Consider the following 57,671-nt stretch of genomic DNA (forward strand, 5'->3'; position numbering starts at 1 on the left):
GCGGCCCTACCATCCCTACATCGGTTACATACGCTGTTCCTTGTGGCAAAACACGGTTATCATTCGTTTGAACATGTGTATGTGTGCCAACAACGGCTGACACCTTTCCATCCAAATGCCAACCCATCGCAATCTTCTCAGAGGTTGCTTCCGCATGGAAATCAACAAATACAAATTTATGTTTTTTCTTATCCGCTTCAAGAATCTCGTCCACTTTACGAAAAGGGCAATCAATCGGCGGCAAGAATGTGCGTCCTTGCAAATTAATAATCAGTAATTCCTGATCCTTAACCTTAATGACCGTATGCCCTCTTCCTGGTGTTCCAGGAGGAAAATTAGCGGGTCGAACCATCTTCTCGTCACGATCAATGAAATCAAAAATCTCTTTCTGGTCCCATGTATGATTGCCCATCGTTAGAGCCTGAATGCCCATCTCATAGATTTCCTTAGCAATAGCCGATGTAATGCCTTTCCCTGCAGCAGCATTCTCACCATTAGCAATAAACACTGCGTGAGGATGAGCTTGTTTTAATCTAGGCATAATATTTTTTAACGCTTTTCTTCCAACAGATCCAACAATATCTCCAATAAATACGATTTTCATAACAAATTAATAGCTCCTTTATAAACCATAGATGCAAAGGCGAGCAATTGATGGACTAATGACCAGCCTAAAAATAAGGAAAAGTGGCTGTATCAGCCACTTTTCGCATTGGTATCTTATTTAGCGTATTCAACAGCCCTTGTTTCACGAATGACCGTAACCTTAATATGTCCTGGATAATCGAGTTCACTCTCGATTTTCTTCGTAATATCACGGGCAAGACGGAACGCTTCGGTATCATCCACTTTCTCCGGCTGAACCATTACGCGTACTTCGCGACCTGCTTGAATGGCGTATGATTTCTCAACACCTTCGAAGGATTCCGAAATTTCTTCAAGCTTCTCCAGACGTTTAATATACGTTTCAAGCGTCTCTCTGCGTGCTCCAGGTCTTGCTGCGGATAAAGCATCTGCAGCTCCTACTAACATCGCAATAACAGAGGTTGCTTCCACGTCACCGTGATGCGAAGCAATACTATTAATAACGACTGGATGCTCCTTATACTTCTTACCAATCTCAACACCGATTTCCACATGAGATCCTTCAACCTCGTGGTCTAGCGCCTTACCGATGTCATGAAGCAGCCCGGCACGTTTCGCCAAAGTTACGTCTACCCCGAGCTCCCCGGCCATCAGACCAGCCAGATAAGCTACTTCCATGGAATGTTTCAACACGTTTTGACCGTAACTTGTTCTGAATTTCAAACGACCCAGAATTTTGATCAAGTCAGGATGCAATCCGTGTACACCAACCTCAAACGTTGCTTGCTCCCCATATTCGCGGATACGTTCGTCCACTTCTTTACGGGATTTCTCAACCATCTCTTCAATGCGTGCCGGATGAATACGTCCATCAGCAACAAGCTTTTCTAGAGATGTACGAGCAATTTCGCGTCGGATTGGATCAAATCCTGATAAAATAACTGCTTCTGGCGTATCATCAATAATAAGGTCGATACCCGTCAATGTTTCCAGTGCGCGAATATTACGTCCTTCACGTCCGATGATGCGGCCTTTCATTTCTTCATTTGGCAATGATACAACTGAAACGGTTGTTTCAGCTACGTGATCTGCAGCACAACGTTGAATGGCGAGCGTGATGATCTCACGGGCTTTCTTATCGCCTTCTTCTTTGGCCTGCTGTTCGATTTCTTTAATAAGCTGTGCGGTTTCGTGACGAACTTCCTGTTCTACGTTTGTAAGAATGATACTCTTAGCTTCATCCATTGTAAGCCCAGAAATTCGCTCTAACTCCGAAACTTGGCTTTTATAAAGCTGATCAATTTGTGATTGCGTATCCTCGATCCGCTTCTCTTTGTTGGCAACTTGCTCTTCTTTACGCTCGAGAGATTCTAATTTTTTATCCAGCGATTCCTCTTTTTGCAACAATCGTCTTTCTTGTCGTTGAATTTCATTTCGACGTTCACGAATGTCTTTTTCAGCTTCGGACCTCAGTTTATGCACTTCGTCCTTTGCTTCCAGAACCGTTTCTTTTTTCAGTGCTTCTGCTTCCTTCTTTGCAGATTCTCTAATCTGTTCAGCGGCTGTTTCAGCACTGGAAATTTTCGCTTCTGCAAGAGATTTACGGATAAAATAACCAATCCCTAAGCATGCAGCTCCAACAATGAGAATGATCGCGATCCAGATGAATGGCATCATCTTGTTCACCTCCTCGTTGGTTTCTCCAAGGTGTTAGCCTGGGATTCCCTTCGGTTTTTTAATCCGATTTTTAATTGTTTGACTAGTCATACATACCCTACTTATTAAGAGCATGGCTTTTAAATGAATGCGCACCGTGCGTTAGAGGCACTATAGTGCTAATAATCCATAATCAACAGTGTAAAAATTGGCGGTTTCTACATCTGTCCCCTCAAAATCAATGAATTTAGTATGATTTTGAATACATTATGAAAATATACACTGTTATTTTATCTTTTGTCGAAGAAGCTTGTCAAGCGAATGTCCCTGAGATGACAGAATAAGTATTTCCAGCACCTGCACAACACTTAATGTCATTAACTAACTTGACATATAATTAATGTCATTAACAATCAAAGTGGTCATCTGAGATTTCAAACTCATCTTCATTCGATTCACTGCTTAATACCCCCAAAACCTTGTTAACAACAGAGCCCGTATAACCTCTCCGCATTAGAAAAGCTCCTGTCTTTCTTTTACGATCCATTGTCTTGCCTGAGGTTTGCTTCCATTTCGTTTGGCCCAACTTCATTGCCCCTGTATACTCATCTTCGGGATCGATAGTCTCCATAGCATTTTTGACTAATTCTTTATCAATGCCCCTTTGTTGTAACTCCTGTCGAATGAGATTACGACCTTTTCGTTGCGAAATAATGCGATTATCTGTCCACATTTTCGCAAATTCCTCATCATTGATATAATTTTGCTGAACTAGCTTCTCACATGCCCATGCAATAATAGGCACTTCGAATCCTTTTTCTTTCAGCTTACGTTTTACTTCACTTAATGAATGAGGTCGTCTGCCTATCATGCTTATTGCCTTTATATAAGCCATATTCTGTTCCTCATCAAGTGTTATACTTTCGATTTCTTGGAGATGTATGGATTCCCCTTTATTTAACCGATGCTTGATTAAAATATCTTCATGAACGGAGAATGCGTATTCTTCATTTAGAAATATATTGTATCGATGCTTACCACGCTTCTGTTTCTCAACCTTGGTGATGATTAACAATGGTTGTTGCTCTTCACTATTCAAAACTAACCAACTCCTTTAATGAAGAAAAGCACCTTAACACAAGGTTTAAGGTGCTTTCATCTATGATCATTAAAACTTATTCGAAATCTGGTTCCAACTCATCATCTTCCTCGTCAACATTAAGAGGGATTGCTTTGATTAAATTACTGTTCTCTCGAATCCGTAATTCAATCGTTTCCGAGATACTTTTGTTATCCTTCAAAAACTGCTTCGAATTCTCACGGCCTTGACCAAGACGTTCACCTTCATACGAATACCAAGCTCCGCTTTTATTAACGATATCCATCTCTGTTCCGATATCAATAATGCTGCCTTCGCGTGAAATTCCTTCACCGTACATAATATCCACTTCCGCTTGTTTGAACGGCGGAGCTACTTTATTCTTAACGACTTTAATTCTTGTGCGGTTACCAACCATATCATTACCTTGCTTGATCGTTTCCACACGACGGACATCTAGCCGTACGGATGAATAGAACTTAAGTGCACGGCCACCAGGTGTTGTCTCTGGGTTACCGAACATAACGCCAACTTTTTCACGTAATTGGTTAATGAAAATCGCGATAACTTTGGACTTGTTGATCGCACCAGACAGCTTACGAAGTGCTTGGGACATCAAACGAGCCTGCAGACCCACGTGAGAATCACCCATGTCGCCTTCAATCTCTGCTTTAGGCACTAATGCCGCTACAGAGTCAATAACAATAATATCTACAGCACCACTTCGCACTAGTGCTTCAGCGATCTCAAGTGCTTGTTCACCGGTATCCGGCTGAGAGAGTAGAAGCTCATCTATATTAATACCAAGCTTGCTTGCATAAGAAGGATCCAATGCGTGCTCCGCATCGATAAAAGCTGCTTGTCCACCATTCTTCTGTACTTCTGCGATAGCATGCAGAGCTACCGTAGTTTTACCAGAAGACTCAGGTCCATATACTTCAATAATTCTTCCGCGTGGAAATCCACCTATTCCAAGAGCGATATCAAGCGCAAGAGAGCCGGATGAAATCGTTTCAACTTGCATATGTGTAGATTCTCCAAGCTTCATAATGGAGCCTTTTCCGAACTGTTTCTCAATTTGACGTAAAGCATTATCAAGTGCTGCGCGACGATCTGACAAAACACTCACTTCCTTCTTCTATCATTATAGGTATATGATAACTTGTTTTCAGGTGTTTGCCAAGCATTTTTTCGAACATACATTCGACTTTTTAGCGAACAAACAAAAAACCGCAACAAAGTTATCGCTTTGTTACGGTTCTTCCGTTAACACTTAGTCTCATTATATGCGAACTCTAGCTATCTTTCAACTGTTTCCATAAATGATAGAGTGCGCTTTTGGCCGCTCTATGCTTGATGGACTCCCGATTACCAGATAGCTGCAGAGTAATAACCCTTGTTGCTACGTCTTTTTGAGCAAAACCTATATAAACAAGCCCTACTGGCTTGCCTTCAGACGGACTTGGACCCGCTACACCTGTGACTGATAGTCCTAAGTCACTTCCAGTCACAGTAATCAATTTCTCCGCTAAGAGGGTCGCTGTCTCGCTGCTAACAGCACCTGGGGAACCCTCCCCTTCCAGCACATCCATTGGAACACCGAGTAGCTTATGCTTCAAGGCATTAGAATAACAAATAATCCCTCCCAGAAAAGATTGGGAACTCCCAGGCACTGCAGTAATCAAATCACTTAGCATGCCGCCTGTGCAGCTTTCTGCCACAGCAAGTGTCAGTTTCTTCTCGCCAAGCAATTGCAGCACAATCGTTTCGATGGGAACATCTTGGTCGGCATAGAGATGTTCTCCTAATCGCTTTCTAATCTCTAGTTCAGTCGCTTGAAGATTCCGTTCGCCTTCCGAAGCTGTCTGTGCACGTGTTGTTAAGCGAATCGTCACTTCGCTTTCTTTGGCATATGGAGCGATCGTTGGGTCCGTTTGAGCTTGAATTAGATCAATTAATTGATGCTCCAAGTTAGATTCACCGATGCCAGCAAATTTTAGCATTTTGGAATATAGCGGAATCTCATTAGTCATCCGTGCACGCAACCAAGGAGCCGCATACTTGGTGAACATAGGCTTCATTTCTTTGGGCGGGCCAGGCAGCAGAATGAAATGTGTTCCTTCGTATGTAAATGCAACACCAACGGCAAGCCCTGTTTCGTTATGTAAAGGATCACTTCCAACTATCATCATCGCTTGTCGTCTGTTGCTTTCCACCATATGGATCCCGCGTGACTGGAACATATCCGTGATTATTTTCATAGAGGGCTCATGCAAAATCAATTCACGGCCTACAAACGCAGCAAGCACATCCTTCGTCAAATCATCCTGCGTAGGTCCAAGACCTCCTGTACAAATAACGACGTCAGCCCTTGAAGCGGCTAATTTGAAGCTATCTAGCAATCTCTGTTCATTATCACCAACGACTGTTTGGAAATACATATCTACGCCAAGCGCAGCACACTCTCTGGAAAGAAATTGAGCATTTGTATTTACAATTTGGCCTAGTAAAAGTTCCGTTCCAACTGCGATTATCTCTGCTTTCATTTCGAATTCCCTCCTTAAAATGAGAAAACCTCTACCTCGGCATTCAAAGTTGAGCGACCGCGTCTAACGAGGAGAGACTTTGGTCTACGACCAAAGATCCCTAATGCGGGGAGACTTTGGTCTACGACCAAAGATCCCCAATGCGGAGAGACTTTGGTCTACGACCAAAGATCCCTATATTAGGTTTTACCACCAATTCTTAAGTGGTAGAAAAAACACAATAGGTTGCCCTATTGCGCTTTTTCTGAAAAATCTATGACGTGCTTATTTTTTACAAAGTACTCTACACCTGAATACACGGTAATAATTGCTGCTACCCAACTAGCTATAACATCAAAAGGGAAGTGCAGGAACGTAAAAGGAAAATTATTAATAAGTAACGCAATGATGGCTGTTATCTGAGCTGCCGTCTTCGCTTTTCCCCATTTGCTAGCTGCCATCACGGTGCCTTCCAATAGAGCAATTTGGCGAAGTCCTGTGACAGCCCACTCTCTACTGATAATGACAATGACAATCCACGCATCTACTTTGCCCATTTCCACTAATGAGACGAGCACAGCTGTAACAAGCAGCTTATCCGCTAAAGGATCAAGCAGCTTGCCTAAGTTAGTTACAAGATTACGTTTTCTAGCAATGTAACCATCTAAACTATCTGTACTCGCTGCAATAATGAAAATTAAAGCAGCAATAATTTGATTATACGTTATGCTAAATTCCTCTATCCGTATATGAGGGAATTTCACCTTAATCAACAGAAAAAACATGATAATAGGTACTAATAAAATCCTCGCCACGGTGATGCGATTAGCTAGGTTCATGCAATTACCTCCCCGGATAAGTCAAACTCATAAGAGTGGGTAATACGAACTTTAGCTAGTTCACCTATGTTAAGCTTCGCATTCGACACGAATACTTCTCCATCAATCTCAGGAGCATCAAATTGGGAACGCCCAATATATACATCACTTCTGCCATCATATCTTTCGATCAGCACGTCAATTTCCTGCCCGATGCGGCGTCCGCCACGCAAATTCGAGATTTCACGCTGAATTTCCATAATGGCGTTCGCGCGGTACTCTTTTACATCATCAGGAACTTGGTCCGGCAAACGTGCTGCTGGCGTATCATCTTCCTTGGAATAGGCAAAAACACCGAGACGGTCAAACTGAACGTCGCGAACAAATTGTTTCAAGTTCTCAAAATCTTGTTCAGTTTCACCTGGGAAACCTACGATTAGTGATGTGCGTAGGGCTACATCAGGAATCGCTTCACGAATTTTACGAACCAGTTCACGCGTATCCTTCTGGCGGCCAGGTCTGCGCATCCGTTTGAGGATAGAATCTTCACTGTGTTGAAGCGGCATATCGATGTACTTACATACCTTCGGATTAGATGCCATGACAGCAATCAATTCATCACTAAAGAATCCAGGGTATGCATAGTGCAGCCGTACCCATTCGATGCCTTCGACTTCACTCACTTTATTCAGCAAGGTAGGCAGCATGAAACCATCATATAGATCTGTTCCATAATTTGTGGAATCCTGAGCGATTAGACTAATTTCTTTAACACCCTGTGCAGCAAGATTGGCTACTTCCGCAACGATGGACTCCATGCTTCTGCTTTTGAAGCTTCCACGCATAATTGGAATACTGCAGAATGTACAAGCGTTATCGCAGCCTTCTGCAATCTTCACATAGGCTGTATATCGTGGAGTAGTCATGAGTCTTGGCAGGTCCGCATCATAATTAAACACCGGATTCCCAACAAGAACCGGTTTCTTTCCGCGAAGCGCTTCATCTACGATATGGTTGATTTTATCGAAATCTCCGGTACCTACGATGCCATCAATCTCTGGCATTTCTTCCATCAACTGCTTTTTGTAGCGTTGCGTAAGACATCCTGAGACGATTAGCGCCTTGAGATTCGCTGTTTGCTTTAGTTCTGCCATATCCAAAATTGTATTAACGGATTCTTCTTTCGCTGCATCAATGAACCCGCAAGTGTTCACGATAATGACAGTGGCATCTTCCTTGTTATCAACAAGCTGAAAACCACGGCCATGAATTAATCCTGACATAATCTCGGAATCGACCAAATTCTTTTCGCATCCGAGAGTAACTACTTTAACCTTTTCTGTCATGAAAGAAACAACCTCCAATAGTCCTAAAAAACACTCCCTACCAGTATAATACAAGCCCTATAGGGTGTCAAAATGTAAAAACCCCCTACATGTAGGGGGAGACACTCCAAAGAACATCGTATGTATGCCTATTTCAAGTTTACAAATTGTAAATCAAGAGGAATTTCTGCCTTACGCAAGAGCGCAATAACGGCTTGTAAATCATCTCGACTCTTCCCGGTTACCCGGATTTGATCACCTTGGATTTGCGTCTTAACTTTAAGCTTGGAGTCACGAATAAGAATGTTTATTTTTTTCGAGTTCTCCTGATCGACACCTTGTTTCATGCTAATTTTCTGCCTTACGGTGGAACCAGCAGCTGGTTCTACTTTACTGTACTCGAGATTCTTAATCGAGATACCGCGTTTGGTCATCTTGGCGTGCATAATATCAAGGACATTCTGAAGCTTAAACTCATCATCTGAGGTGACAACAAGCTGGTCCTTATCCAATTTAATGCTGCTTTTACTACCTTTAAAGTCAAAGCGGGTAAGGATCTCCTTTTCCGCCTGTTGTATGGCGTTGTTTAGTTCCTGCATATCCACCTTAGATACAATATCAAACGAACATTCTGAACTCATCTTAGACAAAACATCCTTTCCATCAAATTACAATAGCATTATAGCAAGAAGCCGTAAAAAAAGAAACATCCCAAGCCCCTTCGGCCTAGGATATCTCTTGGCATTTTTCATTACCCGGGAAAGCGCAGGAAACGTCAAAAAGCTAGTTTTTTTGCAAATTGAGCTGTACCCTCTTGGGGTTTGGTGTATCCCCAACAGGAACGATCGTACCATTCACAGTAAGCTCCAAAGCACTGGCTGCACCTACATTTAAATACGCAGAACCAGTTAAATCAAAAGAGTCCGTGTCACCGGCTTTGTAAAGCTTCTGTCTAAGCATTTCTTTACCGCCTGCCTCTGTAAGAGAATCCACACGAATCCAACAGGAACCTGTTATTTTCATTTGAATATTAAGATTGGAAGCACCGGTTATCGTGTAATTATCTACACCTTTCTCGCTGCTGCTAAACTTAACCTGAACAGATGGCGTTGGTGTCGGCGCCGGTGTTGGAGTTGGAGTCGCAAGAGGCGCCACTTTACCGTCACCGGACGCATTCATTGTCGTACTTGGAGCAGTGCCAGTCGCTGGATTCGTCGAATCTGTGATTCTCGGAGATTGCGTTTGGGAAGGATTTTGATCTGCTGGCGTTCCCTTATAATTCTTGTATGTATAATAGTATACGATACCGAATATTAGAAGGATGAAACAGACAAACATCGTACCAGAAGCCCAGCGGCTCAATTTTTCGGTATTACGGACACTTGTTCTATTTTTGCGAATCGTTTCAACAACTGGTTTCTCTACAGCTGGGGAGGGATTCGTCGTTTGATACATGCTCAGAACTTCTGCAGGGTCAAGTCCCACCGCTTCAGCGTAGCTTTTAATAAAGGCACGTACATAGAAGCTTCCAGGCAGAACCTTGTAGTTTCCTTCTTCAATCGCTTCCAAGTACCGTTTACGAATTTTCGTAACTTCTTGAAGATCGTCAAGCGAGATCTTTTTTTCCTGGCGTGTTTTACGTAAAATGTATCCTAGATCAGACATATGGTCACCTCCTCGCGGAATCTTTATTATTTAATGACGTTACAGATACTAAAAAGGTTCGGACGTATACGTAAATGAATCATAATTGATTTCTTCATCTGGGCTATTTCGCAGCTCAATAATATAATCGAAGTGATTATATGTGTATTCCGACTCCCGAATAAATATATCCGGATGCTCGATAACCTTGGTAGAAGGCATACCCATAATGTCCTGCAAAAGGCTGTAATGCTTCTCATTGGAACGTATAGTGGAAACGATACCATCAATAATATATACATTATTTGGAGTCATTTCATCTTCCGACAATTGACTGCGCACGGTTTGTCTGAGTAACGTAGAGGAAACGAAAGTCCAACGTTTGTTTGCGCATACACTTCCTGCAATAATCGACTCCGTTTTACCAACTCGCGGCATTCCACGAAGGCCAACAACCTGATTCCCTTCTCGCTTGAAAATCTCACCAAGGAAGTCAACTAATAGCCCCAATTCATCACGAGTAAAACGGAAAGTTTTGCGATCATCTGAATCGCGCTCAATATACCGACCATGACGGACAGCCAAAATATCAACAAGCTTTGGTGGTCTAAGAGCGGTAATAGTAATATTATCTACTTTTCTTAACATTTTACCCATTAAGTCAATTTTTTCTTCATCATTGGTTTGCAGAAGCATACCGCGTGTTCGATCTTCTACCCCATTAATAGTCACAATATTAATATCCAGCATCCCCATCAAGGAAGCTATATCCCCTAATAAGCCGGGACGGTTTTTGTGAATTTTGTACTCCATATACCATTCTTTAACGTCCAATCTTTCCACCTCATCGCAATATCTGTATCGAACAAGTCGACACCTATTCAAGTAATTTCTACAATTTCCGTCAATGTCCTTCTTTTATCGAGCAAAAATACACAAATTTATTTCATTTTTAGTTCTTTAAGCTCTTGTTCGTTGTAAACTGTTCCGCCTTTTTTCCAAGAGTTGGTTTTCATCATAGTGAGACGATTGTCCAAAATTTGAGCCCAGTTAAGTTCAGCAGACACAGCTCCTGAAATATCCACAACCGATACTCCGATAGACTTAGCTTTCTGAACTTGAGCCTCATCTACTGGTGTATAGAAAATAATCGTGCTGGAGTGATGCTGCCTCGTTTGGAAGGATAACTGCTGAAACCACTGTTCATTATTATCAAGCAAAACAATATGGTCCGCTTCCTCCGAAGGTGCCCAAGCGGAAGGAATGGGACGATCACTTCGAGTCACCCACTCCACGATAACATTTTGTGTTAATAGGTCTTGGATCCATTTATTTTTCAAGGTCTCAATCTGAAGAGAATCAATTTGCAAGAACGAAGCTTGATCATTTACCTGACTTGTGATCCCTTTGGCATCAAGCTGACTTTGTAATAAAGTCCATTTACCCATCGAAAGTCCTTGTCCTATCACCCCATTAGCAGAAGGAAACAATTCATTACCAATGACATATATGTAATCATATTTGCTAGCTTTTAACTTTGCTATAACGCTTTCATCCAGTTGATTTAAATCCTTGATCCAATCGAAGGCTATAAAATTCGCATCTCTCCACTGCTGAAGCGAATTCCCTACCGACTGCTTCGCAGTCGCAGACATACTAGCTCCAGTCAGCATTAGCACAGATAATTTATTATCCAATAATTCCTGCTTAATGGCTGGAATTCCACGATTCCCACACCCCGTTAAAATAAAAGATAAGAGCAATAAAGTAAGCACAAAACGTTTGATTACCATGAAGTTACAATTCCTTTCATCCTTATAAAGCGTGCAAAAGCCTCCGAAAGAGGAGGCTTTCACATAGTACCCTATTGAATTGTAAAACGGTTATTAACCTTTGTCTACTAATTTTACCATGAGGCGGGCAATTGTGAGTTTTTCTTGCTCATCCCCTGCATCCCACAGCTCTTTAAGCACTCGCTCTTGTTCATTTTCAGGATCCACTTTATTAGCCAGAAATTCACCGATTTGAAAAGCGAGCTTAGAAATGGTTTCCTCACTCATTCCCGCATGTCCAGCCTGACTCACACGTTCAGCCAAAAACTCTTTCCACTTATCAAATACTTTAAGTACAGTAGCCATTGTAAGAAGCCTCCTTTGAGTTATGAGAAATGGTCATTACATACGTAATATTCGCTTCCCAGCTCAAAATTATGCGCAAGACTTCCTACTTTGTACTCAGGTTAACCATCCACCATTTGGACTTATGATTTGACCCGTAATATAACCGGATTCAGGCAGTGCTAGAAAGTATACAAGCGAAGCAACTTCATCAGGCAAAGCAAAACGGCCTACCGGAATTTCATTGGCGATCGCTTCCCGCTCCTCAGGTTGAAATCCTGCCATCATTTCGGTATGTACCGCACCGGGCGCCACGGCATTCACCGTCACACCAGAAGGAGCCAGCTCCTTCGCTAACGCCTTCGTAAAGGCATTCAACCCACCTTTAGCTGTTGAGTATACAACCTCACAGGAGGCACCTGAGATGCCCCATATGGAGGATACGTTAATAATACGGCCATACTTTTGTTTAACCATGGCAGTCATGAAAGTTTGGGTACAAAGAAAGGCGCCTTTAAGATTCACATTCATCACCAGGTCCCAGTCTTCCTCGCTTACATCAGAAAGCATACTAAAGTGAGAAATCCCCGCATTGTTCACGATAATATCAGGGACCATTTCTCTTTGTTCCAGCTTTTCTTGCATCTTATTGATTTGCTCACGAGATTTTACATCCGCAGAAACGGTTAACACTTTGGCGCCATGCTTCATGCAAGATCTGGCTACTTCATTGGCAGCTTCATGTGACTCACGGTAGTGAATAACAACATTCATGCCTACCGCGGCAAAACGCTCAGCAATGGCTGCACCAATTCCCCGGCTAGCTCCTGTAATAAGAACCGTTTGTTCACTGAATGGCTTATGGAACGTCACGATGGCTTACGACTTTGAACAATCGAAATAGCAAGTCTGCTCCAATCAAAATGCTCGCGGAACCGACGGTTCACGTCTTCAAGTGTAATTTGCTCGTAAACAGGCAGTATATCGAATAAATCAATGTCTTTGAACCGATATTTAGTGAATTCATTCGCTATGGATTCCGGTGAGTTCATCATCCGCAGGAAATTACCAATTTTCTTCTTACGACTCCGCTCAAAGGTGACTTCATCGAGTCCAGAATCCTTACGTTTCTCAACCTCTTCGCGTATGCGTGCTACAAGTTGGTCCGGATCTTTGGTATCCCCGCCAAGAATGGAGAAAGCATATCCCTCGCTGCAATTATATTCATGACCAAAATTATCAGAAATCAATTGTTCATCATATAGCGCCTGATAAATATCAGAACTTGAACTAAACAAAACATCCAACATTAATTTCGTCGTCAATTCTCTAACTAGCAAGTCTTTCCCACTTACAGAAGGCGCAGGCTCCTTGAATCCGATTAAACATTTTGGCATGGAAACAGGAAGTAATGTTTCTCTGCGCGCTTCCTTCACTTCTAAGGGTTCCTCTGGGAAAAATCGTTGGATATGACCTTGAGGTGGAAACGTTTTGGCTGCTTGATTCCCTTTAACTAACGAAATAACCTCTTCTGGATCTACGCCTCCAACGACAAACAGACTCATATTGCTGGGGTGATAGAATGTGTTGTAGCACTCATACAAGGTTTCTTTTGAGATTTCGGCAATGGACTCTACAGTACCAGCGATATCAATATGGATGGGATGCTTCGCATATAAGGATTCAATTAATCCATAATAGCTTCTCCAATCCGCATTATCCTCGTACATTTTGATCTCTTGACCGATAATGCCTTTTTCCTTTTCTACATTTTCATCTGTAAAATAAGGATTTTGCACAAAATTAATTAATGTCGTTAAATTTGTTAAATAATTATCCGTGGATGAAAATAAATACGCTGTACGATCAAAGCTTGTAAAAGCGTTAGCCGAAGCGCCGTTTGATGCGAAAGTAGCGAATATATCACCTTCAGGCTCTTCAAACATTTTATGCTCTAGAAAATGAGCAATGCCATCCGGAACCTGAACTGCCTCTTTCCCTTCAACTTGAAAAAAGTTATCAACAGATCCGAATTGCGTCGTAAACGTCGAATAGGTTTTCTGGAAACCATCTTTGGGTAGAACAAATACATTTAGCCCATTATCAAGCTTCTCGTGATAAATGGTTTCACCCAGGTGTGGATAAGGAATAACCTGCATCTTCTACTCTCCCTTCTGGTCCCGCAAAAAGTATATCGTATCCAGTTGAACACGTTTGGCAGCTTCTGCAATAGCCGCAATATCTACCTGCTCTACAGATTCAATCAAACCTGAAACCGTACGTTCTTTTCCAGATAAAATAGCATTAAAGTCAAATGAAATTAATTCAAATGCGGAATCCTGAATTTCGCGCAGTTGATTGGCAATCATGGCTCGGGTTTGATTCCATTCAATATCACTGATCTCACCTTGTTCCATGGCAGTCAGCTGCTTACGAATGATATCAACCGCTTTCTCATAATTCGCCATTTCAATCCCCGATTGAATTGTCAAAATGCCTTTGTGACCATCAAACCGAGACGAGGCATAGTAGGCCAGACTCGCTTTCTCACGAACATTCGTAAACAATTTGGAATGTGGGTAACCTCCGAGAACGCCATTATACATAAGAGCTACTGGGTACTGCTCATCTCGATACGAAATATTGGTACGCAATCCCATGTTCAATTTCCCTTGATTAACATCCAGGCGTTCAACGATTGTTTTAACATCTCCTGTTGTCCCCCGCGGGGCAGATGTTACATACCCCACATCCTGTTTACGTTCAATGGAGAATGCCTGCTTTACAATTTCCTCTACTTCAGAAAGAGTCGTATTCCCGACGACATAAATATCGATAGGTGCCGTTTGAAGCCAGTGTTTATATTGTTCGTACAGGTGCTCGGCATTGATAGGGTCCAAATCATCAATTTTACCCAATGGGTGAAGCCGATAAGGATCATCACTGCACATTTCTTCGATACAACGTTCAGCCGCATAACGAATTTTATCATTAATGACTGATTCTATGCGCTTCTGTAGAGTCTGCTTCTCAGCATCGACATATTTGTTGCGAAAATGTCCCTCTTCGAGCGCTGGCTTTGTCAAAGTTTCTCCAACGAATTCAAGTCCCTGTTTTAATAAAGATTGCGCTGATTTCACGAATCGGTCATTGATAATATCCATACGCAGCTGAACAATTTGGTAATCGCCCCGTTTGTAAATATCAAAACCGAATCCTGCACCATATAAATCATCTAAATATTCTCGAAATTGCTTCGTTTCTGGGCGTAATTCCGTTCCTCTACGAAGTACAAATGGTGTTAATGCGGTACTCGTGACCGTTTCTTCCTCTAGAGGACGGCCTATGTACACTGAAATGGCAAATGTTTTAAACCGATCTGTCGGCAGCACATGTAAACGTATATGATTCCATGTAGTGCGCTCAAATTGTATATGCTTCAAAGGTCGGTCTCCCTTCTTTATCGGTAATATAAATCCATTATATTCCTATACGAAGAGGAGAAGCAACCAACGCTGGTTCCTTCTCCTTGTCCATGTCTAAATTATTTACAGAAAATATGCTTCCCAATATTTTTGACTTGCGGCCTGCTCCAAATCCATTTGGAAGTTGCTGTTACCGGATTGAAATAATAGATACAACCGCCCGTAGGATCCCATCCATTAAGCGCATCTTTTACGGCTTTTTTCGTAGATTCGTTTGGTGTTAACCAAATTTGGCCATCTGCTACGGCTGTGAAAGCGCCAGGCTGAAAGATAACACCAGAAACCGTATTAGGAAAACTTGCTGACTTCACACGATTTAATATAACAGCTGCTACGGCTACTTGACCAATATAAGGTTCTCCCCGAGCCTCGCCATGCACGGCATTCGCCATCAGATTAATATCCTGCTCAGATAAGCCTAGGTTATTAGATGGCAGCAAATTGGCTGGCTTTTGATTTGAAGTTGCAGTTTCATTGCCTGCGCTTCCCTGTCCTGCTGTTGTTGGTGCTGTAGGCTTCCAATTCTTCGTGGCTTCCCACAGTTTAAGCTTGGTCTTGGGACCTACAACGCCATCTACTTTCATCCCAAACTCACCTTGGAATCGCTTCACTGCCAATAAAGTTTTATACCCATAATCTCCGTCTATGCTGCCGCTATAGAAACCAATGAACTTCAATCTACCTTGCAATTCGTTGACGTCAGCTCCAGTTGCTCCATAACGCACTTCATTTTTACTAAACGTTTCTTCTGCAGGTGGATTGAACTTTCCTTTCAACTGAAAAGCGACAACTAGTACGAAAACAATACAGAATGTAAGTACAATTAATCGTTTATTCATTCCCCTTCTCAACCTCACTTTTCAAATTACAGCCTTTTCTTGCTTATTATGAGAAAGGAGCTCACTGTTTATACAAAAAAAACACTCTCCTGAGGAGAGTGCTCGTCTAATCGTATATTTAAATCTAGGAGCTGATCCGATTATGATGGTACTGTTCAATCGACATCAGCACTTCTCGAGGCTTACTGCCTTCGTACGGGCCGACGACCCCTTTGGCTTCCATCGAGTCAACCAGCCTTGCCGCACGTGTATAACCGACTCTCATACGTCGCTGCAGCAGGGAAACGGAGGCTTGCTTGGCTTCCAATACAATTTGAACAGCCTGGTCGTACAGCTCATCTTCAAATTCATTTTGCTGCTCCGGCATTTCTTCAACATGCGGGACCATTTCTTCTTGGTAATTCGCCTGCTCCTGCGTGCGTACAAAGCCAACCACATGTTCAACCTCTTGGTCAGATAAAAAAGCACCCTGAATACGAACAGGTTTGGACGCGCCTACTGGCAAATAAAGCATGTCTCCTCGGCCTAATAGCTTCTCTGCGCCGACCATATCTAAAATGGTCCGTGAGTCTACTTGAGACGAAACACCAAACGCAATACGCGATGGAATATTCGCTTTAATCACGCCCGTAATAACATCAACGGATGGTCGTTGTGTAGCAATAATCAAATGAATACCCGCTGCGCGTGCCATTTGAGCAAGTCGGGTGATAGAATCTTCCACATCATTAGCAGCAACCATCATTAAATCGGCTAACTCGTCCACGATGACCACGTAATATGGCAGAGGAACAGCTGTTCCGCTTTCTGTCAACATCGCGTTGTAGCCCTCAATATTTCGCGTTCCGCTTTTCGAGAATAGTTCATAACGCTTTTCCATCTCAACGACGACTTTCTTAAGCGCTAACGAAGCTCGTCGAGGATCAGTTACAACTGGTGCCAGCAGATGTGGAATCCCATTGTAGACATTCAATTCAACCATCTTCGGATCGATCATAAGAAACTTCACTTCATTAGGTTTTGCTTTATACAAAATGCTCGTAATAATTCCATTAATACAGACGGATTTGCCTGAACCGGTGGCTCCAGCTACAAGTAAGTGAGGCATTCTTGCCAAATTTCCGACGATTGGTTGTCCAGAAATATCACGCCCAAGTACAACTGATAGCCGCGAGCTGGATTCTTGAAAAGCGGATGTTTCCATGACTTCACGCATGGTTACGATCGAAACCTCCAGATTCGGCACCTCGATGCCGATCGCAGCTTTACCAGGAATCGGCGCTTCCATCCGAATATCCTTAGCAGCAAGCGCCAATGCGATATCATCGGTCAAGGAGACGATTCGGCTGACCTTCACACCCACGTCAGGCTGTATCTCATAGCGTGTCACGGCAGGGCCTCTGACGACCTCCAGCACCTTGGCACGAACGCCAAAGCTCTCCAAGGTGGCTTCGAGCTTCCTTGCATTTGCTTTATAGTCTGCCATCTCACTGCCTTTGCCAACAGCAGGCTTTGCTAATAAATCAAGTGAAGGCATCTCATATGGCCGTGTTTGTACAATCGGCACATTCTCCTGAAATTCTAACGTAACTGGCTCTTCATCCGTTTCAACAGCCCCTGCTCCCTGTACTTTAGAGACCGGCGCTGTAGAGGAAGACGCAGGATGTTTGACTGCCTGCTGAGCTTCTTGAAAAACCTGCTCTTGAAAATCACGAATAATAGGTGTGATTGGTTGATCTGTGGGTGGTGAATCTGATTCAGCAGCTTGCTTGGCGCTTGACTTATAAAGAACCTGCTCGGTTTCATCAGCTGCATCTAAATCATTTAATTCATCTGCTTCTGAATCATTCTCGACTGCAGCCTTTTTCCTACTTTCCTTATTAGGACGAAGCAGCTCCATAAAAAGTGGTGTTTTCTTCGCCCGTTTAACAGGCTGGAAAACCTCTTCATCGAATTCATCATCAACAGGAACATAAGAGGATTTCTTCGCCTTAGTTGCACTAGCACCCGCGGAGACTGTTTGGGGCTGACGTGTTTCGCGATCCTGCAGCCACTCTTTCATTCTATCTTTAAAATTTTGGCCAACATTACTGAATCGACCCTTCACGATATTGCCAACGTCCACGTAAGAAATCCCAGTTGCCAGGATAAAGCCCATGACAAATAGCGCATATTGGATTAATCGAGCGCCCAAATAATCGAACAGAAAGTAAAGGACACTGTATAGCATAGCGCCTATCATCCCGCCGCCAATACCATGCTCCAGTGCCGATTTGCCTGCTTCTGTTGGATGCAGACCATCTAACATGGCATTCCATGTCGACGCAATGACTTTGCCCGACGTGAAACCGCCATCAGGATACAATTGAGCGAACAAATCAATATGATTTTTGATTAGTAGTCCAAGAATGAACAGCAGTATGCCAGCTTTCTTGGGCGTAACCATCTGTGGCCATGCTCTCTTGATCATCGCATATAAGGCCACATATATGAAAATCAGCGGTATAAGTGAATACCACGTTCCCACAAAAAATCGAAAAAGGTAAATCAACGAATTCCCGACATGCCCTTGATGAGCAAGTGCAATGACCGAGAAGATTAGAATGAGAATACCATATAACTCGAATAACAAGCTTGTTTTTAGAGCCTTACCTTTTTTCTTGCGTTTCGCCACGCTTGCCACCCCCAAGTCCACATTATACCATATTTGACTTGGGGGATGATACAGGAAGGTCAAGCTAGAAAGTTAAAGTCGCCTCTGCTACAGGACTATATGAAATAATAGTTCCAGGGGCATATTGATTATTCAAATAATCCTGAGGATTACAGCTAAAGAGCCTGACAATTCGTGCCTGAAAGCCACTAATCGGTTCAATTTGCATTTTGACTCCACCCTGATCGATTTCGATAAATTTGGGTTCATAAGTCTCCATTCCTTCAAAAATAACATCCATCGGTATAACGGAGTAATGTATCATTGTACGATGCCTCCGTTCGCTGCTGATTTCTTAATTTCTATACGCTGATTAAGCTCTCGGATTGCATCACCAATACCGCCAACTTGATCTATTAAGCCATATTTAACGGCATCTATACCAATAACCGTCGTCCCAATATCTCTTGTTAACTCTCCGGTTTTAAACATTAACTCTTTAAACTTTTCTTCTGTTACATTAGAGTGCTTCGTAACAAACCGCACAACACGTTCTTGCATTTTATCCAAATATTCAAATGTTTGTGGGACTCCAATAATTAAACCATTTAATCGAATGGGGTGAATCGTCATCGTTGCCGTTTCGGCAATAATCGAGTAGTCCGCTGATACTGCAATGGGAACACCAATGCTGTGCCCTCCACCTAGTACCAAAGCAATGGAAGGCTTCGATAGTGTAGCTACCATCTCTGCTATGGCAAGTCCTGCTTCTACATCTCCCCCTACCGTATTTAAAATAATCATAACGCCTTCAATCTTCGGATTCTGTTCTGCGGCGACTAATTGCGGAATTAGATGTTCATATTTGGTCGTTTTATTCTGGGGAGGGAGAACAATATGTCCTTCCACTTGTCCAATAATGGTAAGGCAGAAAATATTAGATTCGCCAGAAAGCGTATTTGTTTGACCTAACTGTTGAATGTTTTCGAGGACTGCGTTTTTCTTACCTTCTTCCGTTTCCGGTTCTTGTTGTTTCGGTCCTGTGGGTGCTGCCACTGAAAATCCCCCTTCGAGTTTTGCTTTTGCAAAAACAGCTTTGTAAGCTTGAACTGCATTGTGCTAGCAAACTTTGCATGTACTGTTCATAATCTCCCATAGTATGAATAAATTTGCGTACTTTCATGCATTCGCACCCTACGAACACATGAAAAAAAGCTCCCTCCAGTTATGGAGAGAGCTTTACTATTGCATAGGTTCAAGTGACTTGTTCGAGCCTAGACTTCCATGATAATAGGAAGGATCATCGGTCTTCTTCTGGTTTGTTCATATAAAAAGCGTCCGAGAACATCTTTCACGTTTGTTTTTAAAGATGCCCACTCATTTACATTTTCATTCATTAATTTCGTTAACGTATTCGTTACGATACGATTGGCTTCTTCCAAGAGACCCTCAGATTCACGTACATACACGAATCCGCGAGAAATAATATCTGGTCCAGATAAAATTTTGCCATCTTGTTTGCTGAGAGTAACTACGACCACAAGGATTCCGTCCTGAGACAGTAATTTACGGTCACGCAACACAATGTTGCCTACATCCCCAACACCCAGTCCATCAATCAGAATGTTGCCGCTTTGAACTTTAGATCCTTTGCGAGCAACACCATTTTGAATTTCTACCGTGTCACCGATATCGCACATGAATATATCTTCTTTAGGAATGCCGACAGACTCGGCTAGGATGCCATGTTGACGCAGCATGCGATATTCGCCATGAATCGGAATAAAGTACTTAGGCTTCATAAGATTGAGCATTAACTTCAATTCTTCTTGACTACCATGACCTGATACGTGTACGCCAGTAACAGAACCTGGACCGTAAATCACATTAGCGCCAATACGGAATAACTCATCTACGGTACGGCCTACATAACGCTCATTCCCCGGAATTGGAGTTGCCGCAATAATGACCGTATCACCAGGTAAAATATCAATTTTACGATGGGTTGAACGTGCCATTCTTGTAAGAGCAGACATTGGCTCTCCTTGGCTACCTGTGGAAAGAATCACAACGCGATCAGCAGCAAGCTTGTTAACTTCTTCTGGCTCAATTAACATGCCATCCGGAATGTGCAAGTACCCTAACTCGCTAGCAATCGAAACCACGTTAACCATACTGCGACCGATTACCGTTACTTTGCGATTTGTTGCTGCGGCTGCATCAAACACCTGTTGAACACGGTGAATATTGGATGCAAATGTCGCAATAACAACTCTTTGCTTAGCTTTACGGAACACTTCTTCAATTTCAACCCCAACACTGCGCTCAGACCCTGTGTAACCAGGACGTTCTGCATTTGTGCTGTCGGAAAGCAAGGCAAGTACGCCTTTCTTCCCAATCTCTGCCATACGATGCAAGTCCGCATATTGATCATTTACAGGAGTTTGATCGAATTTAAAGTCTCCTGTATGAACAACAACACCTTCTGGTGTATCTAAAGCGACACCCACAGAATCAGGAATACTATGATTGGTTTTGAAGAAAGATGCAGTAAGAACACCTAAGGAAAGAACGGATTCCGAATTAATGAGAATCCTGTTCGTAGTACCGAGTAAATTTGCTTCCTTCAGCTTTGCTTCGATAAGTCCCATTGTAAGCTTAGTTGCATAAAGTGGAACGTTAAGATGCTTAAGCACATAAGGTAAGCCGCCAATATGATCTTCGTGGCCGTGAGTGATGATAATGCCGCGTACTTTATCCCGATTCTCCGTTAGGTATCCAATGTCTGGAATGACGATGTCGATTCCAAGCATGTCCTCCTCTGGAAATTTCAAACCACTATCAATGACGATGATATCGTTCGCATACTGAACGCAATACATATTCTTTCCGATTTCGCCCACGCCGCCAAGAGCGAAGATCAAAAGTTTATCAATATTTTTTTTGGACAAGAATATACCTCCTTCTTAGATTGGACGACGAATTTTAAATGAAAAAACCGAACTAGTCACTTGCAACCATTATACATGAAAAAAAACAACAAATACAAGTTAATACCGATTACTTTAGATTCCCCAAAAAAAGAAAACCGATGCCGGAAGCACCGATTCATTAGGCGTTATCATACAAAAAGTGATTGAATGAATTGTCCTTCTTGCTCGGATACACGAACTAACGGAAGTCTAACGCCTCCAGTTTGAATGCCTTTCAGTGCGAGAGCATGCTTAATTGGTGCAGGACTCGGTACACGGAAAATGCCAGTAAAAACAGGATGTAGCTTACGATGTAGTTCTGCCGCTTGCTGAATGTTACCTTCTAAATAATACTTTATCATAGATTGCATTTCTTTTCCAATCACATGACTAGCAACACTAATAATTCCCTGACATCCTACCGCTAGAGCAGGCAGTGCACTGCTGTCATCCCCGCTGTACACAAGGAAATTAGGAGCTGCATCATTAAGTATACGTGTTAATTGATCCGTGTTAGCGCAATCTTTGGTAGCCACGATATTCGGAATTTGGGATAGACGAATTGTTGTCTCTGCATCCAAATTCACTCCTGTGCGTCCAGGTACATTATAAAGCATAATCGAGACCTGAACAGACTCAGCTACTGCTTTAAAATGCTGGTACAACCCTTCCTGGGAAGGGCGGTTATAATAAGGAGCTACGATCAGTAAGGCATCGACTCCAAGTTTCTCCACTTTTCGGGAAAATTCAACAGTGTCCAGAGTGTCATAACTTCCTGTCCCTGCAATAATTTTGCAGCGCCCTCTGGCATAACGAACCGATAGCTCAATAAGCTTCAACTTCTCATCGTCTGTCAATGTTGGTGCCTCACCAGTCGTGCCACAAATAACAAGGCTATCCGACTGCTGCTCTTCGATCAAATAGTTAATTAATGGTTCCACTTGCTCCCAGTTCACTTGTAAGTTCTCATCAAACGGAGTCACCATAGCTGTAATTACTCTTCCGAAATCCAAAAGTTATACCTCCTCAATCTTACATAATCACTTATACAAATTGAACTTATGATGTAGTGCCCTAACAGATTTAATCATATCGACACCATGGACAAGTACCCAAATCGTTGTATTTGAATCAGCTGATTGAAGGATACGTATGTCCTCTACCGTTAATGCCTCAACAATTTGCGCCATAATACCTGGCACTCCGTTCATACCGCCGCCGATCACAGAAACTTTCGCACATCCACTCACGGCCTTAGGATCATAGCCTTGACTTCTGAGCAGTTTGAGAGCGCGTTCCGCTTCATGATCGAACACCGTATAAACGACTCCCGATGGATTGACGTTAATAAAGTCAACACTAATCTGATGCAGCGCCATCGTTTTAAATACACGAAGCTGAAGATCGAATTGACCTTCAACTGCAGCAACATGAATTTGAGTAATGTTCGTAAAATGAGCAATTCCCGTAACGAATCGATCCTTCACTTGACTCATATCTGTGGGGATGCTGTCTGAAGCTGTAACCAACGTTCCTTCTTCTTTGGAAAACGTAGATCGCACGCGAATCGGAATATTGGCCTGCATGGCTACTTCTACCGCGCGTGGATGTATAACCTTTGCACCATTATGTGCCATATTGCAGATTTCAGCGAAGCTTACGCGAACCAGCGGTTTAGCATCCTCAACAATCCGTGGATCCGCAGTCAATATCCCGTTGACATCCGTGAAAATATCTACAATTTCAGCTTTTAGGGCAGCCCCAAGAGCAGTCGCCGAAGTATCACTACCTCCGCGCCCTAATGTTGTTAATTCGTCTTGACTTGTTTTACCTTGAAATCCGGTAACAATGACAACCATATCTTGCTCCAACAATTCCAGAATCCGGTTTGGCTGCATAGCTACTATCTGGGCATTACCGTGAACATCATTCGTAAGAATACCAGCTTGCCCACCTGTCAAAACCGTAGATCGAATACCTGTTGCTTGTAACAAGCTGCACAAATGTACCGCAGAAATTAACTCTCCGCAGCCCATTAACATATCGAGTTCCCGCGCTGGCACCCCCTCCCCGTTCTTTCGAACGAGGTCTAAGAGCGTATCAGTCGCATAGGGTTCTCCTTTTCTTCCCATCGCGGATACAACAACAACCAATTTATAATGATTGATAAGTGCGTCTTGAATGTGTCCAATAACGTGTTCTCTGGCATCAGCGGTGGAAAGCGAAGTGCCCCCAAATTTTTGTACAAGGATTCGCATGAGTTTCCCCCATATTCACTGCATGATGATTAGCGCAGTCATACTTGCTGATTATTGTTCTATAGCAATATATTCAGCAATTTGTACAGCATTCCATGCAGCGCCTTTTAGCAGGTTGTCAGAAACAATCCACATATTTAGCGCTTTCGGATTGCTCAAATCACGGCGTACACGACCAACGAAAGTTTCCAGTTTACCTGCTGCATCTGTAGCAAGCGGATATTGCTGCTCAGCCGGATTGTCAACAAGAACAATACCAGGAGCATTTGCAAGTAACGTCTTCACTTCTTCTACGTCGAAATCTTCTTTTAATTCAACATAGACAGACTCAGAATGTCCATAAACAACCGGAATACGAACGCATGTAGCTGTAACTTCAATGGACTCATCGCCCATAATCTTTTTCGTTTCAAGAATCATTTTCATTTCTTCATTCGTAAAACCATTATCGAGGAATTTATCAATTTGCGGAATCGCATTAAAGGCGATCTGATGTTTCACTGGCAAAGAACCGACTGGTAAAATATCCGGATTCGCATCATTTCCTTCAAGCACTTCTTTCGATTGTCTCAGCATTTCGTTAATTGCTTTAGCACCAGCTCCAGAAACAGCTTGGTACGTTGACACGATAATACGGGAAATCCCATAACGATCATATAGTGGCTTGAGTGCAGCTACCATTTGAATTGTAGAACAATTCGGATTTGCAATAATACCTTTGTGTTCGTTAATTTTCTCAACGTTTACCTCAGGCACCACAAGTGGTGTTTCAGGATCCATGCGGTATGCACTTGTATTGTCGATACAGATCGTACCCGCCTTAACCGCGTGAGGAGCTAATGCCTTCGTAACATCGCCACCAGCGCTAAATAAAGCAATTTCAACGCCTTGAAAACTTTCCGGTGTCGCTTCTTGAACGGTTATTTCTTGACCTTTGAAAGAAAGCTTTACGCCCGCTGAACGAGCGGAAGAAAGTAGTTTCAATTCCTTGATGGGGAAATTCCGTTCTTCTAGTAGACGTATAATTTGTTCTCCTACTGCACCTGTAGCGCCTACGACTGCAACGTTAAAAAGCTTCTGGTTCGACATGAGCTGGACTCTCCCCTTCAAGATGTTGTATATGAATTAGTATTGAAATCTCTCAATAATCATGGGCTGCAATTGCTTACCTTCAAGAGCAGCTTCACAGGCTTCCATAATCAAGTCCATCCGAGCTACCAACGAATTTGGCTTAGCTCCAGGTGCATCTTGACCATAGGGCACAAAATAGATGTTTTTGGTAATGAGAAGCTTAGCGATATTCATCGCGTTCAAACCCAGCCCATCATTGGTCGAAATCGCTAAAACTAGCGGCCGCAAATTTCTCATTTGTGCTTTTGCAGCCATAAGTACTGGACTCTCTGTCATCGCGTTTGCTAGCTTACTAGTCGTGTTCCCTGTGCATGGTGCAATAACCATCACATCAAGCAGCTTGGATGGACCTAGAGGCTCAGCGGCTACAATAGTAGATATAATCTCGTTTCCGGTTATATCCTTTATTTGTTGCTGCCAATCTGCTGAATTGCCGAAACGTGTGTCGGTGGTCATGACTGTATTCGATACAATCGGAATGACCCGAGCACCTGCATCTACAAATCTCTTAATCTGAGGCATGACTTCTTCCAACGTACAGTGAGAACCAGTTAAAGCATATCCGACTGTTTTCCCTTGCCAATTCATTCCACATCGCTCCTGTCTTTGAAGTCTTCCACGATCAGCTGACTGAGTGTGTTTGCCATGATGCGGCCAGCTGTTTTGGGGGCGACGATGCCAGGTAAACCGGGCGCTAGCATCGCTTTGATGCCTCTTTTCTCGGCAAATCGGAAGTCCGTTCCACCGGGTTTAGAAGCCAAATCGATGATGAGCGCGCGATGTGGGATATTAGTAATAACTTGCGCTGTGACTATCATAGTCGGAATTGTGTTAAAAAGCAAGTCAATATTCCCCACTTCCGGGTACAGATCCTTTGTATAAAAAGGCTGAAAACCCATCTCCCACGCCCTTGCAAAATGCTCCGGTTTCCTCACGCCAACCTTCACGGTTGCCCCTAATCCCTGCAAAGTTTTGGCCATTGTAAAACCTGTACGACCAAAACCTAAAACCATGCTAACTGAACCGTGGATCGTAATATCAGTGTTCTGGATCGCCATCATTAGCGCTCCCTCGGCTGTCGGAATGGAGTTATAAATCGCTATATCATCACGCTCGAATAACTCCACTACCTCAATCCCATGTGCAGCACAAAGCTTTTTCAGAAAGCTTTTGGCCATTCCTGTATACACTTTGGCATGCTTTGGCAGTGAAGAAATAAGATCATCCGTAAGTCTCATCTCTTCACTCGAAAATATAGATTCCACTTGTCCCGAATCATCCGTACCTACAGCTGGTAAAATAAGTACATCAACGGTCTGAAACAGCAGGGGATCGAGTCTAGCATTTGATACACCGCTAAATTGCCTCCCTAGATTGTCAAAGCCGATTAATGTCACCGTAGCATCAAGTTCAGTAAATTTCTGAATTACTTCAAGCTGCCGAGCGTCTCCACCCATAATAGCAACCGAAATCCCAGTGAGCATTCTCGCTTACACCCCTTCCTCGGTCCGTTTCGATACGTTATAGTATGCGTTCGCCTAAGGATGGGTGACTTTCCGTGCTCAGTTCCTTGGAAAACAAAAAGCCCCCCTTCAATTAGAAGAGAGGCTGATGTTTTATGCTTACATATGTAGCAGATCTATTACCGTCCTGTATGGCCGAAACCACCTGATCCTCGCTCTGTCTCCGTTAATTCCGAAACCTCATTGAGCTGAATCTGCGGCACAAGTTGGAAAACCATCTGCGCAATTCGCTCATTCCGCTGAATGGTGAACGGCTCCTGCCCATGGTTAATCAGCAGCACTTTCACTTCTCCGCGGTAGTCGGCATCAATCGTTCCAGGTGAATTCAGCGTTGTGATGCCATGCTTGTAGGCAAGCCCGCTCCGCGGTCGGATCTGAGCTTCAAGCTCTGGCGGCATGCTGAGTGCAAAGCCTGTCGGGATGAGTTGACGTTCACCTGGACCTAGCACTACCGGCTCGCTCACTGCGGCATGAAGATCGAAGCCGCTGGCAGCTGCGGACATTTTCTGAGGCAGAAGGATATCCTCCTGTCCGGATACCCGTTTAATTTGGACATCAAAGTTATAGAGAGACAAGCTGATCCCTCCTGAAGCCCTTAATGACATCATCCGAATTCCCCACCATTGACAGAGCAAAAGGTGACCGGAATAGTGTTTTCGTCAATTGACGAATGTCATCCATCTGAACGCTTTCAATTCGTTCGATCATTTCGTCGAGACTGTAATGCTTACCAGTCATAAGCTCATTTTTCCCGAATCGGTTCATACGGCTGCTGGTACTCTCCAAACTAAGAATCAAGCTGCCTTTTAGCTGCTCCTTGCCTTTCTTGAGTTCAGAATCCGTCATTCCTTTCACAGCAATATCATGCAGCAGCTCCATTGTCACTTTAAGTACTTCTTCCGTCTGCTTCGGTGCTGTGCCTGTATAAATCGTGAACATGCCGCTGTCGATATGCGAGGAGTGGTATGAATAGACGGAATAAGCAAGCCCGCGATTCTCCCGAATCTCCTGGAACAATCTTGAACTCATTCCACCGCCAATGGCATTATTGAGCAGTACCATCGGATATAAATTCTCTTCTTGAAGCGACAGACCTGGTAGCGATAAACAGATGTGATTTTGTTCCGTTTTTTTCGAATGGAAAATCAATTCTCCAAGGAAATCCGGTGCATCATAACTTGTTTCCACGCCTGTTTGAGCGAATTCTCCGAAATGCTTCTCAATAAGTTCGCGCACACTATCATCAATATTGCCAGCTATACTAAGAACCGTATTTTCCGTATTATAATATTGCTTCATATAGTTACGCAGATCTTCGGATTTCATTTTCGATAAATTGTCCTGAGTTCCAAGGATCGTATACCCCAGTGAATGTGAGCCATAAGAAGCTTTGGCCAATAAATCATGAACCAAATCGTCCGGTGTATCTTCATACATAGAGATCTCTTCATATATGACGTTCTTCTCTTTTTCTAACTCACTCTCATCAAATGCAGAATGGAAAAACATGTCCGAAAGCATATCCATAGCAAGTGGCAAATGATCATCGAGAACCTTTGCATAATAGCATGTATACTCTTTGGAGGTGAATGCATTCACATTTCCGCCGATTCCATCAAATATCTCCGCGATATCTTTGGCTGAATGGCGCTCTGTACCCTTGAACAACATGTGTTCAATAAAATGCGAAATGCCGTTATTATCTTGAGACTCATTACGCGAGCCTGTCTTCACCCAAATCCCGAACGTTACCGATCGAAACGTAGGAATTTGTTCCATGACGACTCTCAAGCCATTATGTAAGCGATATTTGATCACCAAGGTTCCTCCTCGAATTGTAGCACCTAAAGTCCTTTTCCCCAATTATACTTACTCAGTCTAACAAAAATGTGCCAACGACTCAACTTTCCAGCTGATTGATCAATTATTTCACGATTTGACCCGCTTCAGCAACACGTTTAGAGGATAAAAGCTCAGATACAGTGCCAATCGTCAATCCTTTATTTTTAATGATACGGATCATTCCTTGTAATGCTTCCTTGGATGAGGTCGTTGGATGCATCAAAATAAGTGAACCAGGCTCGACGCTTGATGATAACCGTTGAAGGATTCGCTCAGACCCTGGATTTTTCCAATCTATCGTATCGAATGTCCACAGTACAGTTTGCAAATTGAACTCCGAAGCTACTTGAACCGTTTCTTGATTAAAATAACCCGAGGGAGGTGCAAATAGCATGTTCTTCACACCAAGCTGCTGCTTCAACAGATCCTCTGTTTTAGAAATTTCCTCAACAGCTTTGCTGCGCGTTATACTTCTCATATCCTTGTGCGAATAAGCGTGATTAGATATTTCATGCCCTTCGCTTTGGATCTTTTTGGCCATTTCCACGTTCTTCTTCAACCACGAGCCATCTAGAAAGAAAGTCGCATGTACATTTTCATTGCGCAGAGTCTCAAGCATACTAGGTAAGTTCTCATTTCCCCAAGCAACATTGATCATGAAAGAAACCATTGGCTTCTTGGGGTTCCCTTTATATATCGGATTCGGACCGAGATCGTTTAATTGAATACTAGGCTGCACTTCTTTCATTACATAATTGATTTTATTCGGCGTTAAATGATGCTCTGCTAGCTTGAGCGTCTCCTCAATATCGACTTCCAATCCGTTGTAACCGGGAACTGCTTTCCAAACAGGATCAAGTTTGGCATTAATAGCGGGAATTTTTCGTTTTTCTGCTTCTTTCATAACCGTTTCTAGTAAATTGCTTTGCTTTGACTTCTTTTGTTCGGTTGAATTCAAAGTCGCAGAGGCAAAGACCGGAAGTGCTTCTTCGTCCAACCAATTGGAGTCTGCTAGATACGAAATTTGGTTATTCTTCACTGCATTAATGTAAGTTCCTACGCTAGGGATTGCATCCAATGTAAGCAGAACCATAGCAAAAAAACTTCCAAGCAGAAGCCATTTTTTGTGGAGCATACACAGATCCCCCTTCCTTATGTCCTGATTTTATGCAGGAAGGGACAAGAGTAGAACGAGGCATGTCCGGTATATCTAAACAGCAAAAAAGAGACAGATTGATCTGACTCTTTATCCAAAACTATTTAAAAGGGACTTCACAAGTCACGCGGCTTAGGTTTGAGCCTGGACTTGCGAAGTTAATGTCGCTTTACGAGAAAGATTAACTCTTCCTTGTTGGTCAATCTCAGTTACTTTAACGGTGATTTGATCGCCAATGTTCACTACGTCTTCCACTTTCGCTACTCGCTCTGTGGAGATCTGTGAAATATGAACCAAACCTTCTTTACCAGGCAAAATTTCTACGAATGCTCCGAATTTCTCAACGCGTTTTACGGTTCCCAGGTAAGTTTCACCCACTATAACCTCACGAACGATGCCTTCGATAATAGAACGTGCTTTTTCGTTCATCTCTTGATTGGATGAAGCGATGAATACACGGCCATCTTGTTCGATATCAATTTTTACGCCGGTTTCCTCAATAATTTTATTGATGATTTTACCGCCTGCACCAATAACATCACGGATTTTGTCCGGGTTGATGTTCATCGTAAGAATTTTAGGCGCGTATTTGGAAAGAGTCTTCTTAGGCTCTGAAATACGAGAAACCATTTTACCTAAAATGTGCAAACGGCCTTCTTTGGCTTGCTGCAAAGATTGCTGCAGGATGCTGCGATCGATCCCATCGATTTTGATATCCATTTGCAGGGCTGTAATTCCTTCAGCGGTTCCCGCAACTTTAAAGTCCATATCGCCAAGATGATCTTCCATACCCTGAATATCGGATAAAATGGAGAAGTGATCTCCGTCTTTGATCAGACCCATCGCAATACCAGCAACCGGAGCTTTAATCGGAACACCAGCATCCATAAGAGCAAGTGTACTTGCACAAATACTAGCTTGGGATGTTGAACCGTTCGATTCCAATACTTCAGATACGAGACGAATGGTGTAAGGGAATTCAACTTCATTAGGGATGATTGGCTCAAGGGCTCTCTCACCTAATGCACCATGTCCAATTTCACGACGACCTGGTGGACGAAGCGGTCTTGCTTCCCCAACGGAAAACGGAGGGAAATTGTAGTGATGCATGAAACGTTTGGTTTCAGTAAGATCCAAGCCATCCAATATTTGAACATCGCCTAAAGCGCCTAATGTACAGATACTTAGTGCTTGTGTTTGTCCACGTGTGAATAAGCCTGAACCGTGAGTACGCGGTAACAAATCAATATCACAATCAATTGGACGAATCTCTTCTGGTTTACGTCCATCTGGTCTCACTTTATCATGTGTGATCAAACGGCGTACTTCTTCTTTAACGATATCATAAAGTGTTTCTTTCACATCACCTAGTAAACCAGGAGTTTCTGCATACAAGGCTGTAAAACGTTCCACAGCTTCAGCATTCACAATATCGATTGCTTCTTGTCTAGCATGCTTCTCAGGAATTTTAATCGCATCAACTAATCTAGCTTGAGCAAATTCGCGAACAGCACGATTTACCTCGGTATCAACCGTATGAAGTTTAACCTCCATTTTCGGTTTACCTGCTTGTTCAACCAATTCTTCAATCACCGCAACAATCTTACGGATCTCATCGTGTCCGAACATGATAGCTTCGAGCACAACTTCCTCTGAAACTTCATTTGCGCCTGCTTCTACCATCATAATCGCATCTTTGGTGCCGGCAACCGTTAAGTGAAGATCACTTTTCTCTGCTGTCTCACCCGTCGGATTAATAACGAATTGCCCATCTACTCGTCCAACAATCACGCCACCAACAGGCCCATTGAAAGGAACGTCAGAGATTGCAAGTGCAGCAGAAGTACCAATCATTGCTGCCATTTCTGGCGGACACTCTTGGTCTACGCTCATTACGATAGAAACGATTTGCACGTCATTACGGAAGCCTTCAGGGAAAAGAGGGCGAATCGGACGATCCGTTAAACGGCTCGCAAGAATCGCTTTCTCACTTGGACGTCCTTCACGTTTAATAAAACCACCTGGAATTTTACCAACGGAATATAATCTTTCTTCATAATTAACCGTTAACGGAAAGAAATCCAGATCTTTCGGTCCGCTTGAAGCTGTTACTGTACTCAATACAACCGTATCGCCATAACGGACAGTTACAGCTGCATTGGCTTGTTTGGCCAATCTACCCGTTTCAAGAATGAACGGTTTGCCGCCAAGTTCCATTTGTACCCTTTTCTCCATAACATCCTCCTAAGGAATTGTTCTATTCAATTCATATGTGTTTGATAAACATGCACAGAAAGGAAGGTTCAGAAACCTTTTATATTATGCTCCATATGTACTCAAAAATTGCCTAACGTTGGAGTCATCCACTATTTCTGCGTAATGTCTAGTATTTCCTTCTTTTCCCGTTTTAAAAATACAAGAAAAAGCAACCTCGTTGCCTTTCTTCGCCAAAGCTTTATCAAGCCCAGCAAAGGAGCAACAGGTTGCTTCTCATTGTCGGTTTTATCGACGCAAACCAAGCTTTTCGATCAAAGCACTGTAACGGCTCACATCTTTGTTCTTCACGTATGCTAGCAGCTTACGGCGTTGACCAACCATTTTGAGCAAACCGCGGCGGGAATGATGATCTTTCTTGTGAGTCCGCAGATGATTTGTCAGGTTGACAATGTTTTCTGTAAGGATTGCTACTTGTACCTCAGGTGAACCCGTATCGGTATCATGTACCTTGTGAGTTTGAATCAGTTGTGTTTTACGCTCTTGAGTTAATGCCATGATTGTTCATCTCCTAAATTCTATTGTATCCCCGATAGCCCAGAAATCGACGATGATAGCGTATGTCCAAGCTAAGGTTCATGCCAGAAGGTATACATCCTTTTGGCAACGTTATTCAGTATATCATAATCGCACAGTAGAAGTAAATGCTTGTTTCAACTGTAACGTTATAATTTGCTCTTAGCTGATTCAACATCAAGTTTAATTTGAGTTACCAAATCGTCTAGGGATGAGAATTTCCGCTCTGGTCGTAGGAAAGCTATTAGCTCAACATTCATATGCTCTCCGTAAATTTGTTCGGAAAAATCAAATAAATGAGCTTCGAATGAGGGCTTCAATTCTCCAGTTGTAAAGGTAGGCTTTACACCAATATTCATAACCCCATTATAGGTTTCCCCTTTAACAGAAGCTTTAATCGCATAAACACCATTGGTAGGGATGACGTAAGACTCATCCAGTTGGATATTAGCTGTAGGAAAGCCAAGTGTTCTCCCACGCTTCTCTCCATCCACAACGATGCCGCTTATACTATAGGGACGCCCAAGAAGTCTGGTAACTGTGTCTATGTCCCCTTGCTGTAATGATTCACGAATGAGTGTACTGCTAACTTTTTCGCCATCCATATGAAAGGGTCTCACCACTTCTACAGAAAATTTCCCATGACTCAACTCACAGAGCGAATCCGGGGTACCTTTACCTTGAAAACCAAACGTAAAATCAAAACCACATATGACACTTTCAACACCTAGTCGATCCAATACTTGATCCACGAAATGTTCCGGGGATAACCGCATTAAAGAGGCATCAAAGGTAACAATGTAGGCATGATTCACACCCAGCGATTCAAACATCTTCATTTTCTTACTCATCGGAGTTATTAGATCCAAATATTTATCTTGACCCATTACTGCTCTAGGATGTGGATGAAAGGTCATGATTGACGCCTTCAGCCCAAGTTTCTTTGCCGTGCGAAGGGCTCGACCAATGACTTCCTGATGTCCCATATGTACACCATCGAAATCACCAATTGCCACTACTTGCTCTCCCACTATTAGGTCCAAATCATCCATATTAATGGGGTATGATATTGGTATTATGCGCATAAATTCATTTCACCTACCCATTTCAACCTGTCCCGTGACGTTATAATTAGAGGAAAACTTTGGCAGGGATCAGGACTTGACTAGCACTGTTCCATTCATACAAACCAAGAAAACGTTCATCAGGCGAATAAGCCCTGAAAATGGTTTGTGATGCAACAGCATGAGCCGTCCGATTCGCAGTCATTGCTATTTTCTTCCCCTGTAATGCATGTACAGCTTCCCCGGCAGATAGTTCAATAAATGGGATATGTGAAATCGCCTGATCCATAGGAATCATATGCGCCTGCAGTAATCCTTGAACCTTCATTTGTTCAATCTGTTCAAATGTTAAGCACTGCTCTTGGCGAATACTGCCAGTCGATGTACGAATTAAACTTTTCATCACCGCCGGATATCCGAGAGCCTTGCCAATATCCACACACAAGGTTCTTATATAGGTACCTTTGGAGCAAGAAGCACGAAATTGAATCTCTGGATGTTTTTGCTGTAGGTCCAAATGGAGGATATCTAGCTTATGAATCGTCACTTTACGTGACTTCCGCTCTACTTCTTTGCCTTCGCGGGCTAATTCATAGAGTCGTTTCCCATCAATCTTCACTGCAGAGAACATCGGTGGAACCTGTTCAATTTCTCCGACAAAAGAATGAAGAACCTCACGGACTCTCATTTCATCCAAAGTCACTTGTGAAACTTCTTCCAACACAGTACCCGTCATATCCTCCGTATCGGTTGAAAGACCGATTCGAAGAACAGCTTCATACTCCTTAGGCAGATCCTGAATGTACTCAACCATTCGAGTTGCTCTACCTATACATAATGGCAAAACCCCGGTTACTTGCGGGTCGAGCGTTCCTGTGTGGCCGATGCGTTTGATCCCAAGGATACCTCTAACCTTGGCAACAACATCATGAGAAGTGAAGCCCGCTGGTTTCCATACAGGCAAAATGCCTTCTAACGTCATATGAGTTTGTTCCCTACTTCCTGAACCATTTTAGCTACTGCTTCCTCAAGCGTACCTTGGATTGTACAGCCTGAAGCACGAACATGGCCGCCACCGCCAAGTGATTGAGCAATCGCAGCAACGTCAACAAGTCCTGATGAGCGGAGACTTACTTTAATGACACCAACTGCTTTCTCTTTAAATAGCATGCCCACTTCCACGCCTTCCACATTACGCGGATAGTTGACAAGCCCATCCAGATCGTCGCTTGAGGCACCAGTTAACTCCAAATCTGCCAGAGAAACAGCAAGCCAGGCTAATTTACGATCATTCGCAAATGAGAGAGTAGATAAAGCTCTCTGGAGAAGTACTATTTGCGAGTAGGTGACTCTTTCCAGCACTTGCTCAGCTATGACAGAGCCCTGAACACCCAGTGATAACAAGGTTGCTCCAATTTGCATAACCTCAGGCGAGGTATTCGAATACCGAAAACCACCTGTGTCTGTCAACAAGCCCGTGTAAATGCAATCACCAAACTCCAAACTCGGTACAAGTTTCATATGTATGGCTAAATCATACAAAATTTGAACGGTTGCAGCGGCATCATGTTTAATCAAATGGCACGAACCAAATCTATCGTTCGTTGGATGGTGATCAACATTGAGCAGCCGTGCTTGGTCATCAAAAAGAGTGCTGATCCTACCCATTCTGGAGAAATCAGCACAATCTACACTTATGATGGTTTGATAACGTCTATCAGGAACTTCTTTGCCATAATCAAGTACTTGATTACTTCCCCATAAATAGGAAAATTTAGAGGGCATAGCGCCCTCATTGATCATTGTAAAGGATTTTCCCAGTTGTTTAAGAATCCAACCGGTTGCATACGTCGAACTGGCGGCATCCCCATCCGGTTGGATGTGAGATACCACCAGGAAATCATCATGCTGCTCGATAAACGTAGCTGCTGCTGCCAGCTGCTGGCTGTAGTCGGTGGCATGGTTCATTCCACTGCTCATACGCTTGAATTTCCTTCCTGATTAAGCTTGTGCAATAAGTTATCGATATGACTTCCATAATCAATAGAAGCATCGAACTTAAATTGCAACTCTGGAATTTTACGTAAACGAATTCGTTTGCCTAATTCCGAACGAATATATCCAGAACCTACAGAAAGCGCCTTAAGTGTTGCAGCTTTCTCTTCTTCTGTGCCCATTACGCTAAGAAAAACGCGAGCTAAGGATAAATCGTTCGTAACTTCTACACCAGTTACGGTCAAGAAACCAATGCGTGGATCTTTCAATTCGGACTGAACGATCTGGCTTAATTCTTTCTTTATTTGTTCGCCAACTCGACCTACACGAACTCTAGCCATTTGTCATCACCTCTCAACGGACTCCATGATGAAGGCTTCAATAATGTCGCCCTCTTTAATATCATGATAACGCTCAAGAGATATACCACATTCATAACCTTGTGCCACTTCTTTTTGGTCATCCTTGAATCGTTTCAGGGAGTCAATTTTACCTTCGTGCACGACAATACCGCTGCGGATCAAGCGTGTTTGTGCATTACGAGCAATTTTGCCTGAGATAATCATACATCCAGCAATTGTACCTGAACCCGTAATTTTGAACACATTACGTACTTCTGCTTGACCAAGTACAACTTCTTTAAAGATAGGATCCAACATGCCCTTCATAGCTTGCTCGATTTCTTCAATTACGTTGTAGATAATGTTATGCAGACGGATATCAACTTTCTCTTGATCTGCTGTTGCTTTCGCTGCAGGTTCAGGACGAACATTGAAACCGATAATAATCGCGTTAGATGCAGAAGCCAGAATAATATCAGACTCCGTAACAGCACCAACACCGTTGTGAAGAATTTTGACGCGAACGCCTTCTACTTCGATCTTCTCAAGGGAGCTTTTCAGGGCTTCAACAGAACCTTGAACGTCACCTTTGATGATTACATTGAGCTCTTTGATTTCGCCGTCTTTAATGTGTTTAAAGAGGTCATCCAATGTAACGCGTGAATTCGCCGTCATCTCGGATTGTCGAAGTGCAATGGAACGACGATCTGCAATGTCTCTTGCCTTACGCTCATCTTCATAAGCAAGGAATGGATCTCCAGCTTGTGGTACTTCTGTAAGACCCGTGATTTCAACTGGTGTTGAAGGACCCGCTTCTTTCAAACGTTTACCTTTATCATTCACCATCGCTCTTACGCGGCCGAAGCACACGCCAGCTACGAAGCTATCTCCGACTTTCAATGTACCATGTTGAATCAGGATTCTGGCAACTGGACCACGACCTTTATCCAACTCGGCTTCGATTACAGTCGCTCTAGCACGTTTGTTCGGGTTAGCCTTATACTCTTGAACTTCCGCAACAAGCAGAATCATTTCAAGTAGATTTTCAAGCCCAATCCTTTGTTTTGCGGAAATTTCGCAGAAAATCGTATCTCCGCCCCACTCTTCCGGAACCAACTCATAAGCCGTAAGTGCTTGTTTGATTTGATCTGGATTTGCGCCTTCTTTATCAATCTTGTTAACTGCTACAATGATCGGAACACCTGCCGCTTTAGCATGGTTAATAGCTTCAACGGTTTGTGGCATTACGCCGTCATCAGCAGCAACAACGATAATTGTAATATCGGTTACTTGTGCACCGCGGGCACGCATGGTTGTAAAAGCTTCGTGACCAGGCGTATCCAAGAAAGTGATTTTCTTTTGGTTAACTTCAACTTGGTAAGCACCGATGTGCTGTGTAATACCGCCTGCTTCACCCTCGGTTACACTTGTTTTACGAATAGCATCAAGTAACGTTGTTTTACCATGATCGACGTGACCCATGATCGTAACAACTGGCGGACGCTCAATCAGATCAGCCTCATCGTCAATTTCTTCGAAAGTCTCGAAATTGTCTTCTTCGACTTTAATCTTAATTTCTACTTCAACGCCAAACTCGGATGCAATCAATTGAATGGCTTCCAAATCAAGCTCTTGGTTGATTGTTGCCATTGTACCCAAGAATAAAAGCTTCTTAATAACTTCAGAAGCATCTTTGTGAAGTAATTTCGCTGTTTCACCAACGGTCATGCTGCCACGAACGATGATTTTCTTAGGTGTGTTGTCAATTTTCTCTTTTTTAACAGTTTCCTGTTGGTATCTGCCTCTATTGTTACCGCGTTGGTTGCCTCTGTTTTGTCCACCAGGCCCGCGATTTCCGCCGGAACGGTTATCATCAAAACGTTTAGGTGTTGGTTTGGATTTCTTAGTTGTAATTACACCCGCTTTTGCTGCTGCATCATCCAATTCAGCTGCTGTTGCTCCTACGTGGAACTGCGGCTTTGCTTCTTGAATGACAGGTCTTCCGCTTTGATTATTGTTGCGGTTATCAAACGGTTTAGACTGACGGTTAGGACCAGCACTGCGGTTCGGGCCTGCATTTTGCGGACGGCCGCTATTCGCGCTTTGTCCACCACCAGCTCCCGGTCCACTAGTCCCCTGACTTGGACGGGATCCTGCATAGTTACTATTGCTGCGTGGAGCTCCGCCTTGGCCTTGGCCTTGGCTGTAGCCTTGACCGCCGCTTGGACGTTGGCTATTGTAGCCGCCAGTGGAACCACTTGGACGCTGTCCACCTGGATTGGAACCTTGATAACCTGTACGTTGCCCACCTTGGCTGGAGCCTTGACCACTTGGACGCTGTCCACCTGGATTGGAACCTTGATAGCCCGTACGTTGCCCACCTTGGCTAGAGCCTTGGCCGCTAGGACGCTGCCCGCCTGGATTGGAACCTTGATAACCTGTACGTTGTCCACCTTGGCCTTGACTGTGCGGACGTTGCCCGCCTTGCGATGATCCTTGACCGCTTGGTCGTTGATCGCGCCCAGGCTGAGCAGGACGACTAGCCGTATTAGGCGTAGATTGTCCTTGAGGCGCTGTTACTGCACCATTGGTAGTCGTGCTGTTCGTTGGTTCTGAAGCAACTGGCTTCGAAGCCGGGGTTGCTGCACCTTTATTCTCTTGTGCTGGAGCCTGCGTTGCAGGATTCTGATTCGTCGTAGATGAACTCACATTTCCTCCGTCCGTAGCTGCTCGTTTGGCAGCCGCATTGGCTTTAATATCACGAAAAAACTTTTCTACACTGCTCACTGCGTCATTTTCCATTACACTCATATGATTGTTAACAGGAATATTCAGACGTTTGAGGATGGTTATAATTTCTTTGCTGCTCATATTGAGTTGCTTTGCGTATTCGTAAACGCGAGTCTTATCTTTATTGTCTTGTTTATTGGTCAATATGTTTCACCTCCGCAGGATTTTCTTGACTCTTCTGCAGCATCTGCGCGAAGCCTCCGTCCAATACACCTATGGTGACACGCATTTCTTTCCCAATGCTGCGGCCCAATTCATACTTCGTACCTATTTCCATGAGTTTAATCCCATAGAATTGGCATTTGTCTTGAAATTTCTTACGTGTATTAGCGGATGCATCCTCCGCCATAATGACAAGTTTGGCTTCTCCCGAGCGAATCGCTTTAAACACACCTTCATCACCGGTAACTAGCTTCCCTGCCCGCATCGCCAAACCCAATTGGGATAGAAATTTAGGATTCATCTTCGGACTCCTCCTCTTTAGAAGAGAGGAACTCATCTTCAACACGAATGAAATCTTGCTCCAATTGGTCATAAATATCGGCACCAACGGCATGCTTAAGGGCTCTATCCAGGGCTTTACTTTTCTTCGCTAATTTAAAACAAGAAACTTTACCGCACAGGTAGGCACCGCGCCCAGATTTTTTCCCTTTAAGATCTATGAGAATTTCATCTTCAGGCGTTTTGACGATGCGGATCAAGTCCCTCTTCGGCATCATTTCCTGGCAGGCCACGCATTTTCTCAGAGGGATTTTTCTCTGCTTCATTCCGATCACCCCTTGCTCCAAACAAAAACTTAATCGACACTCACAGAATCTTGATGCATTTCTTCGGAATAAGTTTTTACTCTGCCATATTCTTGTTCGGCTTGTGTTTCACTTTTGATGTCTATTTTCCAACCTGTCAATTTGGCAGCAAGACGAGCATTTTGCCCTTTGATTCCAATAGCCAGAGAAAGCTGATAGTCTGGTACAATGACACGCGCCATTTTTTCATTTTCATGAATTTGCACTTCAAGCACTTTGGAAGGGCTAAGCGCATTGGCTACGTATTCTTCCACGCTTTCCATCCAACGTACGATGTCTATTTTCTCGCCGCGCAGTTCGCTTACAATCGTTTGAACACGTAATCCTTTAGGCCCTACACAGGATCCTACTGGATCAACTTCAGCGTTGCGGGAATGAACAGCAATTTTGGATCGGAAACCGGCTTCACGCGCAACCGAACGAATCTCGACCACACCATCAAAGATCTCAGGAACTTCCAGTTCAAAAAGACGCTTCAACAGCCCTGGATGTGTTCTTGATAAAATGATTTGCGGTCCTTTCGTCGTATTTTCCACTTTCGTGATATACGCTTTAATCCGATCGCCTTGTTTGAACTTATCAGTAGGCATTAATTCAGTCAAAGGCAACACAGCCTCAACTTTACCCAAGTCCACATAAATGTTACGTTGATCTTGGCGTTGAAGGATACCTGTAACGATATCTTCTTCTTTGTCGATAAAAGCATTATAAATCAAGCCACGCTCGGCTTCACGAATGCGCTGAGTCACTACTTGTTTGGCAGTTTGAGCAGCAATACGTCCGAAATCACGAGGAGTCACTTCAATTTCAACGATATCTTCCAATTGGTAATTCGGATTAATTTCACGAGAAGCGTGGAGTGAAATTTCCAATCTTGGATCTAATACTTCCTCAGTTACGGTCTTACGGGCATATACCTTAATGAGGCCAGTATGGCGATTGATATCAACTCGCACGTTCTGTGCGGTGTTGAAATTACGTTTATAACTTGAAATCATCGCTGCTTCAATTGCATCGATAAGTAACTCCTTTGAGATACCTTTCTCACGTTCAATTTCCGACAGCGCTTCGATAAAATCCGTGTTCATTTGAACTGAGTCCCCCCTTTCAATAAGTAACGGTCACTAAAAAACGATAGCTAGACGAGCGCTTGCTACTTTAGCGAACGGGATAATAATTTTCTTTTTGCCAATTTCAATAACGAGGTCTTCCTCGTCAAAGGAAAGCAGCAAACCTTCAAATTCCTTGGAACCGTCTATCGGTTCATAGGTGGTAACAAATACATGACTATTCACAGCCTTGTGATAATCTTGTGTCTTCTTAAGCGGACGTTCCGCGCCTGGTGAAGAAACTTCCAAGAAATAGGCATCAGCAATGGGATCTTTCTCATCCAATTGAACACTTAAGTATTCACTGATGCGGCCGCAATCATCTATATCAATTCCGCCTTCCTTGTCTGCATAGACACGAAGGAACCAATTGCTGCCTTCTTTGACATATTCAATATCCACGAGTTCAAATCCATTTTGTTCAATGAAATCCTTCAGCATGTCCTCAATGACGGATTTGATTTGCGCTTGTGTAGCCACAGATAAATGTACCTCCTAAATTGACTTTCCATTATCGTATTCCGAAAAGTCCTATATCAAAATGTAAAGAGTGGGTTTCCCCACTCTTTAATCACAAGATGATATCCTCATTATTGCCAATAAAAATTATACCATAACCATTCTTTGCATTACAATAGCAAACTTGTTAATCATTTTCACTTGACAGCCTAAAGTTTTTCTTTAGAAAACTCACTTCGAAAGCTTAGAATAAGGACAATTGATTCGATTCCGGCAATCCGCGGAAGCATCCCATCGCGCTGAGCATCTCAATAACCGTCTTTGAGGCTTTGGATCGTTTCTGGAAATCTTCGATGGAAAGGAAGTCTCCCTCCTCTTTGGCAGCAGCAATATTTTGGGCTGCGTTATCTCCGATACCTGACATTGCCGCAAATGGCGGGATAAGTGACGTACCATCGATAATAAACCGCGTTGCATCCGAACGATAGATATCAATCGGTTTGAAACTGAAGCCACGGGACGTCATTTCGAGTGACATTTCCAAAATGGAAACCATCGCTTTTTCTTTCGGCAGCGCCTGGAAGCCTTTCTCTTCAATCTCAATCAACTTTTTAAGAATGGCATCATATCCTTGGCACAGAAGCTCTAGATCAAAGTCAGCCGCACGAACACTAAAATAAGTCGCATAGTAGGCTATCGGATGATAAACCTTAAAGTAAGCTGTACGAACAGCAGAGATAACGTAAGCGGCAGCATGCGCCTTTGGAAACATATATTCAATCCGTTCACAAGATTCAATATACCAAGCTGGCACATTACAGCGTTTCATCTCATCTTTCCATTCATCTGTAAGCCCCTTACCTTTACGAACACTCTCGGTAATTTTGAAAGCAAGACCTGCATCCATTCCTGCCTTATAAATCAAGAAGAGCATGATATCATCCCGACAACCAATAACCGTCTTAATGTTGCATATCCCTTTTTTAATTAACTCCTGTGCATTACCAAGCCAAACTCCCGTTCCATGTGATAAACCGGAAATTTGCAGTAAATCGGCAAAGGAGCTTGGCTGCGTTTCCTGAAGCATCTGACGAACGAACTTGGTTCCCATTTCCGGAACACCATAAGTAGCTACTGGGGAACGAATTTGATCCGGTCTGACTCCAATCGCCTCAGTCGAGTTGAAAATGCTCATCGCTTTCGGATCATTCATAGGTATGGTCGTTGGATCAATACCCGTTAAATCTTGCAGCATCCGCATCATCGTCGGGTCGTCGTGTCCGAGAATATCAAGTTTCAGCAAATTGGCATCAAAGGCATGATAATCAAAATGGGTTGTTTTCCATTCTGAATTCTTATCATCTGCTGGATATTGTACGGGTGTGATATCATCAACTTCCATATAATCGGGTACAACGACAATACCGCCGGGATGTTGACCTGTACTTCTCTTCACACCTGTACAGCCTGCAGCTAGTCGGCTTATCTCAGCACCGCGCCATTTCTGGCCTTGCTCTTCTTCATACTTCTTAACGAATCCGAATGCTGTCTTCTCGGCGACAGTACCGATGGTACCCGCACGGAATACATTCTTCTCACCAAAAATTTCTTTTGTAAAATTATGCGCAATCGGTTGATAAACGCCAGAGAAGTTCAAATCGATATCGGGAACCTTGTCCCCTTTAAAGCCTAGAAACGTCTCGAACGGAATGTCGTGACCGTCACCTTTTAAATTCCCCCCGCAATTCGGGCAAACTTTGTTCGGAAGATCGAATCCACTCGGAACACTCCCGTCCAGGAACCACTCACTATGCTGACAAGATAGACATATATAATGAGGAGGAAGCGGATTAACCTCGGAAATGCCTAACATCATCGCAACGACGGAAGAACCAACGGAACCCCTTGAACCTACGAGATAGCCATCCGCATTCGACTTTTTCACAAGACGTTCGGAAATCAAATAGTTGGCAGAGAAACCGAACTTAATAATCGGAACAAGCTCTTTCTCAAGCCGGGCTATAATGACTTCCGGAAGTTCGTCTCCATACATAGCCTTCGCAGTATTATAACAAGTCGTCCGAATTTCTTCGTCGGCTCCTTCGATGATGGGTGTGAACAGCTTATCCGGGAATAGTTCAATGACTTCGAACCGATCTGCCAGATCATTCGTACTGCGCACGACAACTTCAAGTGCTTTCTCTTCACCAAGAAACTTGAATTCTTCCAGCATCTCTTTGGTCGTACGGAAGTGAGCATCCGGTTTTTTCATGGTTTTCAGTGGACTAAATCCGGTAATTCCATTAATGGCAATATCTCTGCATACTTTCTCACGAGGATTCAGATAATGCGCATTCCCTGTAGCAATAACCGGTTTACCGGTCTTATAACCAATTTCACAAACACGTCGTACCGCATTCTCTAAATCTTCGACACTCCCCACGAGACCCTTCTCTACCAGATGCATGTTATAGCTCACTGGTTGAATCTCGAGAATGTCATAGAACTCGGCCACTTGCTCGGCTTCTTCGATTGATTTATTTAGAACGGCTTCAAAGAATTCCCCTTTTTCACAGCCGGAGGTAATAAGAAGACCTTCTCTATGCTCTACTAGAACACTTTTTGGAATCGTTGCGGAGCGTTGTAAATACGTTGTATGGGATAAGGATATAAGTTTGAATAAGTTCTTTTTCCCAACGGCATTTAGCGCGTAAACACAACAATGGAAAGGGCGCTGATTAGACAAATCTTTTCCTACATAATCATTCAATTTAGCAAGATTCGTTATTTGTCGATCATTAGCCTCGTTAATTAAATGATACAAAACAAAACCTAAGGCAATAGAGTCATCAATCGCTCGGTGATGGTTGTCCAAGCCTACTTTAAATTTATCCGACAAGGTGTTCAAACGATGGTTCTTCATTGATGGGAATAAAAATCTAGCAAGCTCAAGGGTATCCAGTACGGAGTTCGTAACCTCTGGCAATCCCATACGCTTCAAATTCGCTTGAAGGAAACCCATATCAAACCGTGCATTATGGGCTACGAGAACGCAATCACCGACAAACTCAATGAACTTAGGAAGCTCGTCCTCGATATCAGGCGCATCTTTTACCATATCATCGTTAATGTTCGTTAGTTGTTGAATGTTATAAGGAATTTTCTCGTGAGGATTAATGAACGTTGCAAACCGCTCAATTTCTTTACCGTCCTGCATTTTAACACCAGCAAGCTCAATAATTCGGTTATTGGTAACAGAAAGCCCCGTTGTTTCTACGTCGAATATCACATATGTGGCTTGCTTCAGATCCATATCTCTACCATTCATCACAATAGGAACAGAGTCATTCACAACGTTAGCTTCCACACCATAAATCACTTTAATCCCATGCTTTTTGGCTGCTTTTCCTGCATCAGGGAAACATTGAATGTTACTATGATCAGTAACCGCTATGGCTTTATGTCCCCATTTAGCGGCCATTTTCACATATTGATCAATAGGAGTTAAAGCATCCATAGTACTCATGGTCGTGTGCAAATGAAACTCAACGCGCTTCTCAGCTGCATCGTCCATCCGATCTCTAGGTGCCATAACTTCATACAAATCATTCGGAATCATGACAAGTTCAGGAATTTGCATGAAACGATCATACTCGACCTTGCCTCGAGCTCTAATCCATGTTCCATTTGCAAGCAAGCTCATAATTTTCACATCATCTTTGGTTTTCGCAAATACCTTCATCGCCAAAGAATCGGTAAAATCAGTCAGGTTAAATGTATATAACGTGTTCCCGTTTCTCAATTCCTTGACATCTAGCCCAAATACGGTACCCTGAACTGCCACTTTCTTCTCTTCTTCTTGAATGTCCTTGATTGGCGTCGGTACCTCTTTGATATCAATGCCCATGACAAGCTTGAGATCCGTATCTGGTAATGAAGATTCTTCTTCTTCCATGTCGATGGACATCATGATCTCTTGGGTAATGGTCTTCTCGCCTTGCTCGCGCTGCTTCGCAAATTTCTCGTACTCAGCCTCGATCTCGGTAGAATCACTAACCGCATACTTTACGTTTAATTCTGTTTGAAAAAAGTTATGAAAAAAGTTCCGTATGAACATATCTACATTTTTCTTTTTAGCAAGTTCAAGTCCAATCTGATCTAGCATGATGAGAGTTAGCGTGTGACCTTGTACCACAACCCTTGCTTTTGACATCCAACCATTAATCGATGCAACTTCACGCTGCAGCCATTCCATAAACAGGCTCCAGTATTCATCTACCAAAGCCGCGGGTTCTGCTTGCTCAAATTTCCAAATAAAACGAATCTTCGCAATTTGAGCAAACTTCTCTTGGATCATTTTACAAAATGAACGGTACGTGTTTTGAGGCACTATTTCATTTTTCACCAAATAAAAGGTCCAGTCGCGATTTTTACGACTAATTTCTACTTGCTCGATGTAGCCTTCCGCAAAAAATGACCGCACGATATCGGCTGGAATCTCGGCTTGCTGCATCAAAAGCTCAAAGCGATTCCGTTTATCAGCCAAATTACTCATGAACAGCCTCCCCATAAAAATACGAAGGGCAATGGAATTGTTGCTTCCATTTGCCCTTGATTGTAATTAATAACTTCGGCCAAAAACGACCGTATGTTTAGCAGCATCGCCGCAAACCAGACATGTTGATTTCGTTTCTGAAGGATTGAAAGGAATATTTCGGCTTGTTGCCCCCGTCTCTTCCTTCACTTGATCTTCACAAACATTAGACCCGCACCAGCCGGCCAAAGCAAATCCGCGTTTGGTCTCTAGGAATGATTTGAACTCATCAATAGAATCTACCGCAATGTAATGCTCGTCACGGAACTGCTTCGCTTTATCATACATCTGCTGATGAATCTCAGCAAGTAAATTTTGAACTTCCTGAACAAAGTCAGCTTGCTGAACAGTTTTCTTCTCCCCGCTTACACGAGAAACGAGAACGACTTGTCCATTTTCCATGTCACGAGGACCTAATTCAACACGGATCGGTACACCACGCATTTCATATTCATTAAATTTCCAACCTGGGCTTTGGTCAGCTCGGTCATCCACTTTAACACGAACGCCTGCTTTCTTTAGCTCTGCAAACAATTCGTCAACACGCCCAATAACTTGTTCCCGTGTTTTTGGAGGACCAATTGGAATCATGATGACTTGTGTAGGGGCTACTTTAGGAGGCAATACCAACCCACGATCGTCGCCATGAGCCATGATAAGCGCACCGATGAGTCGAGTACTAACTCCCCATGAAGTCGTATGGGCAAATTGATGCTGATTCTCACGGTCCAAGAACTTGATATCGAAAGCGACTGCAAAATTCGTACCCAGATAGTGAGAGGTGCCAGCTTGCACCGCTTTCCCATCTTTCATCATTGCCTCGATAGAGAATGTATCGACAGCACCCGCGAATTTCTCAGAAGGAGTCTTCTGCCCAACAATGACAGGGATTGCTAAGAAATCTTCCGCAAATTCGCGGTATACTTCCAGCATCTGCATCGTTTCACGGCGAGCATCCTGCTCGTCTTCATGAGCCGTATGACCTTCCTGCCACAGGAACTCCGTAGTACGAAGGAAAGGCAATGTCCGCTTCTCCCATCGAACTACGTTAGCCCATTGATTAATCAAAAGCGGAAGATCGCGATAGGAGTTGATCCATTCTGAATACATGTGACCAATCATCGTTTCCGAAGTTGGACGAATAGCTAGTCGCTCTTCGAGCTTCTCTCCACCTGCTTCAGTGACCCAAGGCAGCTCTGGATTAAAGCCTTCCACGTGTTCTTTTTCCTTCTGGAAAAAACTTTCTGGAATAAATAAAGGGAAATAGGCGTTCCGGTGACCCGTTTCTTTGAATTTGCTATCGAGTTCACGTTGAATGTTTTCCCAGATTTCATAGCCATCCGGTTTAAATACGATACATCCGCGAACTGGCGAATAGCTCATCAAATCAGCTTTCTTGATTACGTCTATGTACCAACGGGAGAAATCCTCTCCCTGTGGTGTAATCTCTTTAACAAACTGTTTATCGTTTGACATAAACCCTCCTACAATATTAGGACTATCCCTTAATTAATCTTAAAATATCATTGTAAGTAACTGCCACCATGAGAAGCATTAGCAATGCAAAACCAACAAAATGAACCATACTTTCTCGATTCGGATCTATTGGCTTCCCACGTAATGCCTCTAGACCCATAAATAGAAGTCGACTTCCATCTAAAGCTGGAATAGGCAGGAGATTAAATATACCTAGATACAAGCTCAATGTTGCTGCCCATGAGATTAAGTAAGTAATTCCCATTTTGGCAAACTCAGCTGATACTTGAGCTGTACGGACAGGTCCGCCTAGATCATCAAGTTTAAACTGCAGCATTACAAGCTTCTGTAAACCAGTCACAATGCCAATCGTTGTTCCAACAACTTGCTCATAAGTGCCAGTTAACACTTCGCTAAAGGTTGCACTTCTACGATCCCCTGAAATGACTACACCTAGCTTACCAGCCCCTGCTTCCATTTCAGGTGTAACTTGAAGTGTAATTGGATTACCTGAACGATCCACAACCCAGGTCATAGGCTTTCCTGCAGATGATTGAATCGAGGTGACAAGCTTCTCGCGGTCATCACCAATCGGCTGATTATCAATTGATATAATGATATCCCCTTTGTGGAGACCCGATTTCTCGCCTGCCTTACCTGCAAGCACAGAATCTAGCTTGACGTTCGTAAATACGCCCGACATAATAACAACGATAAAGAACAACACAATGGCGAGTATGAAGTTCATCACAGGCCCCATCACAATAGCAATAGCTCTCTGACCAACTGTTTTCGAACCAAACTGACGATCATATGGAGCAATCTGTGTTTCTGTCCCTTTGGTCACCATCATCGCTTGTGGATCAATGGGATAAGTAACTCTTTCTCCGTCAACATCAAGTGATACTTGAAGCGCTCTCTCTAGATCAATTTGTTCCACGACACCAATGATAACATTTGAGCGTCGATCTAGTTGATCAAGATAAAGAGATGACACTTGATCTTGTTTATTTAATTTAACGGCAACCGTTTGTCCAGGGTTCACTTGGACAATTTCCGGGTCTTCCCCTGCCATGCGAACGAATCCACCAATTGGCAGAATACGCAAGGTATATCGAGTTTCCCCTTTTTTATATGAGAAAATTTTGGGTCCAAAACCGATTGCAAATTCCCGAACTAAGATGCCTGCACGTTTCGCAAAATAAAAATGACCCCATTCATGAATCGTAACGAGAACGAAAAACAACAAAATAACCTTCAATCCCACTTCTATGGCTGACAAGTCGTATTTCCTCCTTCGAGTTTTCTTCAGAAAACTTACCTATGTTTGCAAAAACCATATCGTTTTCGTTTGAAAACCTGCCTTTTAAGCATCCACTTATGGACAGCATGTTCTTAGATTACCATTATTGAACTGCTGAATACAAGCTATGCTCTTTTAGCACAGTATACGAGCTGGGAGATTGAATTAGACTTTACTTTATAAAGCGCCTAGGTGATAGATTGAAAAAAGAGCCGAGCCAACCTCGCTGACCTAAGCTCTCATGAAATTAAAAAACGATGGATGATGCAAAGGCTCTTGCCCAAATATCCTGCTCATGAATGACTTCTAAATGAGGGTTTGAATGGGATTCGTGTTTCTGCAAAACAACTTCAATGATCTGTTCAATTTGCAAGAACTTAATCTCACCTTTGAGGAACCGTGCAACAGCTATTTCGTTCGCTGCATTATAAACAGTAGGTGTAGTACCTCCCTGTTTACCGCTCTCAAAGGCCATTCGTAAACACGGATACCGATTGTAATCCATTTCACGGAAATGAAGCTTTCCGATGGCAGCCAAATCTAGTCGATTGGTCGGCGTCGGATATCTGTCTGGATAAGTTAATGCGTATTGAATAGGAACTCGCATATCCGGATTACCAAGTTGAGCAATAACACTATTATCAACAAACTCTACAAAGGAATGAATGACACTTTCAGGATGAATGAGGACATCTATTTGGTCATAGGAGAGATCAAATAACCAATGAGCCTCAATGACCTCAAGACCTTTATTAACCATCGTCGCGGAATCGATCGTAATCTTGGCTCCCATCGACCAATTCGGATGTTGGAGGGCTTGTTCGACCGTTACTCCCTCTAACTCTTCACGCGATCGATCGCGAAAGGAACCACCAGAAGCAGTAAGCGTTATTTTCGAAATTTGTGAGCGATTCTCACCATTCAAACATTGAAATATAGCCGAATGCTCACTATCAATAGGCAGCAAAGACACACCTTTTCGACGAATAGCATCCTTTACAATATGGCCTGCACTCACTAACGTCTCTTTATTTGCAAGACCAATGTGTTTGCCGGCTTCAATCGCGGCCATTGTAGGCTTAAGTCCCTGACTCCCTACCAAAGCTGTTACAACCAGTTCTGCATCTGTCGATGCGGCAACTTCCAATAATCCCTCTTCACCATATAACACCTTGGTCGATGATGAAACATTCTTGGAAACTTCGTCGGCCAGCTCCTTGGTCGCTATGGATACTACTTTTGGGTGAAACTTTTTCACCTGTTCAATCAATAATTGACTATTATAACCGCCAGATAATGCTTCGATTTGAAATTTATCAGGGGCATGCTGGACAATATCTAAGGTTTGTGTACCAATAGATCCTGTTGAACCCAGAATGGCAATCCGTTTCATCATATTCCACCTCGCCTATGACTATTAGTGAGTAAGAATTCCCAGCCAATGAATAAATGGAAATACGATAAGCCAACTATCCATACGATCGAGTACACCACCGTGCCCGGGAAGTAAGGCTCCCGTATCTTTAATACCCTTTACTCGTTTATAAGCAGACTGTATTAAGTCTCCGACTTGTCCAACAACAGCAATCACGAAGCCAAGCACCAATGCCTTGCCAAGTCCCAGTAAATCCGGTGCATACCAGGCGAAAGCAAGTGCGGCAATCATCGAAATAACGACGCCACCAACGGCTCCCTCAATTGACTTCTTAGGACTGATTTGAGGCCATAGAAGATGTTTTCCTAGCTTCGAACCGACAAAATAAGCTCCTGAATCCGAAGCCCAAATACATACAAACACAACGATTGACCAAAATAAGCCATGCTCCATTAAGCGTGCAGCAATCATATAATTGAATCCAAAACCTATGTAAATGACACCAAGTAAAACAACAGAAACCTGATCGATTGTAATCGTATTTTTTGAAGCAACTGTAATGAAAAGCAAGACAAACATAGTCAGCCAAATCATGGCAGTCGAAGAAACGGGAAGTGAACCACCAAATGCCTCCCACGGCACCGTTAAGTATAACAAAGAGATTAAACCAACAACCGCTGTTAATCTATACTTCGTGTAGCCATTCATTTGCATATACTCACGATAGCCGATAATTGACAATAACACGATTAACCCAGCGTACCAATAACCACCCAATACTAATAACGTAATGAAAACGAGCCCGGCAATGACTCCCGTGATGATCCTTTGCTTCAAGTTGAATCCTCCTAGATGAACACGCGCCGGAAGCATACGAAGTGATTAGATACCTCCGTATCTTCTCCCGCGGCGCTGATATTCTGCAATTGCTTGCATAAATAATGATTCCGTGAATTCCGGCCAGTATGCCTCCGTAAACCAAAGCTCCGAATATGCTAATTGCCAAAGAAGAAAGTTGCTAAGTCTAAGCTCACCACTTGTTCGAATTAACAAATCTGGATCTGGTAAATCCGAGGTTAACATATAGGAAGAAAAACTTGCCTCATCCAAATCTTCTATTTGTAGTTTGCCATTTTGAACATCACGAATCATATCCTGAACACCAGCAATCATTTCTTTACGTCCACCATAATTTAAGGCAAAGTTAAGAATGAGTCCTGTATTATCTTTCGTCCGTTCGATAGCTCCCTCAATCGCTTTGAGTGTGTAATCAGGTAAGCCTTCTTTCCAACCCGTCATTCGGATACGAACATTGTTTTCGATCAACTCTTCAATTTCTAAAGGAAAAAATTCTTGAGGAAGTTTCATTAGAAATTCGACTTCTTCCTTCGGTCTTTTCCAATTTTCCGTTGAAAAAGCATACATTGTTAGCACTTTAACACCGATCTCATTTGCAGCCATCGTAATTTTCTTAACATTTTTCATCCCGGAATGATGCCCTGCTACACGAGGCAAGCCTCTTTGCTTAGCCCAACGACCGTTCCCGTCCATAATGATAGCGACATGTGCTGGCACTTTATCTAATTCGATAGCTGGTATAGCTGAAGAAACAGACTTACCATTAATTCCTAACCATTTCTTAAATAGCTTGAGCACAGTTGTTCCTCCCAACTAGGGAAAGATGAAAAACCCCCAGCGAATACCCGGGGGCATATCTATCTTATACTTCCATGATTTCTTTTTCTTTAGCAGCCAAAACTTTCTCAACTTCAGCTACGAATTTATCCGTAAACTTTTGGATATCCTCTTGATGTTTGCGGGACTCGTCTTCAGAGATCCCTGCTTTTTCTAACTTTTTGATCTCATCGTTGGCATCGCGACGGATGTTACGAATAGCGATCTTGGCTTCCTCGCCAAATTTCTTCGTCATTTTCACTAGATCACTACGACGCTCTTCTGTTAAAGCAGGAATAACAATTCGAATAACCAATCCGTCATTAGATGGCGTTAATCCTAAGTCAGACTTCATAATCGCTTTCTCAATCGATGTCATCGAACTTTTGTCCCATGGTTGAATGAGTAAAGTACGTGAATCAGGTGTTGTTAAATTCGCAAGTTGATTCACAGGTGTCATCGCTCCGTAATATTCCACTTGGATGCGATCTAATAAAGATGGCGTAGCACGGCCTGCACGAAGAGAAGTTAAATCTCTTCTTAATGCGCCAATTGCTTTATCCATCCGATCTTCTGCATTCTTTTTTACTGATTGTGGCATGGTTTAGACACTCCCTTTAACTGTAGTCCCAATTTTCTCGCCAAGGACCACTCGTTTGATATTCCCTTTTTCTGTGATATTGAACACCACTAACGGGATGTTGTTATCCATACAAAGGGAAGATGCGGTGGAATCCATGACACCAAGATTGTTACTGATAACTTCCATATAAGTTAACGTCTCGAACTTCTTCGCTGTTGGATCTTTGAATGGATCTGCTGAATATACGCCATCCACTTTATTTTTGGCCATAAGAATAACTTCTGCTTCAATTTCAGCTGCTCTTAAAGCCGCTGTAGTATCTGTTGAGAAGTATGGATTCCCTGTACCTGCCGCGAAGATAACAACTCTCCCTTTTTCAAGGTGACGCATTGCTCTTCTACGGATGTATGGTTCAGCCACTTGCTGCATAGTAATAGAAGATTGAACTCTTGTAGGTACATCCAGATTCTCCAATGCATCCTGCAGAGCCAATGAATTCATGACAGTTGCAAGCATACCCATGTAATCTGCTGTCGCACGATCCATCCCCTTCTCACTGCCTGCAATACCGCGCCAAATGTTTCCACCGCCAACAACGATAGCGACTTCTACACTTAATTCCACAACATCCTTTACCTGTTGGGCAATGGAAGTAATCACTTCCGAATCAATGCCATAACCCTGCTGTCCTGCCAAAGCTTCGCCGCTCAATTTTAGCACTATTCTTTTATAAAAAGGTTGACCCAACTTGTATAACCTCCGTTTCAATGCTTGAAAAGATCTCTCTTATTGGCTAAAAAAGAAGGAACACCAAGTGTTCCATCTTTTTTAAACGCCTATTATAGTTTAACTTGGGACATAACTTCTTCTGCAAAGTTCTCTTGTTTTTTCTCAAGACCTTCACCAAGGCCGAAACGTACGAAACGACGAATGGTGATGTTCTCGCCGATTGCTGCGACTTTTTCATTCAACAATTGGTCGATTGTTTTGTCTGGATCTTTAACGAATTGTTGCTCCATCAAGCAGAACTCTTCGTAGTATTTACCAATACGGCCTTCAACCATTTTGTCAATGATTTTCTCTGGTTTGCCTTCATTCAAAGCTTGGTTACGAAGAATTTCTTTTTCTTTCTCCAAAGCTTCTGTTGGCACTTCTTCACGACGTACATACGTCGGGTTAGCCGCTGCGATATGCATTGCGATGTCTCTGCAGAAAGTACGGAATTGCTCTGTTTTACCAACGAAGTCAGTTTCACAGTTGATCTCAACAAGTACGCCTACTTTACCGCCAGCGTGAATGTAAGATTCTACTGCGCCTTCTGTAGCAATACGGCCTGCTTTGTTAGCTGCAGCAGAAAGACCTTTCTCGCGAAGCAGTTCGCCCGCTTTGACGATATCACCATTTGCTTCTTCAAGTGCTTTCTTACAATCCAACATCCCTGCGCCTGTTTTTTCACGTAATTCTTTCACTTGTCCTGCTGTAACTGCCATTGAAAGAAACCTCCCGATAGTTGTTATTGGTATGTAATACCTATTGATTCTTTAAAAAAAGGGTGGTGACAGGCTGTTACACCTTCCAACCACCCTTTTCACATTCCTATAGATTAAGCTGTTGTTTGCTCGCCTTGGTGTGCCTCGATAACTGCATCAGCAATTTTAGCTGTTAATAATTTAACGGCACGAATAGCATCATCGTTACCTGGAATCACGTAATCAATTTCGTCCGGATCGCAGTTTGTATCAACGATACCAACGATTGGGATACCCAATTTGCGAGCTTCCGCAACAGCAATACGCTCTTTGCGTGGGTCGATAATGAAAAGTGCGCTAGGCAGCCCCTTCATGTTCTTGATTCCGCCCAAGAATTTCTCAAGACGATCTTTCTCTTTACGGAGAATGATAACTTCTTTCTTAGGAAGAACTTCGAAAGTACCGTCCTCTTCCCATCTTTCAAGAGTTTTCAAACGGTCAATACGTTTTTGAATCGTTTGGAAGTTTGTTAGTGTACCACCCAACCAACGTTGGTTGATGAAGTACATTCCGCAACGTTCTGCTTCTTCAGCAACGGAATCTTGTGCTTGTTTTTTCGTTCCTACGAAAAGAATCGTACCATTATCTTCAGAAACGGATTTAACAAAGTTGTAAGCTTCTTCAACTTTTTTAACCGTTTTTTGTAGATCGATAATGTAAATACCGTTTCTTTCTGTAAAGATGTATTTGTCCATTTTCGGGTTCCAACGACGTGTTTGGTGACCGAAATGTACGCCAGCTTCTAAAAGCTGTTTCATGGAGATAACTGCCATCCCCAATCCCTCCTCTAAAATGGTTTATTTGGTATCCGCCGCCTGTCGCATCTTTGCATAAAACTTACCGAAGTAAGCACCATTATGCAAATTGACGGGCGTGAGTTTTTAACACCGTGAATAAATATACCACAACTGAAATGCCTATGCAACCCTTTGTCATGATAGACATTTTGCCCTACAAATGGCATGTATATGTATAGAAACAACAAAAACAGACCTCCATAATAAAGATCCATTTGTCGGACTATCTATTGAACTGTAATTAAATTGGCCACGACTTTGGGGATATCCGTAACACCTTCAAAAACATGGTAACCGATCTGAATTTTGGTGCTGCCACCTTGCTTATCGAGCTCCGTAATGAAAGTTTTACGATCCGAAATAATGCCGGATTTCACGAGAAGTTCACTGACAGCTGTTGCATCAAGATTTGGTTGTACATAAATAATTATTTTCGGAGCAACTTCAGGTGTATTTGCTTTGGGCTGTTCCTGAGGTTTAGCTGTCGTCAACTTGTCTGTTTCCTCTTTTACCTTTTTCAAAACTGCTGCATCGAACTCCGTTTGCGTAAAAACTTTTGTGTTCTTATCGAATACTTGGTAGTACTTCGCAGCTTCGACTTTTAACTTCTGAGGATCCATTTCATCCAATGTAAGGCCCGTTTGACTAGGTGCACTAGCCCGCACAGACATAATTTGCAGAAGTAAAGCTCCTACAATAATTCCAGTCCCTATTCCAAAAACATACGACCTATTTTTAAACACGTGCCCTCTCCTCCTGTCTGGATAATTGAAGGATTAGACTGACCTCGCCTTTATTCATGCCTAGCTTCTTAGCAATCGCTTCGACGCCTTTTCCTTGATCATGTAATGAAAATAGTTCACTGTATCTGCTCTTCATGCTCAATCCAGTGTAGGTAAGTTCGTCTACTACGGATTGTTCTTTAGAAGATGCAATAAGTTCAGAAGACGTGACTTGAACAGAATGAGCTGGATTAGTAATAAGTACTCCCGAAATCACAGCATGCTGATCATCAGATAACACGTCAGTTGCCGCATTTATTCCTTGATTCATTTGATGATTGACATGCACTTTCGTTAATTCCTGCGACAGTTCATGCTTTTGCTTTTCCAATGATTCCAGTCTGCCAGCAAGCTTAGCTAGCTCTTTCTCGTAATCTTGTTTCGTTTTGGAGAACAGATTGAGCAGCGTTTGATTTTGTTCATCCATCTCAGCAGCGAAATGCTCGATGGTTTCCTCGATCTCTTGGACTACGTTGTTCTTTGTGGACGCAGACGCTTGCTCCTTAGGCAAGAAACGTGCATAAACAATCAAAACAAGTCCTAAAAGTACGACATACATCCACGGCTGCATAGCCATTGGGTTCACCTTTTTCTATATGAGAGATAACTAGTTATAAGGATAAATCAATATGATGCCCTTTATACGGATGATCTGGCTGATAGCTGCCTTCAGGAGAAGCGGAAACTGCTTTACCTTTGTTCTTCGTCTTACCCTTGTTAAACTGCTGACGCTGGTCACCATGATCCTTGATATCTGTACGAACACTCTCTTCAAGCTTACTGCTGCGATGGCGATCCTTCTCCGTTGTTTGAGCAGCTTGATTCTCCAAGACCGTTTCGTCCTGCCGCGGTTTCTGCATAAGCTGATTTTGACGGATGCCCGCTTCATCGTTTTTGTGTACAGCGAACTGTAAATCGATGGCTTTAAAACTCATCGCTTACCCTCTCCTTCACTTACACATAGGCACTCATAGAAATATCGCCTTCACTTAAACGGAAAGTCATACGGTTTGTTGGATCCTTGATAAATTTCGTATACCGGCCGATGACAATCTTCGTTCCCCCGTAAATAGTAGACAATACTTCTACTTTCGCTTTGTCGGAGTCTTCTAACGATTTCTCAATCTCAAGTATACGTTCTTTAATGGTATTTTGCTCTTCTAACGCTTGCTTTTTCGTATGAGTCAACTTGATTCGCATGGCCACTTTATCCGGGCCTAGTTGACCTGCTGCAGCTAATTGATTTAATAGCGTAAGCGCTTTATCCGTTTTATCCATATTTTCCATGTATACTTTCAGTTGATTGCGTAGATCAATCATTTCATTACGAAGCTCTGGTAGAACGCCAACTTCAACAACTGTAGCCGTTGACATCGAATTCCCTATCGTCCTCGCAGTAACACGCTCCCCGGCTTGTATGGTGCCTCCAACAATGAGTCCTTTGGAACCGCTACAATTTACAGCCTTGCCTGCTCTAATCGTTGAATGCATAATACTCTGAGAAACCGTTAATTCTCCAGTAACTTCAACAACAGCATCTTGAATGAAAGAACTTTTTACATTCTTTCCAGCTTTGACATGTGCTTTATTCTGCCCAACAATGCCTGCACTAATATCAATTGAACCTTCAGCTTCAAGTTCTGCAGCTTCCACGCCACCAGTAACACGAATATCTCCTGCTGCACGGATTTTAAAACCAGGAAGAACATTTCCACGAATAACCACTGTACCAATAAAATCAATATTCCCAATATTATAATCAACATTTCCATTTACTTCATAGACAGGAAACACATTAATTTTGTCACGATCTGTTCTTACCACCATGCCGTCAATTGTAGAATAAAGGCCCATTTGTTCAGCGTCTGTTACCACATTCTTACCTAATTTAAATCTAGCTTCTTTCCCTGCTTTAGTAAAAAGGGTCTCGCCTGTAACCGCTCTTCCCGGTGTGCCTTCCGTTGCCAGAAAACGCTGTCCGATAAGCTGCCCTTTTCTAACATTATGAAGGGATACAACTTCTTTATAATTTACCCTGCCGTCATCCAGCTCCAGCGGTTTTTTTTCATCCTCATCAAAATCAAAAATAAATTTAATATAGCCGCTTTGGCCTTCTATTGACTTGGTCCCCATTGCAATTGCAACTTTTTGATGATAAAAAGGTTTCGGATTTGCAGCTATTTGAGCAAGTAAAGGTCGATTTAAACCGTGAACGATGTGATTCGTTTGAACTAACTCTTCCAATTGTCCTGCTGTTACTCGAAAATCGTCATCAGCATTGTTAATTAACAAATAAGCTGTTAATTTGTCATCCGAGATGGAAATACTAATGTAAAAATCCAAAGGCATGTTCCTCTCAAGCATAGACAAACCACCTTTCATTACCTTCTGATTGTATGTTTATGTATCTTGAAATAATTGCGTCTTAAATCGACCTAGTACGCCTTTAAGTCGAAGAATTGCTTTCGAATGTAATTGGGAAATACGAGAAGGAGACAAGCACATAACCTCAGCAATTTCACTTAAGGAGAGCTCTTCGAAATAGAATAATGAGACAACCGTTCTCTCTTTCTCTG

General features: G+C 42.9%; 54 protein-coding genes (2 of these 54 cut by a window edge). All 54 read right to left on the reverse strand.

From position 1 onward, the window contains the following. On the reverse strand, window positions 1-604 hold the 5' portion of the coding sequence (locus ASG85_RS00550; protein ID WP_057301498.1) for a TIGR00282 family metallophosphoesterase. The gene continues 191 nt to the left of window position 1, outside the view; the window shows 604 of its 795 coding nt (coding positions 1-604); it begins with the start codon at window positions 602-604; its stop codon lies off the left edge, out of view. A 116-nt stretch (window positions 605-720) separates the two neighbouring features. Next, window positions 721-2,262, reverse strand: coding sequence for a ribonuclease Y (gene rny, locus ASG85_RS00555; RefSeq protein ID WP_057301499.1), 1,542 nt, complete (start codon window positions 2,260-2,262; stop codon window positions 721-723). A gap of 385 nt (window positions 2,263-2,647) precedes the next feature. After that, window positions 2,648-3,340 carry a regulatory protein RecX gene (locus ASG85_RS00560; protein ID WP_060645112.1) on the reverse strand — a complete coding sequence of 231 codons (693 nt, stop codon included), beginning with the start codon at window positions 3,338-3,340 and terminating at the stop codon, window positions 2,648-2,650. A gap of 76 nt (window positions 3,341-3,416) precedes the next feature. Continuing rightward, window positions 3,417-4,460, reverse strand: coding sequence for a recombinase RecA (gene recA, locus ASG85_RS00565; protein WP_056832791.1), 1,044 nt, complete (start codon window positions 4,458-4,460; stop codon window positions 3,417-3,419). Between the two features lie 175 nt (window positions 4,461-4,635). Further along, entirely contained in the window at window positions 4,636-5,886 is a 1,251-nt protein-coding gene (locus ASG85_RS00570) for a competence/damage-inducible protein A (protein ID WP_060645113.1), read from the reverse strand. Between the two features lie 230 nt (window positions 5,887-6,116). Beyond that, window positions 6,117-6,704: a CDP-diacylglycerol--glycerol-3-phosphate 3-phosphatidyltransferase gene (pgsA, locus tag ASG85_RS00575; protein WP_057301502.1), complete on the reverse strand. Its 588-nt coding sequence runs from the start codon at window positions 6,702-6,704 to the stop codon at window positions 6,117-6,119. Further along, window positions 6,701-8,029 carry a 30S ribosomal protein S12 methylthiotransferase RimO gene (gene rimO / locus ASG85_RS00580; protein WP_047672979.1) on the reverse strand — a complete coding sequence of 443 codons (1,329 nt, stop codon included), beginning with the start codon at window positions 8,027-8,029 and terminating at the stop codon, window positions 6,701-6,703. Before rimO ends, pgsA begins: the two co-directional genes overlap by 4 nt. A 128-nt stretch (window positions 8,030-8,157) precedes the next feature. Continuing rightward, window positions 8,158-8,649, reverse strand: coding sequence for a YajQ family cyclic di-GMP-binding protein (locus ASG85_RS00585; RefSeq protein WP_047672977.1), 492 nt, complete (start codon window positions 8,647-8,649; stop codon window positions 8,158-8,160). 142 nt (window positions 8,650-8,791) lie between these two features. Continuing rightward, the gene (locus tag ASG85_RS00590) at window positions 8,792-9,673 is read right to left on the reverse strand and encodes a helix-turn-helix domain-containing protein (protein ID WP_060645114.1); all 882 of its coding nucleotides are present in this window, start codon (window positions 9,671-9,673) and stop codon (window positions 8,792-8,794) included. Between the two features lie 48 nt (window positions 9,674-9,721). Next, window positions 9,722-10,465: a DUF3388 domain-containing protein gene (locus ASG85_RS00595; RefSeq protein ID WP_373291262.1), complete on the reverse strand. Its 744-nt coding sequence runs from the start codon at window positions 10,463-10,465 to the stop codon at window positions 9,722-9,724. 128 nt (window positions 10,466-10,593) lie between these two features. Further along, complete coding sequence (locus ASG85_RS00600; RefSeq protein WP_060645115.1) at window positions 10,594-11,445, reverse strand: hypothetical protein; 852 nt, start codon at window positions 11,443-11,445, stop codon at window positions 10,594-10,596. A gap of 93 nt (window positions 11,446-11,538) precedes the next feature. Further along, on the reverse strand, window positions 11,539-11,790 hold the full coding sequence (locus ASG85_RS00605) for a DUF3243 domain-containing protein (protein WP_047672971.1): 252 nt from the start codon (window positions 11,788-11,790) through the stop codon (window positions 11,539-11,541). Between the two features lie 96 nt (window positions 11,791-11,886). Beyond that, the gene (gene ymfI / locus ASG85_RS00610; RefSeq protein ID WP_057301505.1) at window positions 11,887-12,642 is read right to left on the reverse strand and encodes an elongation factor P 5-aminopentanone reductase; all 756 of its coding nucleotides are present in this window, start codon (window positions 12,640-12,642) and stop codon (window positions 11,887-11,889) included. Beyond that, entirely contained in the window at window positions 12,639-13,928 is a 1,290-nt protein-coding gene (gene yfmH / locus ASG85_RS00615; protein ID WP_057301506.1) for an EF-P 5-aminopentanol modification-associated protein YfmH, read from the reverse strand. Before yfmH ends, ymfI begins: the two co-directional genes overlap by 4 nt. Window positions 13,929-13,931: 3 nt before the next feature. Then, a complete protein-coding gene (gene yfmF / locus ASG85_RS00620) occupies window positions 13,932-15,212 on the reverse strand; it encodes an EF-P 5-aminopentanol modification-associated protein YfmF (protein WP_060645116.1) in 1,281 nt (426 codons plus the stop codon). A gap of 101 nt (window positions 15,213-15,313) precedes the next feature. Next, complete coding sequence (gene sleB, locus ASG85_RS00625; RefSeq protein WP_057301508.1) at window positions 15,314-16,093, reverse strand: spore cortex-lytic enzyme; 780 nt, start codon at window positions 16,091-16,093, stop codon at window positions 15,314-15,316. Between the two features lie 124 nt (window positions 16,094-16,217). Continuing rightward, complete coding sequence (locus ASG85_RS00630) at window positions 16,218-18,767, reverse strand: DNA translocase FtsK (RefSeq protein ID WP_060645117.1); 2,550 nt, start codon at window positions 18,765-18,767, stop codon at window positions 16,218-16,220. Window positions 18,768-18,831: 64 nt separating this feature from the next. Then, on the reverse strand, window positions 18,832-19,071 hold the full coding sequence (locus ASG85_RS00635; RefSeq protein ID WP_057301510.1) for a YlzJ-like family protein: 240 nt from the start codon (window positions 19,069-19,071) through the stop codon (window positions 18,832-18,834). Further along, window positions 19,068-19,802, reverse strand: coding sequence for a ClpP family protease (locus tag ASG85_RS00640; RefSeq protein WP_057301511.1), 735 nt, complete (start codon window positions 19,800-19,802; stop codon window positions 19,068-19,070). The genes ASG85_RS00635 and ASG85_RS00640 overlap by 4 nt, the downstream gene beginning before the upstream one ends. A 218-nt stretch (window positions 19,803-20,020) precedes the next feature. Then, window positions 20,021-21,697 (reverse strand): ribonuclease J, encoded by a 1,677-nt coding sequence (locus ASG85_RS00645; RefSeq protein ID WP_029195262.1) that lies wholly within the window; start codon window positions 21,695-21,697, stop codon window positions 20,021-20,023. A gap of 170 nt (window positions 21,698-21,867) precedes the next feature. Continuing rightward, window positions 21,868-22,731 (reverse strand): 4-hydroxy-tetrahydrodipicolinate synthase, encoded by an 864-nt coding sequence (dapA, locus tag ASG85_RS00650; protein ID WP_057301512.1) that lies wholly within the window; start codon window positions 22,729-22,731, stop codon window positions 21,868-21,870. 27 nt (window positions 22,732-22,758) lie between these two features. Continuing rightward, window positions 22,759-23,976, reverse strand: a complete 1,218-nt coding sequence (dapG, locus tag ASG85_RS00655; RefSeq protein WP_057301513.1) for an aspartate kinase — start codon at window positions 23,974-23,976, stop codon at window positions 22,759-22,761. Window positions 23,977-24,027: 51 nt separating this feature from the next. After that, window positions 24,028-25,065, reverse strand: coding sequence for an aspartate-semialdehyde dehydrogenase (locus tag ASG85_RS00660; protein ID WP_057301514.1), 1,038 nt, complete (start codon window positions 25,063-25,065; stop codon window positions 24,028-24,030). Between the two features lie 36 nt (window positions 25,066-25,101). Then, complete coding sequence (locus ASG85_RS00665) at window positions 25,102-25,695, reverse strand: dipicolinate synthase subunit B (RefSeq protein ID WP_057301515.1); 594 nt, start codon at window positions 25,693-25,695, stop codon at window positions 25,102-25,104. Then, complete coding sequence (gene dpsA, locus ASG85_RS00670; protein WP_057301516.1) at window positions 25,692-26,591, reverse strand: dipicolinate synthase subunit DpsA; 900 nt, start codon at window positions 26,589-26,591, stop codon at window positions 25,692-25,694. Before dpsA ends, ASG85_RS00665 begins: the two co-directional genes overlap by 4 nt. Before the next feature lie 158 nt (window positions 26,592-26,749). Beyond that, the gene (dut, locus tag ASG85_RS00675; protein ID WP_047672937.1) at window positions 26,750-27,205 is read right to left on the reverse strand and encodes a dUTP diphosphatase; all 456 of its coding nucleotides are present in this window, start codon (window positions 27,203-27,205) and stop codon (window positions 26,750-26,752) included. Then, window positions 27,192-28,448, reverse strand: a complete 1,257-nt coding sequence (locus tag ASG85_RS00680) for a M16 family metallopeptidase (RefSeq protein ID WP_057301517.1) — start codon at window positions 28,446-28,448, stop codon at window positions 27,192-27,194. The genes dut and ASG85_RS00680 overlap by 14 nt, the downstream gene beginning before the upstream one ends. A 106-nt stretch (window positions 28,449-28,554) precedes the next feature. Next, window positions 28,555-29,607 (reverse strand): polysaccharide deacetylase family protein, encoded by a 1,053-nt coding sequence (locus ASG85_RS00685; protein WP_235550054.1) that lies wholly within the window; start codon window positions 29,605-29,607, stop codon window positions 28,555-28,557. Between the two features lie 153 nt (window positions 29,608-29,760). Next, window positions 29,761-31,863 carry a polyribonucleotide nucleotidyltransferase gene (gene pnp, locus ASG85_RS00690; RefSeq protein ID WP_057301518.1) on the reverse strand — a complete coding sequence of 701 codons (2,103 nt, stop codon included), beginning with the start codon at window positions 31,861-31,863 and terminating at the stop codon, window positions 29,761-29,763. A gap of 267 nt (window positions 31,864-32,130) precedes the next feature. Then, window positions 32,131-32,400: a 30S ribosomal protein S15 gene (gene rpsO / locus ASG85_RS00695; RefSeq protein WP_029195252.1), complete on the reverse strand. Its 270-nt coding sequence runs from the start codon at window positions 32,398-32,400 to the stop codon at window positions 32,131-32,133. A gap of 167 nt (window positions 32,401-32,567) precedes the next feature. Next, entirely contained in the window at window positions 32,568-33,503 is a 936-nt protein-coding gene (locus ASG85_RS00700; protein ID WP_057301519.1) for a bifunctional riboflavin kinase/FAD synthetase, read from the reverse strand. Window positions 33,504-33,549: 46 nt separating this feature from the next. Then, a complete protein-coding gene (gene truB / locus ASG85_RS00705; RefSeq protein WP_060645118.1) occupies window positions 33,550-34,464 on the reverse strand; it encodes a tRNA pseudouridine(55) synthase TruB in 915 nt (304 codons plus the stop codon). Beyond that, on the reverse strand, window positions 34,461-35,462 hold the full coding sequence (locus ASG85_RS00710) for a DHH family phosphoesterase (RefSeq protein ID WP_060645119.1): 1,002 nt from the start codon (window positions 35,460-35,462) through the stop codon (window positions 34,461-34,463). The genes truB and ASG85_RS00710 overlap by 4 nt, the downstream gene beginning before the upstream one ends. Then, a complete protein-coding gene (rbfA, locus tag ASG85_RS00715) occupies window positions 35,459-35,818 on the reverse strand; it encodes a 30S ribosome-binding factor RbfA (RefSeq protein WP_057301522.1) in 360 nt (119 codons plus the stop codon). Before rbfA ends, ASG85_RS00710 begins: the two co-directional genes overlap by 4 nt. A 6-nt stretch (window positions 35,819-35,824) precedes the next feature. Next, on the reverse strand, window positions 35,825-38,752 hold the full coding sequence (infB, locus tag ASG85_RS00720) for a translation initiation factor IF-2 (RefSeq protein WP_063860109.1): 2,928 nt from the start codon (window positions 38,750-38,752) through the stop codon (window positions 35,825-35,827). Beyond that, entirely contained in the window at window positions 38,742-39,071 is a 330-nt protein-coding gene (locus tag ASG85_RS00725; protein ID WP_235549131.1) for a L7Ae/L30e/S12e/Gadd45 family ribosomal protein, read from the reverse strand. Before ASG85_RS00725 ends, infB begins: the two co-directional genes overlap by 11 nt. After that, a complete protein-coding gene (rnpM, locus tag ASG85_RS00730) occupies window positions 39,061-39,375 on the reverse strand; it encodes an RNase P modulator RnpM (RefSeq protein ID WP_029195245.1) in 315 nt (104 codons plus the stop codon). The genes ASG85_RS00725 and rnpM overlap by 11 nt, the downstream gene beginning before the upstream one ends. 29 nt (window positions 39,376-39,404) lie before the next feature. Then, a complete protein-coding gene (gene nusA, locus ASG85_RS00735; RefSeq protein ID WP_047672911.1) occupies window positions 39,405-40,502 on the reverse strand; it encodes a transcription termination factor NusA in 1,098 nt (365 codons plus the stop codon). A gap of 36 nt (window positions 40,503-40,538) precedes the next feature. Beyond that, window positions 40,539-41,003, reverse strand: a complete 465-nt coding sequence (gene rimP, locus ASG85_RS00740) for a ribosome maturation factor RimP (RefSeq protein WP_268795861.1) — start codon at window positions 41,001-41,003, stop codon at window positions 40,539-40,541. Between the two features lie 223 nt (window positions 41,004-41,226). After that, entirely contained in the window at window positions 41,227-45,537 is a 4,311-nt protein-coding gene (locus tag ASG85_RS00745; RefSeq protein WP_060645120.1) for a PolC-type DNA polymerase III, read from the reverse strand. Between the two features lie 66 nt (window positions 45,538-45,603). Next, a complete protein-coding gene (gene proS / locus ASG85_RS00750; protein WP_060645121.1) occupies window positions 45,604-47,052 on the reverse strand; it encodes a proline--tRNA ligase in 1,449 nt (482 codons plus the stop codon). A gap of 22 nt (window positions 47,053-47,074) precedes the next feature. After that, window positions 47,075-48,334: an RIP metalloprotease RseP gene (gene rseP, locus ASG85_RS00755; RefSeq protein WP_060645122.1), complete on the reverse strand. Its 1,260-nt coding sequence runs from the start codon at window positions 48,332-48,334 to the stop codon at window positions 47,075-47,077. A gap of 268 nt (window positions 48,335-48,602) precedes the next feature. Beyond that, the gene (locus ASG85_RS00760; protein WP_060645123.1) at window positions 48,603-49,748 is read right to left on the reverse strand and encodes a 1-deoxy-D-xylulose-5-phosphate reductoisomerase; all 1,146 of its coding nucleotides are present in this window, start codon (window positions 49,746-49,748) and stop codon (window positions 48,603-48,605) included. Between the two features lie 24 nt (window positions 49,749-49,772). After that, the gene (locus ASG85_RS00765) at window positions 49,773-50,567 is read right to left on the reverse strand and encodes a phosphatidate cytidylyltransferase (protein ID WP_057301528.1); all 795 of its coding nucleotides are present in this window, start codon (window positions 50,565-50,567) and stop codon (window positions 49,773-49,775) included. Window positions 50,568-50,612: 45 nt separating this feature from the next. Next, window positions 50,613-51,386, reverse strand: a complete 774-nt coding sequence (locus tag ASG85_RS00770) for an isoprenyl transferase (protein WP_057301529.1) — start codon at window positions 51,384-51,386, stop codon at window positions 50,613-50,615. Window positions 51,387-51,450: 64 nt separating this feature from the next. Beyond that, entirely contained in the window at window positions 51,451-52,005 is a 555-nt protein-coding gene (frr, locus tag ASG85_RS00775) for a ribosome recycling factor (protein WP_029195236.1), read from the reverse strand. Between the two features lie 3 nt (window positions 52,006-52,008). Then, window positions 52,009-52,734 carry a UMP kinase gene (pyrH, locus tag ASG85_RS00780; protein WP_057301530.1) on the reverse strand — a complete coding sequence of 242 codons (726 nt, stop codon included), beginning with the start codon at window positions 52,732-52,734 and terminating at the stop codon, window positions 52,009-52,011. Between the two features lie 92 nt (window positions 52,735-52,826). Continuing rightward, complete coding sequence (gene tsf / locus ASG85_RS00785) at window positions 52,827-53,477, reverse strand: translation elongation factor Ts (RefSeq protein ID WP_057301531.1); 651 nt, start codon at window positions 53,475-53,477, stop codon at window positions 52,827-52,829. 113 nt (window positions 53,478-53,590) lie between these two features. Further along, window positions 53,591-54,289 carry a 30S ribosomal protein S2 gene (gene rpsB / locus ASG85_RS00790; RefSeq protein WP_029195233.1) on the reverse strand — a complete coding sequence of 233 codons (699 nt, stop codon included), beginning with the start codon at window positions 54,287-54,289 and terminating at the stop codon, window positions 53,591-53,593. A 251-nt stretch (window positions 54,290-54,540) separates the two neighbouring features. Next, window positions 54,541-55,056, reverse strand: coding sequence for a hypothetical protein (locus ASG85_RS00795; RefSeq protein WP_060645124.1), 516 nt, complete (start codon window positions 55,054-55,056; stop codon window positions 54,541-54,543). Next, window positions 55,049-55,672 (reverse strand): hypothetical protein, encoded by a 624-nt coding sequence (locus tag ASG85_RS00800; protein ID WP_060645125.1) that lies wholly within the window; start codon window positions 55,670-55,672, stop codon window positions 55,049-55,051. The genes ASG85_RS00795 and ASG85_RS00800 overlap by 8 nt, the downstream gene beginning before the upstream one ends. Before the next feature lie 34 nt (window positions 55,673-55,706). Further along, window positions 55,707-56,030, reverse strand: a complete 324-nt coding sequence (locus ASG85_RS00805) for a hypothetical protein (protein WP_057301534.1) — start codon at window positions 56,028-56,030, stop codon at window positions 55,707-55,709. A gap of 19 nt (window positions 56,031-56,049) precedes the next feature. Further along, window positions 56,050-57,459 (reverse strand): DUF342 domain-containing protein, encoded by a 1,410-nt coding sequence (locus tag ASG85_RS00810; protein WP_060645126.1) that lies wholly within the window; start codon window positions 57,457-57,459, stop codon window positions 56,050-56,052. 36 nt (window positions 57,460-57,495) lie between these two features. Then, window positions 57,496-57,671, reverse strand: the final stretch of a protein-coding gene (locus ASG85_RS00815; RefSeq protein ID WP_057301536.1) for a FliA/WhiG family RNA polymerase sigma factor. 613 nt of this gene lie beyond the right edge of the window; 176 of the gene's 789 nt are visible here — the last part of the coding sequence; the start codon falls outside the window, past its right edge; it ends in the stop codon at window positions 57,496-57,498.

Origin of the sequence: Paenibacillus sp. Soil724D2, from assembly GCF_001427935.1 — a bacterium.
Taxonomy (GTDB): domain Bacteria; phylum Bacillota; class Bacilli; order Paenibacillales; family NBRC-103111; genus Paenibacillus_E.

What these genes read in the sequence shown, in the direction of transcription:
- rny (WP_057301499.1), bottom strand. Translation starts at nt 2,262, where the DNA reads ATGATGCCATTCATCTGGATCGCGATCATTCTCATTGTTGGAGCTGCA.
- ASG85_RS00570 (WP_060645113.1), bottom strand. Translation starts at nt 5,886, where the DNA reads ATGAAAGCAGAGATAATCGCAGTTGGAACGGAACTTTTACTAGGCCAA.
- pgsA (WP_057301502.1), bottom strand. Translation starts at nt 6,704, where the DNA reads ATGAACCTAGCTAATCGCATCACCGTGGCGAGGATTTTATTAGTACCT.
- rimO (WP_047672979.1), bottom strand. Translation starts at nt 8,029, where the DNA reads ATGACAGAAAAGGTTAAAGTAGTTACTCTCGGATGCGAAAAGAATTTG.
- ASG85_RS00585 (WP_047672977.1), bottom strand. Translation starts at nt 8,649, where the DNA reads ATGAGTTCAGAATGTTCGTTTGATATTGTATCTAAGGTGGATATGCAG.
- ASG85_RS00590 (WP_060645114.1), bottom strand. Translation starts at nt 9,673, where the DNA reads ATGTCTGATCTAGGATACATTTTACGTAAAACACGCCAGGAAAAAAAG.
- ASG85_RS00595 (WP_373291262.1), bottom strand. Translation starts at nt 10,465, where the DNA reads ATGGAGTACAAAATTCACAAAAACCGTCCCGGCTTATTAGGGGATATA.
- ASG85_RS00600 (WP_060645115.1), bottom strand. Translation starts at nt 11,445, where the DNA reads ATGGTAATCAAACGTTTTGTGCTTACTTTATTGCTCTTATCTTTTATT.
- ASG85_RS00605 (WP_047672971.1), bottom strand. Translation starts at nt 11,790, where the DNA reads ATGGCTACTGTACTTAAAGTATTTGATAAGTGGAAAGAGTTTTTGGCT.
- yfmH (WP_057301506.1), bottom strand. Translation starts at nt 13,928, where the DNA reads ATGCAGGTTATTCCTTATCCACACCTGGGTGAAACCATTTATCACGAG.
- sleB (WP_057301508.1), bottom strand. Translation starts at nt 16,093, where the DNA reads ATGAATAAACGATTAATTGTACTTACATTCTGTATTGTTTTCGTACTA.
- ASG85_RS00635 (WP_057301510.1), bottom strand. Translation starts at nt 19,071, where the DNA reads ATGATACATTACTCCGTTATACCGATGGATGTTATTTTTGAAGGAATG.
- dapG (WP_057301513.1), bottom strand. Translation starts at nt 23,976, where the DNA reads ATGCGAATCCTTGTACAAAAATTTGGGGGCACTTCGCTTTCCACCGCT.
- ASG85_RS00660 (WP_057301514.1), bottom strand. Translation starts at nt 25,065, where the DNA reads ATGTCGAACCAGAAGCTTTTTAACGTTGCAGTCGTAGGCGCTACAGGT.
- ASG85_RS00665 (WP_057301515.1), bottom strand. Translation starts at nt 25,695, where the DNA reads ATGAATTGGCAAGGGAAAACAGTCGGATATGCTTTAACTGGTTCTCAC.
- dpsA (WP_057301516.1), bottom strand. Translation starts at nt 26,591, where the DNA reads ATGCTCACTGGGATTTCGGTTGCTATTATGGGTGGAGACGCTCGGCAG.
- ASG85_RS00685 (WP_235550054.1), bottom strand. Translation starts at nt 29,607, where the DNA reads ATGCTCCACAAAAAATGGCTTCTGCTTGGAAGTTTTTTTGCTATGGTT.
- pnp (WP_057301518.1), bottom strand. Translation starts at nt 31,863, where the DNA reads ATGGAGAAAAGGGTACAAATGGAACTTGGCGGCAAACCGTTCATTCTT.
- rpsO (WP_029195252.1), bottom strand. Translation starts at nt 32,400, where the DNA reads ATGGCATTAACTCAAGAGCGTAAAACACAACTGATTCAAACTCACAAG.
- ASG85_RS00700 (WP_057301519.1), bottom strand. Translation starts at nt 33,503, where the DNA reads ATGCGCATAATACCAATATCATACCCCATTAATATGGATGATTTGGAC.
- truB (WP_060645118.1), bottom strand. Translation starts at nt 34,464, where the DNA reads ATGACGTTAGAAGGCATTTTGCCTGTATGGAAACCAGCGGGCTTCACT.
- ASG85_RS00710 (WP_060645119.1), bottom strand. Translation starts at nt 35,462, where the DNA reads ATGAGCAGTGGAATGAACCATGCCACCGACTACAGCCAGCAGCTGGCA.
- rbfA (WP_057301522.1), bottom strand. Translation starts at nt 35,818, where the DNA reads ATGGCTAGAGTTCGTGTAGGTCGAGTTGGCGAACAAATAAAGAAAGAA.
- ASG85_RS00725 (WP_235549131.1), bottom strand. Translation starts at nt 39,071, where the DNA reads ATGAATCCTAAATTTCTATCCCAATTGGGTTTGGCGATGCGGGCAGGG.
- rnpM (WP_029195245.1), bottom strand. Translation starts at nt 39,375, where the DNA reads ATGAAGCAGAGAAAAATCCCTCTGAGAAAATGCGTGGCCTGCCAGGAA.
- nusA (WP_047672911.1), bottom strand. Translation starts at nt 40,502, where the DNA reads ATGAACACGGATTTTATCGAAGCGCTGTCGGAAATTGAACGTGAGAAA.
- ASG85_RS00745 (WP_060645120.1), bottom strand. Translation starts at nt 45,537, where the DNA reads ATGAGTAATTTGGCTGATAAACGGAATCGCTTTGAGCTTTTGATGCAG.
- proS (WP_060645121.1), bottom strand. Translation starts at nt 47,052, where the DNA reads ATGTCAAACGATAAACAGTTTGTTAAAGAGATTACACCACAGGGAGAG.
- ASG85_RS00760 (WP_060645123.1), bottom strand. Translation starts at nt 49,748, where the DNA reads ATGAAACGGATTGCCATTCTGGGTTCAACAGGATCTATTGGTACACAA.
- frr (WP_029195236.1), bottom strand. Translation starts at nt 52,005, where the DNA reads ATGCCACAATCAGTAAAAAAGAATGCAGAAGATCGGATGGATAAAGCA.
- tsf (WP_057301531.1), bottom strand. Translation starts at nt 53,477, where the DNA reads ATGGCAGTTACAGCAGGACAAGTGAAAGAATTACGTGAAAAAACAGGC.
- rpsB (WP_029195233.1), bottom strand. Translation starts at nt 54,289, where the DNA reads ATGGCAGTTATCTCCATGAAACAGCTTTTAGAAGCTGGCGTACATTTC.
- ASG85_RS00800 (WP_060645125.1), bottom strand. Translation starts at nt 55,672, where the DNA reads ATGGCTATGCAGCCGTGGATGTATGTCGTACTTTTAGGACTTGTTTTG.
- ASG85_RS00805 (WP_057301534.1), bottom strand. Translation starts at nt 56,030, where the DNA reads ATGAGTTTTAAAGCCATCGATTTACAGTTCGCTGTACACAAAAACGAT.
- ASG85_RS00810 (WP_060645126.1), bottom strand. Translation starts at nt 57,459, where the DNA reads ATGCTTGAGAGGAACATGCCTTTGGATTTTTACATTAGTATTTCCATC.